We start from the raw sequence: 57,671 nt of genomic DNA on the forward strand, positions 1-57,671 counted from the left end.
AATCACACACATCGTCTGGCGAGGCCACTTCCAACTGCACAATAGAACGCAATACGGCGAGCATCGGCTTAGGCATCATTTCCAAATCTTCCGTCTGTGGCGCACGGAACAAACGCACCAAAACGTGATCGGTGTCTTTGTCGCGATGCAGTGACAAGCGGAAGAAACGCAGTGCCACCGTTGGGTTACCGTCTGAGTAATCCCAAAGAATGCGATAAAAGCCGTTCTTCGCACGCTCTTCATCGGTCAAATTATCTTCATCCCATTGCCTTGGCAGCACTAACCCCTCGAATGACACGGAATGGGTATCGGTATCGGCAATACGTGATGCTAACAACTGGCCAATTTGCTTTTCTGACCAGCGCGGCATGAAGGTGACTAAGTCAAACAACAAACGCTCACCACGAGCGCGGTCAATGAAGCGCCAGCTCGATTTTTCAATCGACAGCACCACACGGTGACTCTTACGTGCTTGACGCAATAAGTTGGTGAGTTTCATTAAATCCACCAGACCGTTAACCTTAGGCTTCACCAAACGTTGCGCATTATCAAAGGCAATCAAATAGCACGTATCGGTATTACGCAGGTAATGCAGAATATCTTGCTCGGTCGCGTCTTCCGCCAACCCCAACAGTTGAGCAAACTCCGGCAACAGCGCGGAATAGCCGTCATACGGACAGTTGATATACAACGGCGTCACGTGCTTGGATTTGGCCAAAATACGCTTCATCAATGTGGTTGAACCCACACCGCGCTCACCGGACAGAACACACACAGCCGGACTGTCTGTCAGCAAGTAGCGTGACAGCGCGATCATTTCTTCTTTGGCGTAATCGTCGATCAGTGCAGAGTCTTCCGAACCCGGCAGGATGTACTCAAACGCGGCGTCTCCTCTCACACGCACTAAGTTCGCCTGCTCACGAGACACTTCGGTTTGCTTGGCCACTTCAATGCGGAACAAGTACGCCAAGGCATGGCTAAACGCCGCATGCTTGGACAAGGTGGAGATCACCGCATGTTGCACCGTACGGCCAAACAGCCATGCCGCACCGCATGCTGTCGCCACAATGGACATACCAAAAGTATTTTGATTGCGGATCGCCCATTGCACGGAGATCGGATAGCCATCCAACATTGCAATACGCGCAAACACCGTACTGTTCCATTGTTTAAGGCTCCATACCGTCAGCATGGCAAAGAAGAACACCATCAGCGTAGAGATCCACGCATAAATGGTGCCCTGCCCTAATGTGCGCGAGGAAATTTGTAAAATCACCCCCACCACAATAATGCCCCACACATAACGACGAATGGTCGATAAGCGTAGTGCAATGATCTCACGGCGATTATGCTTACTGTTACGGTAAGCAAATTCCAAAATAAAGCTCACCGCAATCGAACCGCCCAATACCCACCATGTGAAGATCTCAAGGAAAATCAAATGCTGCAAACTCGGCAAGGTCGAAATAATGCGTAACGTAGCCGTGATCAATAACAAATACGCAATCGCTTTATGTGCTCGACTGCAATACCAAATCGTACGTACCAATAAGCTCGGCTCAGCGGCATGTTTGATCTTGGATATTTTAAAATCATGGATCAGGCGTTCGCTGTTTCGCATCCACCAATTAAAGATGAACATGACGCACAGCACTTTGAAGATCACGCTGATCACCGGTACCGGTGAAATGGCCAAATCGCGTAGCAAGTTTTTAAAACTGCGGATTTGGTAATTCACGTAATACTGAATATTCAGTTTTGTGATACCCAATTCAGCATAAAACTGAGTCACACCACTTGGCCCAAAACCCGTTAATTGATCGCGGGTTTTAGTGTCCGTTAATTGCAATAAACGTTGTTTACTGACATTTAACGACGCCAATGTGCGGTGGATTTTGTCCACTTCTAGCCAATTGACTTGGCTGGGCGTTTCACCGTATGCCTCTAACGCTGCCGACATCACCGCCACTTGGGCTTTTTGCTCCGACAACGTTGTAGACAGCAGTTGCTTTACTTTCGAGTACTCTCGCTGGGTAAAGAAATGCGTTTCAGGTAACGCGGTGATCTGCTGAGAAATATCGCTGACTTTTTCACTGATTTGAATAGGCTTATCGGTATTAATACCCCAACTCGCATACGTTAATTGACTGAAAATCAGTGAGAAAATCACAAAAAATTGATAAATGATTTTATTCATAGGTATCTATTTAATCTACGTCTTATGCGTCACTTTATCGCTTTTTCAAATAAATATCAGCATTAGGGATAGATCTTTTTATACCGTGTGCAAAAAGAAATCAAACAGAAAGAAATTCGAACAAATTCATTTAAGGCAACTAAAAACATTAAATTAAAAAAGTTGAAATGACATTATTTAAATTAAATCAGACACAACCACAAACAACACGACATAATATTGCATTATTTTTCATGCTGTTATTATTTCATTTCATTAAAAGAGGGATATATATTACTTTCGCGTATATTTATATCCCACATTATACGTAAGAATCTTCCTACAAATAAGTCATATTATTGACAATACACATTACTTCGTTCTGTTTTGTGATATTGGTTCAATTTTTAATTTTGACGGCCATAAATATTAAGAATAAATTTATTACGCAATAAAAAGGTAGTAAATGATTTGTTAATACCTAAGTGTACTCATTAAACCGTTGGTTGATTATGTTGTGATTTTTCCGATACATAACACGCCGTGGATGTAGGTGTTCACGAAGAATGAGACCACTTAGGTATTACAATTCTGTCACGTATGAGAGATAGCTCGATGATCAAATTCAGCGTATTACAAGCGGCGATTTTGCTTGGATTAGCAGGAACAGCTGCGCCATCAATGGCGAACGAAATGGTAAACCCTGAAGGGGGTGTCGTTGTGGGTTACTGGCACAACTGGTGTGACGGTGCCGGCTACAAAGGCGGTAACGCACCCTGTGTGACCCTGAAAGAAGTGAACCCAATGTATAACGTGGTGAACGTGTCTTTCATGAAGGTATTCAACACCGCTGAAGGCCGTATCCCTACGTTCCGCCTTGATCCGATGATCGGCTTATCAGAACAAGCCTTCATCAATGAGATCGCAGAACTAAACCAGCAAGGCCGTGCCGTCTTGATTGCGCTGGGGGGAGCGGATGCCCACGTCGAGCTAAGAACCGGTGATGAACAGGCGTTTGCAGACGAAATCATTCGTGTGACCGATCACTACGGCTTCGATGGTCTGGATATCGACCTTGAGCAATCTGCGGTCACCGCCGCTGACAACCAGACCGTGATCCCTGCCGCCCTTCGCATTGTTAAAGATCACTACAAAGCGCAAGGCAAAAACTTCCTGATCACCATGGCGCCAGAGTTCCCTTATCTGAAGCAAGGCGACAAATACGTACCTTATCTGAACAATTTAGAAGGCTATTACGACTGGATTAACCCACAGTTCTATAACCAAGGTGGTGACGGTATTTGGGTTGACGAAGAGAACGCGTGGATCACCCAAAACAGCGATGCAATGAAAGAAAAGTTCATCTACTACATTGCGGATTCACTATCAAACGGTACCCGTGGTTTCCATAAGATCCCACACGACAAATTGGTGTTTGGTATTCCAACCAGTAACGATGCAGCCGCATCGGGCTTTGTGAAAAATCCTCAGGATCTGTACAACGCCTTTAACCGCCTGAACAGCCAAGGCCAACCACTGCGTGGCGTCATGACTTGGTCTGTAAACTGGGACATGGGGACGAATGCCGCAGGTCAAGCATACAACGAGCAGTTCATTAAAGACTACGGCCCATTTGTACACGGCCAAACGCCACCGCCACCGTCTGAAGGCAAGCCAACATTTACAGGCCTGTCGGATGTACGTGTCCGTCACGGCAGTGCCTTTGACAACATGGCTGGTGTCACGGCAAAAGATAAAGAAGACGGTGATTTAACGTTCAGCATTGTGGTTGACGGTGCGGTGAATGTAAACCAAATCGGTCAATACGTGTTGGTTTACAGTGTAACAGACAGCGATGCGAACCTTACCAAGGCAAGCCGTAACGTTGAGGTGTACAGCCTGAAACCGGTATTTGAAGGCGTGCAAGATACCACGATTAAAGTGGGTGAAAGCTTCGACCCAATGGCGGACGTGAAAGCGATCGATGCGGAAGACGGTGATCTGACGGAAACCGTTATTCAAAACGGCAACGTAAACACAGCGGTTGCTGGCGTTTACACCCTGACGTACTCAGTGACAGACAGCGCGAACCAAACGGTGAAAGCCACCCGTAAAGTGACCGTGTCTGACGGCAGTGTATGTGCAAACGCGTGGGATAAAGCGACCGTTTATAACAGCGGTGACAGCGTGAATCACGCAGGTCAATCATGGCGTGCAGAATGGTGGACGCGTGGTGATGAGCCAGGCACAACCGGTGAGTGGGGCGTATGGCGCTCAACAGGTAACAGCGATTGTGGCGGCGGTGAAATCCCACAAGACGACACCCTTGCGATGTCTGGCATCAACGGCCAATACACGGCAGATCAAGGCGCATTGTCTTTGACGGTTACCCTTGAAACCAGCAGCATGATGAATGTTGCGGTAACAGTAACCCATGCAGCCGGTCACCCTGTCACTGGCGGTGAAAAAACCGTTGCTATTGATGGCAAGCAAACCCTCACACTGAACCTTAGCGGTGTGGATGCCGGCCAGTACCGCATCACGGCAATCAGCGATACTCTGAACCAAGTGGCAACGTTCAGCGTAAAAGACGGCGGGACAGTTACCCCACCGCCAGGCGGTGAACACCCAGACTACGTACCGGGTACCGCATACAGCGAAGGCGACATTGTGACGGGTACCGATGGCAACCTATACCAGTGTAAGCCATGGCCATATTCTGGCTGGTGTGCAAACGCGTCTTACGCACCGGGTACCAGCCACTTCTGGTCTGATGCTTGGGACAAGCTATAAGTGTCACGCCTCATCTGATGCATAAATGCTAACGCCTCAACCTTCGGGTTGAGGCGTTTTTTTATCCTGCTAAAACAAGCCCGCTATAGACGCTCTTTCTATTATTCGCGGAACTTAGCGAGCCAGCCAGCCGCCGTCTACTGCAATGGTGTAACCATTAATGTATAGGGAAGCATCAGATGCTAAGAAAACACACGGGCCAGCAAGATCTTCAGGGTTACCCCAACGTTCTGCAGGAATACGCTCAAGGATCGCGGCATTACGCTCCTCATCGGCACGTAATTGCGCCGTATTGTTTGTCGCCATATATCCAGGCGCAATCGCATTCACATTAATGTTGTGCTTTGCCCATTCATTCGCCATCAAACGCGTCACGCCCATCACACCGCTTTTTGATGCCGTATAAGACGGTACGCGGATCCCACCTTGGTAAGACAACATAGATGCAATATTGATGATCTTACCGCCATTACCCTGTGAGATAAACTGCTTAGCCACCGCCTGAGCCATAAAGAACACCGATTTAATATTGATGTTCATGACATCATCCCAATCTTGTTCCGTAAAATCGAGTGCATCATTACGGCGGATAATACCGGCGTTATTCACCAGAATATCCACTTTGCCGAAACGTGAAACCGCTTGGTCTACAATGCCATTAATATCATCGGTCTTCATCAGGTTAGCGCGAATATCTAAAAATTGACGCCCTGTTGCAGCCATTTTTTCAATGGTTTCCGTTGGCTCAACAATGTTCACACCCACAATATCACAGCCCGCTTGTGCTAAGCCTAGTGCCATGCCTTGGCCTAAACCTGTATCACACCCAGTTACGATAGCCACTTTGCCTTTCAGATCAAATGAATTAAGAATCATGGTATTTCCTCAATGTCAGGTTTAAGCGTTACCGCATAGACCAATGAATATAGTTTGTCCGTTAATGGTGAGAACGCAGCCTCACCGCCTCAAAGCCATTGGCCAACAGTACTGCCATATGTCTTTCTGTTATTTCGCCGCCAAGGCATCATCCATGCATTGAGGCTTTGTCTGTTCGTATTGATTACGCGCAGATACTCATTAATTCCGTAATATAATGGGTGTGTTCCCGAGGAATAATCGCGCCTTTATGTTGTATTACCCGTGATGCAAGCTTATTTCCCCAGTGACAGCACTCTGCCGTTTTCATGCCCATTGACCATGCCGCCAGAAAACCCGCGTTGAATGAATCGCCCGCTGCCGTTGTATCAACAACATGATCCACGTTGTTCGTGCGAGCCATCCCACTGTCGCCCTTTTCCGACCACATCGCCCCTTCGCTACCCAGTTTGACCACAACTTGCGTAACCCCCATGGCATGCAAACGCTTAGCGATAATACTGGCTGGTGACCCCTGCATGCCGAGTAAGGCATCCTCATCGTCTGCGGTCACTAAGGCGATATCACTCAGTTGATATAATTTACCCAGCCATTCACACGCGTCTGTCGCACTCGACCACAAACGCGGGCGGTAATTCGAATCAACCGCAATCTTTACACCACGTGCTTTCAATTGTTCCAAGGTGCGTAATAACAAGCGCTTATCGTGATCCGAAAAAATAGCCAGTGAAATGCCGGAAAGGTAAACAAGATCAAAGTCCTGTAATGACGCCACAATATGAGGGAAATGTGCGTGCTGACACAGCATTGTTGCGGCTGAATCATTGCGCCAATAATGGAAACTCCGATTGCCTTGCGGATCCAGTTCAATGGCATACATTCCCGGCAGTTTATCGGCGATTTGAACCGTCAAAGAGGTATCAATGCCTTCCTCTTGCCAAGCAGCCAGCATATGCTGACTATAGGTATCCAGCCCCAACCCCGTTACATAACTGGGTGACAATCCGGGTACTAAACGGGATAAATACAAGGCTGTATTTAAGGTATCACCACCAAACCGCTGCTCTTGAGTCGAAAAAGCTTCACCGCTGAGTTCAATCATGCACTCACCGATTATCGCTATTTTCTTTTGTTTAACATGCAAAGATGAAACCATCACTTCACTGCCCATTTTTGATGCTCGATGAGAAATAAAGAAAAATGGCTACACCGCATTAATATAGGGGGAACATACGGTGTAGCCAAAGCACAAGAATATTGCGTGCTGATACTTCCAAACGTGTTTACAATTTACCTGCGCTGCCACACACCGTGATCTTATCCATCACCACTTTCTTCATCGCGGCTTTACCAGGAACGATATAGTGACGCGGGTCATTGGCCTTCGGATTTTCAATAAAATACTGTTTCACGGCATCAGAGAACGCAATTTTCAATTCTGTTGCAACGTTCACTTTGGTGATACCCAATTCAATACAACGACGCACATCAGCATCTGGCACACCTGAAGCACCGTGCAACACCAACGGCACATCCGTTTTACGGCGAATCATGCCTAAGCGGTCAAAATCAAGACGCGGTTCTTCTTTATACATGCCGTGTGCCGTACCGATGGCGATAGCAAGTGAGTCAATACCCGTTTGTGTCACAAACTCCAACGCGGCATCCGGATCGGTATAGAGGGCGTCTTTTGCATCAACGATTAAATCATCTTCTTGTCCACCAAGACGGCCCAGCTCTGCTTCTACGGAACAATCCCAACGGTGGCAGAACGACACCACTTGCTTCACTAATTCGATATTTTTTTCGAACGTAAGGTGTGAACCATCAATCATTGCGGATTTAATGCCCGCCTCGATTTTGTATTGAATATCACTGAATGATTCATGGTGATCCAAATGCAGCGCAATCGGCATTTTGTAGCGACGTGCCGCTTCCTGACAGATGCCGACCAAATACTCTGTCCCAGCATAAGAATAGGTGCCGGGCGTACCTGCAAGGATCACCGGTGATTGCATTTCTGCTGCGGTTTCGACGATCACTTGAACCGTTTCCAGATTATGGATATTAAACGCAGGAACGGCATACCCACCTAATTGCGCGTTGTGAAGCATTTCATTAGAAGAAACCAAAAACATATATAACCCCAATACCTTCGTTAGCTTTCGCTTAATCATATTCGAAAACAAAAGAAAAATAAAAGATCTTGATCACATAATCACTTTCGCAACGAAAGCATTTAAAACTAAAAGAAATGCGACATTTTCGAGCTATAACACGTTATCCCTTTACGAAGCAGGTTGTTTTTCGGTCTTTCAGCCCGCCCTGTCAGTATTTCCTGCAGTTTTTTCGCTAAGGGCTGCCCTTCAAGACGTCGAGAGAGCGGGGATTGCACTTGGGTATAATCCGATTTGAAAATCACCACGACCTCTTTCGTTTTGAAAGTACCAATAACCGTGGCATCAATGGCATCGATATCAAACGTGAAGTCCTGTTTTTCTATTTCAAGCAACGCTTCTTCCGCCGCCCAAAGATTAAGACGATCACCACAGAACAGCGCAATGTTCAGTGCGCGTAATGACCAAAAACTACTCGCAGGACCACTGTAGTTATCCACCAACCGGGGATCATCATCAAACACCCCTTGCGTCGGCGCACCGTTCTGTAATGCGCCATGTTGAATGAAATATTCAAGGCTGGTTTTGAAGGCTCTTTTCGCTTGCCCAAGTGACAATGCCTCCTCCTTGCCCTGCTGCTGATCCACATCCAACGTTGCAAGCAACGGCGCAGAAGCCGCTAAGCGATAGCACACACTGCGTCCAAAAAAAGGCAGGCCTTCCGGTGTGAAGAAATAATGAAAGCGCTCAGAAAACGCGTGCAAACTGGTCTGAATAAAATCAGTATCAAACTCAGGATCAATTTGAACAAACCAGTACAACGAATAGAAAAACCCCCACGCGTTATAGTAATCATAGTTACCTTTCGCGCCGTCCCTGAACCACCCATCCCCAACATAAAACGCTTTCGTTCTGGCATAACGGGCATGTTCAACATGATCCTCACCCGTAAGCGCCTTTACCACCAACTGCACCGTAAGCGGAAATAAATGCCAATTATTATCAACCGTTTGACAGTGATTGACCTGTTTGAACCAATCGATGATTTGACGTTGCTGTGCTGGGCGATATGCCTCCCACACCACATCGCGACTTAACCACAGCGCCAACGCTAAATCCGCACTTTCACACGTACGTTGATCATAATCATGCAGCTGGCCCCAGTACCCCGCATGGCTCGGATCGGTGCCCGCCAGAAAGGCTTTCTTTAACCAGTCAGCAATCTCCATTGGCTTACCACTCAAGCCTGTCAGCACCGTATTTTGTCCATTTTGCTGCGCGAGCCAAGCCGCTAACGTCGGTAAAATCCGGCTACAGCCTTCCATGGCATCGGTTCTTGCCGTCTGTTGGCTGGGTCTGCCCGGATAATAGGCATGGGTATAATCCCACACTGCATAGTGTTCAAACGCCTCCGCGACATAGCGCACTAAATCATCACACTGTGTTTTCAAATCAACCTGCGGATTGAAAGATTGAACAATGGCCGCATCATGGCAAGAGTAAGCCGGTTTACGGTAACGAAGGCGAATCAGATTCTCCGTCATTAATTTCAAATACATCTTGGCGTCTGGGTGCTCATAAGCAATCGTGGGGCGCACTGTCGCCGAAATTTCTTTTTGCATATCGTTTATCCATAAAAAAGTGACTGACATCATGCCGATGTCAGGACGGTTCGCATTTCGCACGCCGTAACAGAGTCCCCGAAAAATCAATGAAACACGCTAATAGCTTCGCCACAAACACCTCACAGTGAAAGCAACCAAAAACATCTTCATCATTTCATCACGTTCCGCACACGTCGGCGTGGCCATTTCTTCGATTTGAAAGCAAATGAACGTGAATTTTGCATAATAAACACACACTGCCACCTCGGAGATCATGAATTTGATAGACAGGTCAACAAATTAATGCGCAGATTATTTGCCATTGTGCATTTTGTGATCCAAAACACAGCCATCACACCTTCGATCACTTACGATTCGAAGCGATACGGAAGTATATTCGTTTTTGTTTACTTTTACATATTATGTTTTCACTTACTGTAGGGATTGAGAGTATGTCTATTACTCGTCGTGGATTGCTTAAGGGCATCGCTGCTTCCAGTGCGTTAGCAGGTGCCAGCTTTACCGTTAATGCCGCTGTACAAACAAAAGATGATTCATTACACACAAGCAAACAGAAGAAACCGAACTTACTGATCATTTTCCCAGATGAATTTCGGGCGCAATCGCTTGGGTTCATGAAGCAAGACAACAGCGTGACGCCCCATCTGGATAGGTTCGCTAAACAGAGCGTTGTGCTTAAACAAGCCGTTTCTAATTTCCCTTTGTGTACCCCGTTCAGGGGGATGCTGATGACCGGCCAATACCCTTACCGTAATGGTATTCAGGGCAACAGCCACACAGGGATGCCTGGATCATTTGGGGGTAAAGATTTTGGGATTGAACTGAAGAAAAATACGGTGACGTGGTCTGATATCCTCAAAGAGCAAGGCTACAGCATGGGTTACATTGGTAAATGGCACTTGGATGCACCAGAGGCGCCTTTTGTACCGAGTTACAATAACCCAGCGGAAGGCCGCTATTGGAATGACTGGACAGCGCCGGATCGCCGACACGGCTTTGATTTTTGGTATGCATATGGCACGTATGATCTGCATATGAAGCCGATTTATTGGACCAATGATACGCCCCGAGACCACCCCTTGCAGATCAATCAGTGGAGTCCGGAGCATGAAGCCGATATTGCCATCAATTACCTGCGTAATGCCAACGGCCAATACCGCGACGACAATAAACCGTTCACCCTTGTTATCTCGATGAATCCACCGCATTCACCGTATGATCAAGTGCCACAGAAATACCTCGACCGCTTCGAAGGACAAACCTCGAAATCACTCAATGACCGCCCAAATGTGCAGTGGGACAAGCAGTATCTCGAAGGTTATGGCCCCGACTATTTCAAAGAATACATGGCAATGGTTAACGGTGTTGATGAGCAGTTCGGCCGCATTGTTGATGAACTAGAGCGCTTAAACTTAGCCAATGATACGCTGGTTGTGTTCTTTTCAGACCATGGTTGCTGTATGGGCTCCAACGGTCAACCAACCAAAAATGTGCATTATGAAGAATCCATGCGTATTCCCATGATCTTCAGATGGCCGGGTAAACTCGCGCCGCAGCACAATGATATTCTGTTCTCAGCCCCCGATATTTACCCAACGTTATTCGGCCTAATGGGCATGCAAGATTTAATCCCTGATACCGTCGAAGGCACAAACTTTGCGCGAACGCTACAAGGACAACGTGGCGATAAACAACCGACCTCTCAGTTTTATACCTTTATGCCGTATGGGGGCCAGTCATACGGACGGCGTGGTGTCAGAACCGATCACTACACCCTTGTTATTGATAGAAAAATAGGCAAACCGTTAACGTTCACACTGCATGATAATGTGGCTGACCCTTATCAGATGGTCAATATTGCGGATAACAATAAGCCATTAATTGAAAAACTCGTGATTGAAGAACTCATGCCATGGCTTGAGCACACAGGTGACCCTTGGCGTCCGACAGAAGTGCCGGCAAACAGCGCAAAAGCTTACACCTAACTTTTTTAGTTAATTCAATAAAACACCTTCCTTTTATATTGCATTGCATTTCACAGGAAGAAAATATAACACCACACATATTAGGAATATAATAATGAACACTTTAACCAAAGTGGTTATTGCCTCTTCGCTATTAGTCGTTGGAGGCCAAGCGCTGGCTAATAATTACAAGACAACCGTTGAATATCGTCATCAATATGTCGATGGTGCTGATAAACACAGTGATCGTTTTAAAGCTTTTTTGGATACAGGTAAAAATTTAGGCTTTGAATTGGATGCACGTTACAACAACGATAAAAAAGATCAACTGTTTGATTCAATGACCATGAATGGCTCAGAGTTTTCAGCATTTTACTATAAAAAGCTGAATCCTAATACCGTTGGTCTGGTCGGTATGTCTTTAGACTTTACCGATGCTGGCTTGGTTTATGTTCCTTACGCGCGTTTGAACTACAAGTTTGATAATAACATCCGCGTTCAAGCACGTTACAAATGGAAACTGTGGGACTACGGACAACAAGGGACGGATGGCTCAAGCTACCACTCTAAAATCCAGCAGGTGGATGCATGGCTAGGCTATAACTTCCAAAATTGGGACTTCCAATACCAATTTGATATTTGGAAAGAAATGGAAAGCAATGCACAACCACAATTTGATAATGATGACATGAACTACCAACATAACTTCCGCCTAATGTACACCTACAAGACAGAAGAAGGGACAATGTGGCGTCCATTTATTGAGTTAGGTAATGTAAGTCAAAACCGTTTCACTGATGATCGACAAACACGTTACCGTATGGGTATTAAATATACGTGGTAATAACAATAATACGTTAGCTGGCTAGCTATTAATATCAAGAGCCTTAGTGATACTAAGGCTCTTTTTTATGCGTAATGATTTGTTTACTCACTGCCTCTCTATTCTTCGCTGTCTCTATCTTTCTCCCCTGCTCCACCAGCATATATTCCATTCACACCGAAAATGCTAAATATGCAAACAGAAACACCGCTTTATTTTGCTTTATTTCTCTTTCTCTTTCTTTTGCTGGCTATTATCCCCCATTGTTACTCATGCACTGTGCGTTAAATCTCACAGATAAAAACCGATCTTGTGACTGATAAATAAAAAAGCCAAAAGCAAAGTGCTTTTGGCTTTTATGCAGCAAGCTAAATCATATTTAAACTGGCTTGTGTTTACTTTATTGCTTTTATCTCAACGAATGCGCGCAATCAGTTCTTCACTAAATTAGGCGAGCTTTTTGCTGACTCAGTCAACACATGGTAACGGTCTTGACCCCATGCAACCGGTTTTGGCTTATCTTTGATCCAGTTGTAGAACGCATTTTTCATTTCAGCGACTTTCTCTGGGTGTTTCTGCGCAAGATCCTGAGATTCTGATGGGTCAAGCTTGTCATTAAACAGCTTCACTTTATTTGAGCCATCATCATAGAAATACAGCGCCCAATCTTGATCTCGAATCGCCCAAGAACCTTTCGACAGTTTTTCTAAGTTCGGATTTTTCGGGATTTCATTACTTTCATACGTAATCCATTTCCAGTAGCCGTACCAGAACGGGTCATTTTCTTCGCTATAGTGCTTCGCACCCGGTCCCGCCCAGTAAATGTAATCATGCGGCGATTGTGCTTCCTTACCCGCTAACACAGGTAGAATATCTTGCCCATCAATGACCATCTCAGCGGGGATCTCAATACCTGCGGCCGTCAGTGCTGTCGGTAGAATGTCCAGCGCTGAAATCAATGTGTGATTATTACCACCAGCAGGGATCTGCTTCGGCCAAGATGCCACAAACGGTACACGTACCCCGCCGTTGTACATCTGCCCTTTATAGCCACGATCCATACCGTTCATTGGCATCGGTGATTCATGCACAGCACCATTATCTGACAAGAAGAAAATCATTGTGTTTTCTAACTCGCCCTTTTCTTTCAGCAAATCCATGATTTGGCCCAAGCCTTCATCCGCCGCATTGATTGCCGCGAAATATTTATTGGCTTCCACGTTACCGGTGTTAAAGCGGTCCATGTATTGCGCGGGGGATGCATCTTCCAATGGAATATGCGGAACACTGTAAGCTAAGTTAATAAAGAAGGGTTTATCACCACTCTCTTCAATAAACTTCAATGTCTGGTTAGTCAGGTTATGCGTTAGATAGCCTGGCGAAGGAATATTCTTACCGTTTTCATAAATAGCAGGCGAATTCCACAACGCCGCGCCTGACGCATAGAAGCTGTAGGAATAATCAAAGCCACGCTCTTCCGGGCCAAACCCTTTACCCGCAACAGGAACTTGAATGTCATGATAATCACGCGTACGGGCATTTTCCGCTATGCGGTTTTTACTGACAATCTGAGCATTGTGCCATTTACCAATATTTGCCGTACGATACCCATTTTCTTGGAACAACGCAGGCAACAGTTTTATATCCAGCGGGATCCCTTTCAATGCATCATCGTTACTGTACGTGCCAAAACTGGTTGGGTAACGTCCGGTAAAAATGCCTGCGCGTGATGGGCCACACACTGGGTGTGCGACAAACGCATTGGTCATTTTTACACCATTCTTTGCCAATTCAGCCACGTTCGGCATGGCACGTTGAGCCGCATCAATCATTTTATCCAAATCGCCTTGATAACGAACAGGCACTGGACGCTTCGCCAATACTTCTTTATCCAGACTGTCTAGGGCAAAATCAAGCTGACCCGTACCTAAGTCATCCATGATCACTAACAATACATTCGGTTGATCGATTTGTTTGGCGGCATACGCACTCATAGGGGCTGCAACACAAGCTGCAGCCACTAAACTGGCAACCACTGTCTTATTAGCTAATGACAGGTTCATTATTCGCTCCTTACTTCCGTTATGTATAAATAATGTCGATTTATTAAAATGGGGGTTACGAAAAAACATGTTGATGTCGCATTTGATGGATCATGGGAAGGGCATCCGCGGCCGTTCCTCCCTGACCGATCGCTTGACACATGACGTGCATCGCCGGTGCGGTGTGACGGAAAATACGGCGATATGAACCACATAAATAATTCTGCTTATGTTTTTGCCCTTCTTGCGGCACGATACGATGCTTCGGACAGCCGCCGTAACACAAACCGTGTACTTCACAAGACTGACACTCATCCGTTAATTGGGTTGACTTGGCCACGCCAAATCGTTGCTGTTGCTTACTGGTTGCCAGTTTGACCAATGGCGCTTGGGCAATATTGCCCAAGCGATTGGCGGGATAGACGTAGTGATCGCACGAATACACATCACCATTGGCCTCAATCACCATCGCCTGCCCGCAATTTTTTGATTGCACACAGACCGATGCCGGATAACCCAGCCATGTCGCCAGAATGCTATCGAACATACGCACGAACACCGTACCGACATCTTCTTTTAACCATTCGTCAAAAACGCTGGTCATGAACTCGCCGTACCCCTGTGCAGGCACAGAAAAATGCGTCACAGCGGCGGTTTTATTCGGCGAATAACGCTCAATAGACTGTTGTGCGGCACCCTGCACTTCGACGATAGGAATAAACTGCATGTGCTTAGCGCCCAATGATTTCAAAAACTGGTAGGTTTCTTTTCCCTTGTTCCAGTTTTGATCGTTAATCACCGTCAGCACATTAAAGTCCACTTGGTATTCCAAGAGCAGATCAATGGCGCGCTTTACTCGCTCAAAGGTGGGTTTGCCATTGACTGAAATGCGATATTTATCGTGTACCTCTGGTGTACCATCAACTGACACCCCAATTAAAAACTGATTATCAGCAAAGAATTTGGCCCATTGACGATTAATCGCAACGGCATTCGTTTGAAAGCTGTTCGTTATCGTTTTACCTGCTGCATATTGCCGCTGGTATTTCACGACGTCCTGATAAAAAGCCAATCCGGCTAGCGTGGGCTCTCCCCCCTGCCATGAAAAATCCACCGCATCGCCATCTTGTGACGCGATGTAATCTCGAATGTAGCGTTTTAAAACAGATCCCGACATGGCATCAGGTTGAGGCGCTGCCTTGGGTTGCATTTTCTGCCCACAAGACAACGATTTGCTTTCACTAAGCATCGCCTCCTTTTCTAAGTAAAAACAGTACTCACATTTCAAGTTACAGCGATAGCTCGTCGGCTTTGCCATCATGTGGAATCGAGCTGTAGGGGTATTCGCCAGCGCCATGGACTTTCCTTTGTTTTTTATTATCAGCTAAAAGTCATAATACGAAAACAAACGAAAACTTAAAGAGATAGATATCACAACAATAAAATCAACTGAAAGATATCAATAAAGAGGCATTGTGATACTTATACAGAAAATAAAACGGAAACACATAAGCGTGAGAAATCTTCTAAACATTGCGATATTGATCAATTTATCGCCACATAACTTTCGATAGCCTTCGATTACTACAAACACACAAAATAAAGGCTAACAATGAAACCCAACACAACATTAACCTCCATCGCTATCGCACTCTCAATTGTACTTTCAGGCTGCAACAGCGAAAGCAATCAAAACAATGACTCGCTCAATGGCAAAGGCGCTCAACTCGAGCCGGGCGGCTATATGTACTTTTTTGAGAAGGGCGTACCAGAAGCCATTACCACCACCTCTGAACATGCGCTTACCACCACCACACAGCATTTCAAGGACGGTGCACACGCACTGAAATGGCAGTACACCCCTCATAGCCTGTTAACGTTCCACCAAAATATTGGCTATGACCCAGACACCGAAAATGACATCACACCACAAACCTTTATGGCGTGGATCTACAACGACACACCGTCATCTGAAACGCTAACGTTTGAATTTGGTGATGACGACACCACACACGTGCACTTTGAATATGGTTTGAATTTCTCAGGATGGCGCGGCATTGCCGTTCCTTTCCGAGATATGACGGGCACCGCGGTAAAAGGCATGGATAGATTACGGGTGATTGCCCCTGATTTAGTCGGTACGGTGTATTTTGATCAAGCGATGCTCGCCATTCCTGTCGATAATCGTTGGCCAACCCCCGATCATCAGCAGCCATTCATCAACCCTGATGTGGAGGATATGGCCAGCAAGAACTGGACAGCCTTATTGATGTACGATAAGTGGCTGAAAGCTAAACACCCTCAGTTCGATTTCAGCGCCGAGTTTGATGATACAACGGGTGACAGTGCCATTTTGTACACACAGTTTGATCAGCACCTTGGCGTAAATACAAAGGCGTCGGTCAGCCAAGAAAAAATCGATGCTAACCTCGAAAAATATACCGCCTTTGCCATGAAGAAGAATCCGGATGGCAGCTGGCAAGGCAAACAACTCGACCACCCTGCCCACCAGAAATTTTTAAAAACCGGCATTGTCAGTGATAGCACGCTAAACACACTCACGACTTTCTCCAATATTCGAGACTTGGGCAAAGCCATGCTCGAAACTGCCAAGTTTTTACGCTCAGAGTCGCTAACGGACGCGCAAAGAAGTGCGTTAGAAGCCATGTTCATTGATGCCTACCAGTATGCATTAGATCAAGGCTGGCAAGGCGGCTCTGGCATGCAAATTATCAGTCATGTCGGCTACCAAACCCGTGAATTGTTTGATGCATTATTCATTGCACGAAAACTGTTGGCACAGCATGACCTGCTCGAATCGGCACAACAAGCAATGACGTGGTTTAACGGCACAGGCCGTATGTTCGAGTCTGACAAGGAAATTACCGCCTCCAACGTGGATATTTTAAATACCCAGTTACAGTGGATGATCAAAAGCTTCCTGTTACTACCAAACCCAACCGATCGCCATGAAATGCTGGCACAGTTACAATCTTGGCTCAGCAAAACATTACTGGCCTCTGACGGGTTAGGCGGCGGATTTAAAAAAGATGGCAGTATTTTCCACCACTCACAACACTACCCCGCGTACGGCAAAGATGCGTTTGGGGGCTTAGCTGGTGCGGTATATGGGTTAAGTCACAGTCCGTACAGCCTGACAGAAGACGCACATTCCCGCATTAAAGATGCGCTACTGAAAATGCGTGTTTACACCAAAGACATGAACACACCTGTGGTGCTCAGTGGCCGTCACCCTGATGGCAAACAAAAGATCACTTCCGTACCCTTTAAGTGGCTGGCATTAGCGGGCTCGCCAGATGGCGCACAGGTCGTGGATAAAGAACTCGCGGCAGCCTACGCCAATTTGATCAATAAACCCGCTTACGAAAATATCCCCGCAGAAGCTGATCCAACAGGCACATGGGTCATGAACTATGCCTCGATGGCGGTTGTGCGTGGAGAAAGCGCTGAAGACGTGAAATCCTCCTGGCTGGCTACCGCTCGCGGCTTTAGTCGCTACTTGGTGGGTAATGAAACCTATGAAGCCAATAATTTGTATGGCCGTTATTTACAGTATGGCCAGTTCGAAATTACCCCTTCGAATATCAAGGATCGCGCCTTCAGCCATGATGGATGGGATTGGAACCGCTTCCCCGGCACCACCACCATCCATTTACCGAACGACAAACTAAAAGCGACCTTACATCAGTTACCGGGGGCCGGTATTGAAGAAATGTTGCTTTCAACTGAAACCTACTCTGGCGCGAACCATTTACCTGCCGAAAACAGCGCCATGTTTGCCATGAAGCTACAAGGGCACAAGAAATATGAGCAACAAAGCTTAACGGCCAACAAGTCCTATTTCATGTTTGATAACACGGTGATCGCCCTTGGTTCAAACATCAACAATGATGACACCGAGCACGACACTGAAACCACGCTATTCCAACATCATGGCGCCTTACCGGAAGGAACGTTTAAATCCGTCGAGGTCAATGGCACCGCTATCAACCAGCCGGGGAATATCCAAACATTGGATGGTGATGTAACCTTCAAAGATCCGGCAGGAAACCGGTATTTCATACACACCACAGCAGAAGAGCCTGTTCATTTCAGCTATTCACAGCAAACGTCAAATGATGAAGACGATGGTGCCATCACCACGGGGTACTTTGCTACTGCCGTGCTTGATCACGGTAAAGCCCCTGAGAATAGCGGTTATGAATACGCGATCCTTATCGAACCGAAAGACACACACATCACCAAGCCTGACTATACCGTCATTCAACGTGATGCTTCAGTCCATGCGGTAAATATGGGGAATATTGAAGCGTATGCTTTCTTTGCGCCAACCGAGATGGCTCACCCTCAGCAGGTTCTCTCGGCGCAAACCCCCTCACAAATTATGCTACATCACGATACGCCGAATACACAGCTGACACTGAGTGTCGTCAATCCAGATTTCGCGTTTTATGATGGTATAGATGCCGATCAAGTGGATGCCAATGGCGAGCAAGTCGAAGTCAGTATTTATGACCGTGAGTGGCGTTATAACCTTTCTCAACCGGTCAAGACGTCCTTTGTGGTGAAAGGTGAATGGCAACTCGAAAACGCCCACAACAAGATTACCACGACGATTGTTGAGGGGAATACACACATTACCACGACGACAATCGATGCCACCCCTCTCCGCTTTACGCTAATCAAGCCATAACCTTACGATTCAGCCTTGCCACACTAACCAGCCACTCGTGCAACACGAGTGGCTTTTTTGTACGTATTCTGTCGCCTTCTCGATTAGGAGATGATTACAACACGACGTGAATTGCCGCTTAAATGATCCATCATTTCCAACCGTTAGTTTACATCCACCAGACGTAAAAAAGCCTGCGGTTATCGCTCTTAACACAAGAGAATAACAACAGGCTAAGGTAACGCGTTCGCAGCCCTTATTGGGTAAACGTACAGGTACCAAATGTTTCAGGGTTATGGAAATTCGGCTTGGCGGTCTGTGGATCCACCCACGTCATCCACCCCATGTCGATTTTACCGTCTTTTTGAGGGGTGAATTCCGCTCGCATTAATGCACACAATACGGTGGTTTTATTTTTATCTTGCCATAACCCCAGTTTATCCAGTGTCGCTAGCGGCAATGCCCCTTCAACCACATAGCCGGTCTCCGTCATGCTCGCCTTGGCAACTAACCCCGGCCATTGCCACGTACTGTCTAATGATGTCCGTTTTTTCGCCACGGTGTCATACGCGGCTTTACCACTGAACACGCGCGCTTTAGGGTCAATTTCCATGGTGTAATACTGCGACAACGTCGCGTCTTTAGCCAAGAAAATCTCAACGCGATCGGAGTCCAGAATGGCCCGTTCAGGATCAGTGCCTATCGCCAACTGTTTATCTTCAACGCGGTAACGGAAATACATCGCGGTATTATCCCACAACGCTTTAAACTCCGTCGCTGGGGCCATTTGAGTGCGCCATGGAAAAGAAAACTGCGTAAGTGTATCTGCGGTTTGCCACACGGTATCTTTACCCTTGCCATCGATAACCGGCGCCTGTTGCGTAAATTGGATGTGGTAATTTGCGGGGGTTTCTGCGGCCACCTGCGTTGACATCATGCCACTCAGCACTAATGCTGACATACCAAGGATCGTTTTCATTGAGGATTTCCTTTATCTCGTGATAAAAAAAGCTGACTTTATAAAAAATAAAATCAGCTTTGATTGACTACATCTTGTCCATTCGTTATTTCGCTAAATGCATCACTTCTGTTGCCGCCAGCAAAAAGGCACCCGCACCATAATCGATATTATGTTCAAATTTCACATCACGGGGATTAAAGGCCGGAAGCTGTACCCAGCCCATCATGCCATTCTCATGCACACAGGTTTCGACCGCTGTCCATGCTTTTTCGATAACGGGCAGATAGGTTTCACGGTCAAGCTGACCATTGTTCACGCCCCACGCTAAGCCATAGCAGAATAGCGCTGTCGCACTGCTTTCAGGCGCGGGGAAGTTGTCAGGATCCAATAAACTGGTACGCCAGAAGCCGTCGTCTTGTTGGTATGTGATCACTTCTGCGGCCAAAGCTATGAACAAATCCAGGTACGGCTGGCGCGCGTCAAAATCGTCCGGCAAACGGGCCAAAATACGCGGGCACGCCGCCAGCATCCAACCGATACCGCGAGACCAGAACACGTTTTCACCGTTGGCTTCTTTAAACGCAGCACCACCATCGCCAAATTCATTACGGTACTTCTGACCCAGTTCCGTTGGCATATAACGGTAATCACGGAAATACAAGCCGGTTTCAGGATCGTACAAATGATCAACCGCATCCCAGAACGCCGTGTGCATATAGTCGACATACTTACGTTCACCCGTTACTTTTGATAACGCCGCAAACGCAGGGGGAGCCATGAAGAGTGAATCCACCCACCACCAGTCTCTATGCCCGGGTTGTGGCTCATCAACCATAATATCAAACGCTTTTATCGTGGGTTCCAATGCTTCTGGGATATTCACCAACGGGTAAACATCTAAATATGCTTGTGTACACACATGGTCATCGGCAAAGCGCGGAAAAGCACCGGTTCGATAGCCCGTGTGCAAGGTATAATCCATCACGCCCTCAAGGTATTCCTGATCATCCGTCGCCAGCCATGCCGCCGACACACAGGACCAAAATACGCCGCGTTCCCAATCCGTATCTTTAATAAAGCGTGTCGCCCCACTGCGGCGGATCACACTGCGCGTCTGATTCGCCGCCTGATAACGGTATACGCGCTTCATCAAGGTTAAAACGTCTTGTTTTATTGTCGTCATCATCATGTATATCCTTTGGCACCATCATGCCAGCGTTAAAATAAGGGCTTATTTCAAATCAGACATGGCGACATGATCCATATCGTGGAAGGTTTGATTCTCCCCGACCATGCTCCAAATAAAGGTATAAGCGGCCGTTCCCACGCCAGAGTGAATCGACCAGCTTGGGCTGATCACGGCTTGCTCATTACGCATCACGATGTGACGGGTTTCTTGCGGTTGACCCATATAATGAAAAACGATGTTGTCAGCTTTCATATTAAAATACAGATACACTTCCATGCGGCGCTCATGGGTATGGCAGGGCATGGTATTCCACAAGCTGCCAGGCGCAAGCTCAGTCAGGCCCATCAATAGCTGACAGGTTGGCAATACCGACGGGTGAAGGTATTTATTGATGGTGCGAACATTACAGTTCTCTTGCGAACCCAAGGTTTCTGGCGAGGCATCTTCTTGGGTAATTTTACGCGTTGGGTAGGTCATGTGCGCCGGGGCGCTATTCACGTAAAAACGGGCAGGTTGTGTCTCTGACACACTTTCAAAACGAACGTCTTGTGCCCCTTTCCCTACATACAAGGCTTCTCGGGTGCCGATTTCAAACGTCTCACCATCAACGATAATCAACCCCGGTTCACCAATGTTGATCACGCCTAATTCACGACGATCAAGGAAGAAATCCACACCCAGAGCTTTACCCCCTTCCAGCATTAATGCGTCTGTTGTTGGTACAACACCACCGACAATAATGCGGTCAATATGGCTGTATGTCAGGTTAATTTCACCGGCTTGGAATAAGCCTTCAATAAGAAATTGCTCACGCAAACCTGCGGTATCCAGTTGTTTCGCGTGATCGCTATGAATCGGTTGACGAATGTTCATGTTATCCCTTTTTATTCTGTTGTGTTATCCGGCACGATGTTGGTGCTTATTGGCGGTATGCCCACTGCCCTTTGATCAAAGTGCCCGTCACCGCTAAGGTGTGATCCATGATGGTCAAGCTGGCTTCCATTCCCGGCGCAATAGCCCCGAGTCGCCGTTCAAGTCCTAAGTATTTTGCTGGCACCCATGATGCCATTTGCACCGCATCCCAAACGGGTACCTTGACCAGATTAACCATATTTCGTACGGCCTGATCTAAACTACAGGTACTGCCTGCCAGCGAGCCACAAGGGCTGCGCGCTTCACCATGGGTCACGGTGATCGTCTGAGCACCTAAAATGTACTCACCGTCACTCAACCCTCCGGCGCGCATGCAATCGGTGATCAATGCAATACCTTGGTAGCCTTTCATTCGATAAGCCAATTGCATCATCACAGGGTTCACATGCACGCCGTCGGCTATCAGTTCAGCGACCATGTCATGGTAAAGCACCGCGCCGCAGCACCCCGGTTCACGGTGATGCAGACCCCGCATCCCATTAAAAAGATGCACGCCACAATCGGCACCCCGTTCGAACGCTTCCGTCACTTGTTCAAAAGTGGCGTCGGTATGCGCCACCGACGTTTTAATTTGGTTTTCAGTCAACCATTCAATGGCCGCCATTGCCCCTTCGGCTTCTGGTGCCAAGGCTGCGCGCAGCAAACTCGAACCCGCTACCGCTTTCATTTGTTCTAATTCCGCTAACTCTGGGGCTTTAAGCAATGCCGGCGGATGAGAGCCACGATAGCGTTCAGTGAAATACGGGCCCTCAAGGAAACTGCCGAGCAATTCAGCACCTTGCGATTGCGGGTGTTGCGTAAACTGGTTAACACTTTCAAGTGCGTGAATAATGTCATCCCAATGCGCCGTCACCGTTGTGCCGACCCACGCAACCACGCCTGTCGCCGGTAATGCATCCGAAATGGTCTGCAGGGCCTCTGAAGTGCCATCCATGACATCGCACCCATTACGACCATGAATGTGCATGTCAACAAATCCCGGCATAATGGACTGCCCATCAAGGTGGATCACTTCACACCCCGCTGGAATATGTGGTGTCACATCAATAATCATGCCGTTTTCAATGATGACCGCCGTGTCGGTGACGATCCCTTCCGGTGAAAAAACCTGTTCAGCAAGCAATGCATAGCGCATGGTTATAGCCCGTCTTCACATTCAAGTTCTAATTCTGGCTCGGGTGCCATTACGGCTTGTAGTTCTTTACGCATGTCTTGCAAGCAAGAACTGCCGATATCTAACAGGGTTTCCACCAACACAGGCAGCGTACTGTCCTCGCGCTCAAACGCCGCATTAGCAATCATGGGAAGGCTGACGCCCGCCAACAACTCCACATTATCGGTATCCATTAAAATGGACATTGCGCGATTGCACGGAGAACCACCCGGAATGTCCGTTAGAAACAAGACGCCCTCACCGCTATCAACCTGCTTCGCAGCCTCACGCAGTGCCTCTTCTAATTCCGCCGTTGACATCGACTCCACAAAGTCAACAAACTGCATTTGTGCTTGCTCACCAGCAATGGCTTTTACTGCCGACGCCATACCTGATGCGAAATGAATGTGACCAGAAACAACAATACCAATCATGAGAAAAATCCTTGATAAAAAGGGGGGAGTCTCCTCCCCCCCTTGAAACGAAATGTGACGATTAAAGAATGCCGAGGAAGTGACCCACTACACCTGCAGCCAGTGTCGAGAAGATAAGCACCGGCGGTTTCGCCCAGAAGCCGGTCCCTTTCACCATTTTGAACATAAAGAACACTAAGCAAAGTGGCAGTATGTTAGGCATGATCTTATCGAACAGGGCACTTTGGAGTTCAACCACCTTGCCCCCCAGTTCGACCGAGGCCGTGGTCTGTATCTTGATAAAGCTGGCCGACAGCGCACCGATAACGAAGATACCCATGATATTGGCCGCTTTTGCCAACTTCTCTGTTGCATCACTCATGTTAACCATCGCAGCGGTACCCGCTTTGTAGCCCATGAACATCAAACCGAAGTACACCAAGAAGTGAACCGTTTGGTACAAGAAGAAGAAAACAAATGGACCTGCAATCGAGCCTTCCATCGCGATGGAGGCACCCAACGCCAGTGTTAATGGCATCAATGTCATGTGGTCAATCGCATCACCGATGCCACCCGTTGGCCCCATACCCGCAACCTTCATTACGTTTACCGTAGACGGCTTTTCTTTGTTCTCTTCCATTGCAATGGCAGTACCCAGCAAGAAAGTGAACAATTTCGGGCTCGCATTAAAGAACTGAAGGTGGTTCTTTAACGATTTAGCAAAGTCGTTTTTGTTGTTACCGTGGATCTTCTTCAGTGCCGGAATAATCGAGTAAGCAAAACCACCCGCCTGCATACGTTCGAAGTTAAAGTTACCTTCCATGAACAGGCCGCGTAGCGAACAAATCCAGAGATCTTTCTTCGTAATAACTTTACGTGGCGTGGTGTCTTCATACGCATCGATACCATCTACCAGATTTTCCGTAACCTTACCGTTTTTGTCGGCCAGTGAGCCTGCAGTGATATCAGATGCCATCTTCAAATTCCTCGACTTGATTATTGTTAGATCCGTTATTGTTACCGCTGAAGAAGTAGTACAGCGCGGCGATTGATGCACCAATGACAGCGACCGCCATGATTGGGAGTTTCAAGTACGTTGTCATGACGAAGCCGATGAAGAACACACCCGCCACTTCTTTAGACCACATAATTTTCAGTAGCATGGCGAAACCGATAGCTGGCACCATCTTCGCACCAATACCAAGGCCTGTTAGCAGCACTTTCGGTGCGTTTTCATCAATCCAGCTCGCCGCATGCTCACCAAAGTAAACCGTGACAAAGGCCACCAATGAATACATCAGCGCGCGGAGTGAGATTGTGGTAATCAGTAACCGGTCAATGCCATCCGAGTTAGCTTGCTCAGCAAAGCGGTCCGCTTTACCCATGGTGAACGATGTTAAGGCGAAGAAACCAATGACCAACATCTGCATCAGTACTGCGATAGGCATACCTACGCCCATGGCGACTTCTGCTGACTGCCCCGTCATTACCGCAAACGAAACAGCAGCAATCGTACCTAGCGTTACATCTGGCGGCTGAGCCCCCGCATTCGGCACCAAGCCTAGCCAGGCAAGTTCTAACGTAGCACCTGCAATCAAACCAATTTGCATATCACCCATAATGAAGCCCACAACAGGGCCTGTTATTAGTGGACGGTGGATGTTCAACGCAACATCGTACTTATCGATGCCACAGAAGAACGCCCATACTGCGACGAGCGCGGCTTCAAAAAACATGATTTATTCCTTATTTAAATCTCTGTTTACAGTCGATTTGGGCGCCATTAGGCTGGCTGTTTCGCAAGCTCAAGCACATTGATCGGTGATTGGTCTGGCGTATTTTGGATCGTACAGGTCACACCACGGGCAACCATACGTTCAAAAGCATCAATGTCGGTTTCATTCACAGACACGGTTTTCGCGATTTGGCGCTTGCCTTCGTGGAAGTGCATATTGCCAACATTACAATGTGTAATGGGCACACCGCCTTCAACCAGGCGAGCAACGTCTGTTGGGTTATTACAAAGGATGAATACTTTCTGTTTTGGTGACGCTTTGTGGATTACATCAATCGTCTTCTGAATGCTAAAAAAACGCACGGCATATTCACCACCGGCAGACGCTTTCATTCCCGCTTGCATAAATGCCGCGCTTGGACCATCTGCTGCATCATCATTAGCAACAAGAATTAAATTAGCTTCCGTGTGTTTACCCCAAGTAATACGAATTTGACCATGCAGTAGACGTTCGTCAATACGCGTCCAGACAATGTTAGGTGACGTCATTGGTAATTCATCCTTCTTTATAATGTTATTAAACTAATTCGTGAATTGTTACACCCTGTACAACGCGGTTCACTTCACCCGTTGGACATGGATTATCAGGTGTATTACTCAACAGCAGTGAGTAATGAAAAGCATAAATTTGAGCAACAATTAAATAGGGGAAGAGCAGCTCAACATCACTAGCTTCATCCATGCCATCAATAATAATGCATTCGCCATTTTCAACTACATCATCTTGCTTTGACGTAACAGCAACAACTTGGCTTGCGATATTATCTCGACGAAGTTCGTTCAATAGATCCACATCATATTTCCGTGTATATGGATCATTTGAAATAAATACAACAACTAATGTTTCGTTATCGACGATAGATTTCGGACCATGTCTGAAACCCAGTGGTGAATCAAATGTAGCTACCACTTTACCCGCCGTTAATTCCAAAAGCTTCAGTGAAGATTCTTGGGCCAACCCTTGCAAGCAACCACTGCCCAAGTAAACAACACGTTTTGCTTTCTTAGAGGCTATTATACTGACTGGGTGATTAATTTCTTTGATCAAAGCCTCAGAACACTTACAAAGTCTTTCAATCTCTTTCGAATAATTGTTTTCTTGTGCCAATACAGTAAAAGTCGCAAGCATCATCGAAGAAAAGCTAGATGTCATCGCAAATGACTTATCATTGGTTTCTTCTGGCATCAAAATCGCTAATGCTTTTTCATCATGACCGCTACGACGGTATAGCTCCCCGCCAGCGTTACACGTAATAATCAAGTGGTAACAGTGAGTTAGGACTTGATTAGCCAGATCAACGGCAGCGACACTTTCAGGGCTGTTGCCTGAGCGAGCAAAAGAAACAAGTAATGTAGGTACATCTTCTGCAAAGTACTGGCACGGATTTGAGACAATATCCGTTGAAGCAATCGCTTCGACGCGGCGTGACAGCACTTTCGTTAGTGCGGGCGCAAGGGCTTTCCCTGCAAATGCCGATGTCCCCGCCCCTGTCATCACAATGCGTAAGTCTTTCTGAGCCAAGAGAGGCGCTAAAAAGTTATGGCTGGTCTGTCGACATTCATCAATAATTGAATACGTTTTTTCCCAGCACTTAGGTTGTTGTTGAATTTCTTTTGCGGTCCAAAAAGCCTTAAGGCTTTCTAGATCTTTGATATCAAGATCTAAATATTTCATGTTTCTCTCTTTATAATTAAAGTTTACAAGCTGAAGAATAAATGCGAAGGACTTGCTGCACTTTATCAATAACAAAATCTTTGGGGGTATTATTAATGTCACCATTTCTTAATGCATGGAATTGCTCAGGCAAATAGCGACTAATTAATGGCAGTGGCATGCCTTCTTTCGATAAATTATTAAACAGTTTATGTTGTGCGGCTTGAATAGTTTCATTCGGCCAGTAGTAACGGATGCGGTCACTGAAGCTGTAACAACGTGCAAAACGTTGCTGTGTTTCATTACCATGATAATACTTTTGCCAGAAATCAGGTTCTGCACACATTGTACTTTCAATATGATCTTTCAAATGAGAGCAATGTGCCTTTGGGATCATCTCTTCTTCAATTTCACACAAATTGAAAAGCGCTTCACGCATCGCAAATGTTAATGCTGGCCCCACTTTTAAAATAGAGAAATGGTCGCGCACTAACGCTTTATACGCACTATCGGGCTGATAATCGGTTGAGTGGGCTTCAAATACCATATGCGGGTAGTGCTCAACCACTCGACTTAATGCTTGGGCTTTTTCAGAACAGTAATCAATAACGCCTGTGTGATCGAACTCTACGCCAGGTTGTACGACCAACCCGATCACGCGATCCCAGCAATTGGCTACACCGGCTTTTTCAAATGCATCTCGGTGACATTGAATGGTTTTTTCTGCCGCTTCTGGCGACGTCACCTCAACACCGTCTAATTGTTCTGCAGCACCGCCCGGAACAGGCACTTCCGTTCCAATGACATAGACCACATCACTGTGACCGTAAGTGGCAATCGCGGTTTGCTCTGCGACACGCGCTAAACGTGCGGCACGTTCAGCAACAATTTCATCAGATAAGGGTACCGGATCACCCGCACAAGACATGCTGCAATCTAAATGTATTTTTTTGAAGCCCGCAGCCACATAAGCTGCGATCAATGCATCCGAATTCACCATTGCTTCTTCCGCAGGCAAGCTTTGCCAGCGATTAGGGCCTAAATGGTCACCCCCCAAAATTAAACGGTCGGTAGGAAATGCCAACTGCTCAGCAAGCGTCAGTACAAAATTACGAAAATCAATCGGTGTCATGCCGGTGTAACCACCGAATTGATCGACTTGATTAGAGGTTGCCTCAATCAGCAACGGAGAATGATCTTGTTTAGCTTGAAGTATCGCTGCTTCGATCACAAAAGGGTGAGCAGAACAAACAGAATAAATACCATTGTTGCCACCAGCTTTGTGGCGTTTTACGATCTCAAGAAGGGTGCTCATGTACTAACTCCACAATCAACATCTGATAGGTTGCTATGGAGTTAGTAAGCGGTGGGGCAGGATTAATCGGTCTTTTCGACAATAACGACTTTGACTTTCATATCACGCAAACCTTGGAGGTACTCTTCTGAAATACCAGAATCTGTTACCAAGGTGTCAATACGACCAAATTCTCGGATCATATGACAACTGCGTTTGCCAAATTTGCTTGAGTCAGCAATAGCAACAATATGTTCAGCAATATCGCACATTAAGCGGTTTAGACTGGCTTCCTGCTCGTTGTGCGTTGTAATTCCTGATCGAAGGTCAAATCCATCCACACCTAAGAAGACTTTATCAAAACGGTAGTTTTTTAAGCCACTCTCAGCTTGTGAACCCGAAAAAGACAGCGCATTCTTCCGAAGTACACCACCTGTCATCAGCACCTCAACACCCGGTTTTGATGACAACTCCATAGCCACATCCAGACCATTGGTCATTACTACTACATCTTCGACAGAAGCCAAATTGGCTGCAATTTCGCGTGTAGTAGTACCCGAATCCAGAATGACTGTGTCACCATCTTCAATCAACGCAGCAGCAGCTTGTCCAAGTAAGGATTTCAGGCCTGCATTTTGCCGACGTTTTTCATGAACGGTTAGTTCAGCAATAACCCCTGTATTTGGAATCGCGGCACCGTGCGAGCGCACAACATACCCATTTTTTTCCAGAAAACTCAGGTCACTGCGGATAGTGACACTGGAGACACTAAATCTAGCCGCTAGGTCCTCTACACGTGCTTTACCGTCTTGGTTAACCACGCTGACGATTTCCATTCGCCTTTCGACAGCACTTTTCATTATTTAGTCTCCTGCTGAAATCGCACTTTCGTTTGATTTCGAGTTAAGCTTACAAGTAAAAACAAAAGGAACAAGGTGAAGAAGTCAAACTTGAGATCTCTTTCACATACTTTCGATATGCACCACTTCATTTGCGCCTGCTTTCGCTTGTTGTTTTGAAAGTGAAAGAGACGTAAAGGACGAAACGCACAGTAGATCGCGTTAACGTAAGGCTAGTCGCAACCTAATCGCAAATCACTATGCAAGCAGTTTTACTTTGAAAGTGAAAGCCTTTCCACATCGTGAAATTGCTCCCTATTAAGCAGTAAACCTTCGCTTTCATACTTTCGATGATTTGCGGTAGTGATATAAAAACATGAAATCGTAAGAAAATAAAGTTCAGAAGCTTTCTATTGTAATTTACATCGCAAACGGACTAAAAAATGCCCCCAAGTGGCATATCAATGTGTCATTATTATCAGATGGCAGCGTGGTTTTAATTGCACCCAAGTGCACAGGAATGGCTATACGACATCGGTTTCAGGGCGGAATGAGGCGCACATGATGCCTAAGGCAATAGCCCCATTTACGCCACCCGCTAAACAAAAAATGTCGAGCTCGGTCAGGTAAATAATGTGATTACGGATTTATTACCCCTCCTCGCTTTTCAGCACACCTCGGCGAATTTGATCCAACTCGATCGATTCAAACAAGGCCTTAAAATTCCCTTCACCGAACCCTTCATTGCCTTTGCGTTGAATGATTTCAAAGAACACTGGCCCTATGACCGTTTGAGTGAATATCTGCAAAAGAATGCCGCTCTCATCGCCATCAATCAGTACTTTTAACGCATGCAGTTTCGCCACATCTTCGTGATGTTCAGGCACGCGTCGATTAATGCCTTCGTAATAGGTATCTGGCGTATCCATAAAGATCAGCCCATTCTTTTGTAACTGTGTGACAGTCTCGAATATGTTTTCTGTGCTCAACGCAATGTGCTGGATCCCCTCCCCGTTATACTGTTCGAGGTATTCCGCTATCTGTGATTTATCATCATGAGATTCATTGATCGGGATGCGAATTTTCCCGCACGGCGCCGTCATGGCACGTGATAACAAACCGGTCATTTTGCCTTTAATGTCAAAATGACGGATCTCTCTAAAATTGGCGAGTCGTTCATAAAACTGAGCCCAGCGATCCATATGCCCCCGTTCCACATTGTGCGTAAGGTGATCGATCACAAGTAGGCCCGCATCGTGTTGTGCTAAGCGCGCTGCCGCATCCGGATAATAGGTGAAATCAACGTCATAAATATCGTGGTCACCATAACGGTCGACCAAATAAATCAGTGACCCGCCAATACCGTAAATCGCCGGAATGTTCAATTCCATCGGGCCAGCTTGGGCATCACACGCCTCAGCCCCTTGTTCGATGGCATGATCCAACGCGGCACGGGCATCTTGCACACGAAATGCCATGGCATTCACACTGGCCCCGTGTTCACTGGCAAACCCCGACGCCTGCGACTGCACTTCCCCATTCACAATAAAGTTAATATCACCCTGCCTGTATAGCCAGACTGCTTTATGGTGATGCTTGGCAATTTCCGCGAAACCCATTTGCCCAAACAGCACTTTTAACCCGTTTATCCCAGACTCGGTCGGGGCCGTAAATTCGACAAACTCAAAGCCATCGGTGCCTAATGGATTGTCGTGTGGATCTCTCAACTGGTGTTTATTGAACTGCGTATTCGCTTGCTTCTCCATCATGATCACACCCTCTGGTTGCCGTTCTATTTATAGACTTAGCAGTAAGACCTGAAGGATGAGAAGTTTGCACCACCAATGCCGTTTTCAACCTGTCAATGTGGACTGTAAAGTGCACGTGCCATGCCGCAATATTGGCAGCACTATTTGGAGGAATCGCCATCCCCCCACTAAAATGACAAGAGTAGCTAAAAAAGAAGGCATACAATGTCAGTCACCAAACGCGATCAACTTACGTTGCCGAAACGCAAATCACCAAACGTGATCCTTACGGCTGATATTGATATTACCCTTGCCACTTATCACTACCTGACAAACGAATTTCATCACGCCCGCCGCCATGAAGCGGGGATGATTCGTGATGACGACGAAGAATTTCTCCATCAATACCGCGTTGCCTTACGCCGTTGTCGTGCCCTTATTGGTCTACTGGGACCTTTGTTTGAAAAGCGGCAGAAAGTCATGCTGAAGCTGGCATTACGCACGCTCATGCAGCACACCAATACTTTGCGCGATCTCGATGTGTTCTTAATGAAAATGGAAGACTATTTCTTTTTGCTGGAGCACCCGCACCACAATGGCCTCACCCGTTTCTTTGATGATCTGCAGTACCAGCGACGCAAGCGCTTTAAAACACTCAAACGTTGGCTGAAATCCAATGAATATCAGCAACATTGCACGTTGATCAGTGGGTTACTTGATGAATTATCATTGACTGAAAAGAAGAAAAACGCCGCTCAACCTTCGACACTCGACGTTGCCAGTTCGGTATTGTCGTATCACTCACAGCGGGTCAATACACATTGTGATGAGGTATCGCCTTCTTCACCCGATACCCAATTACATCAACTGCGTATCGACTGTAAAAAGTTTCGCTATGTACTGGAGTATTTCGCCCCGCTGTACCCCAATGCCAAAAGCAAACACCTGTTGGCGGCCCTCAAGCAATTACAAACGTCATTGGGGGATCTGAATGATCTCACGGTACAGCAAGCTTTTTTAAATAACTATCTGAATACCACACAATGCATGGACATGAAGAAAACCGCCCTTGAAACGTTAATCGCCCAAACACACGATCGGTATGCGCAGTGCCACGCCGACGCATTAGAACAAATTACGGTATTTCGCGATCCCCAGCATATCGCACGTTATGCGATGTGGATGAAGAAGGCCTAAGCCTCCCCTCCATCAGCCTTGCAACGCACGCACAATGTCTTTTTCTAACGCTTCTGGTGTGGTTGTCGGGGCATAGCGCTTAATTGGTTGACCATCACGACCAATCAAAAATTTGGTGAAGTTCCATTTGATCTTCTTCCCCACTAAACCGGGTAAGGCTTGCGTCAGGTATTGGAAGACGGGGTGGCTGTTCTCGCCGTTCACATCTACCTTTTCGAACATCGGGAAACTTACCCCGTAATTGATTTCACACGTCTGGGCAACCTGTTCATTACTGTCTGGTTCTTGCCCGCCGAACTGATTACACGGGAACCCTAAAATAACCAAGCCCTGTGATTCATAGTTCGCGAACAGCGCTTGCAACCCATGATATTGCGGGGTAAAACCACACTCGCTGGCCGTATTCACAACGAGTACCACCTTCCCTTCAAACTCCCCCATCTGCGTCGCCACGCCGTTTATGCGATTGGCAGATAAGTCATAAAATACTGTCATCGTTTTTCCTTCTACAGGGTTGAATGCCGCCAACGAAATCCCATTCTGTCTCGCTGAAACGCGCATCTTAAGCTCACTTGGGTATATACTCTCTAAAGTTTCCTTTAGATCAAACTAATAACATGAAATCACTCGAAAAACTATTGCTCGAATTTGGCTTGGATGCCACACCGCTTAGCGACAAGGAACGTCAGTATGCCAACGACTTTCTGGCTAATCGCGTCCCCGCGTTTAACGCGATTAGCCAACAACGCGCGGATAAACCCCAGACGGATCTCGCGCTGGGTGTATTAACCCAATCATTCCAAACCACCTTTGAGGCGTATCAAGCCACGCAAAGCACTCTCACTGACATGCAACAACTCTTTCAACGCGAAGTCGGTGAAGAGCATGCCAGTAAATTCCACACCCTTGACGCCCTTGAGCTGAAAGTGATCGCGACATTGTGGTTATTGTGTCAGGGCTACTGCGGTATTGATTACAGCTACGCCAACGACCAAGCCACGTTGATCAGCCAAACCCTTTATGCGGATGAGGCTGACCCTCATAGCACACAAGGCACACAAGGCACACAAGGGGCGCAGGAAACACTGCGCCAAGCGCTGATGCACACCTACTACATCGGTGTCGACCATGCCAAGCAGGCTCAACCCCATCAAAGCTTGGTGACGACGATAACCGCCACACTCAAAAAATGGCTGGGTAAGTGACTCAGTCTCCGCCCTCTCCCCAAAAAATTCCGCCTTTCTGCGCTTGAACACCGAACCATGTGTCTTTTTATGTAAACGGGGCGATTTTTGATGATTTTTTATTCAATCTAAGTGACTGCGCCCACTGCAATTTAACAAAAGCAGATACAACTTTTACAAAATCGATCGTTGCACGTTTTTTGCCCGATCAGTACTATTCTCGGACTTCAAATATGTTGTTCCTTAATCATTTATTGCTACGCCTGTCATGGACTTGATAGGCGTTTTTTTTATTAAATGATGGGATGGAACTGCTGCGCTAAATACCTTGCTAATCTTGCCTGCAATACCGCTTTCTCTTCCTGCGATAAAAAACTGGCGTCAATCGCTCTTTCTGTAAACTTGGCCATATCGACTTTTGATACAGTAAAGGTCTCGGCAACGGCTAAAAAAGTCGCATTCATGTAACCGCCAAAATAAGCCGGATCATCGGAATTGATCGTGACACACAGCCCTTCTGCCACCAGCCGCATGACGTTGTGATCGGCAAGCACATCAAAGACCCCTAAATGCACATTCGACAAAGGGCACACCGTTAGCGGAATTTGCCGTTGACGTAGCGTTTCCACGACAGCGGGATCGTCAGTACAACGCACCCCATGATCAATGCGCGAAACCTGTAAATGCGTCAAAGCGCCTTGAATATTTTCTGCTGGGCCTTCTTCGCCTGCATGCGCAACGGTCAGCCAACCGGCCTCTCGCGCCATATTAAACACATTCGCAAACTTTTCAGGGGGATGGCCTAATTCTGATGAGTCCAGTCCGACAGCAATAATACGATCTTTGTACGGCAAGGCTTGACGCAAGGTTCCCATGGCGGCCTCTTCACTGAGATGCCGCAAAAAACACAAAATCAGCCCGCTGGAAATACCGAGCTGCGCCCGACCGTCTTGTAAAGCGCGATCAATGCCGTTGATGACGGTGTCAAAAGACACGCCATTCTGCTGATGGGTTTGAGGATCAAAGAAGATCTCAGTGTGCACGACATGATCATCGTGACAACGCATTAAATACGCCCAGGTGAGATCATAAAAATCCTGCTCGGTACGCAGCACTTTCGTCCCCCAGTAATACAGGTCGAGGAAGGATTGTAAGTCATCAAACTGGTACGCTTCGCGCAAGGCATCTGCCGTCTCAAATGGCAAGGTGACACCGTTTTTCTGCGCAAGCGCAAACAACATGTCGGGTTCGAGTGTGCCTTCAATATGAAGGTGCAGTTCAACTTTCGGTAATCCGCTGATAAACCCTTTCATAACACGCAGCTCTCATTGGTTTTATCTGTCAGGCCAACCTTGTGTCAGGCTGGCACGTGACAGTGACTAGTGAGAGTAGTGTAGTCAAATTCATGCTCTTTCGTGGTGACGCACCGTGGGATTACCAGCGACGCCCCCATTGTCCACGCATCATCACGCCACCAAAAATGGTGAGTACCAACCCGATGGTCGCAATGTATTGGTATTTGGTTTTCACTTCCGCTACCGCATAATCCGGACTGAACGTGTGCAAATAATCACCGCCTCCCTGAGCGATGAAGCTGCCCATGTCCGCCAACACCAATGATTGGCCTAACATACCACCAAATGAAATGCCTCCCCACAGTAGCGACACGCTACCCAAAAGAAGAGAAATAAAGCCCCATGTTCGTTTCGTATCCATCGCTTTGCCCCTTAGTCCTTATCAGGCCACTGCTCACGAAGCCAACGTCATTTTTCGACTCTTTTTGGTCGATATTGTTATCTTTAAGACTATTTATTACGCCCTTCTTTTTCCCAAAACAAGGCGAAATGACAAAATTATGAACAGGGGCGAGTGGATGTATATAAATACCCACCAGGCATCTGATATTGCAGTGATTTTTTGAAGTGGCGCGAAAAACAACAGGGAATGAGAAAGCGAATAAACCTCATGATCCGCCACGATTGGCGGTTAAATCATGAAGTTTATCATTAGAGAAAACCTTACTATTTCTGTGTTAAATCGGTATCCACCCAGTATTTTGAACCAGAAATGTTGGCATCGAGCAGTAATCCTTTTTCACCAATCTGATAAATCGCCATACCGCCGTTATATTTCGCTGTCAGCTCGGCGCTCTCGCCGCCTGCGATAGCACTCACTTCAGACGTTGCTTCCCAGCCATCGGTAATGAAGCGCTCGAACGTCGCCTTGTCTTCAAACAAAATGATTTGCTGATAGAATTTTCCGCCTAAGCCTGCGGCTAAACCCGCCCCAAACATTTTCATGTAGGTATGCTGGCCACTTTGACGCGCCACGGCCACCCCAGCCCCTTGGTTGGTATGTAACATGAGCGAAAATTTACGTGAATCAAACACCGCATACCCATAGGCATGATCAAACAACAATTTGGCGGAGGGTTCTTCATTGAATAAACGCACCAAGGCCGTATCCGCCATGGTATCTAATGCTAAACGTGCTTCTTCTGGCGTGTCCGGATTGAGCATGTCTGTCAGTTTGGCATCAGCTGCATCGAGCCATTCCTGACTTTGGGCTATCGACTCTTCTGTCCACTCACCAGCTTTGTTATAAGTATCGGCGCCCCACTCTGACACGATATCCCAGGTGTCTTTGGAAAAGTCAGAGACCCCTTCCCACGCCTGTTTGGAGCTTTCACTTAAGGTATCACCCAGCTCTGATGCGGATTCTTTGAACTTATCCCAGCTCGCGTGAGCCGGTGTTACCATTAACGCTATAACAATAGCGAGTATTTTTCGTTTCATGACGAGACTCCTTTTCATCACAATCAACGGCCTTCATGATGCAGCCCATGCTCACCGCCAATGACCACTGACAAAAAAGGCCGAATCTTGCGATTCGACCTTAATTATAATACGGCTTTACTTTTGCTTCGGACGGAAAGGTTTGATCACCGCTTCGTCACATTCTAAGAATGGCCCTTCCATCAAATCGATGCAGTAAGGGATCGCAGGGAATACCGCGTCCAAACATTCACGGATGGATTTCGGTTTACCCGGCAAGTTCACGATCAAGCTATCACCACGCAGACCCGCCGTCTGGCGAGACAAAATAGCCGTTGGCACAAACTTCAATGACTCAGCACGCATCAGCTCACCAAAACCCGGCATCATGCGATCACAAACCGCTTCCGTCGCTTCAGGCGTCACATCACGCTTGGCAGGGCCTGTGCCCCCTGTGGTCACGATCAAGCTGCAGTTTTCCTCATCGGCCATCTTGATCAGCATAGCTTCAATCACATCCTGCTCATCCGGAATAACGTGATAGACCGGCTCCCACTCAGAGGTCAGGTAATCATTCAATGTATCAATGATGGCTTGCCCTGAAAGGTCTTCGTACACGCCCGCACTTGCGCGATCACTGACGGTAACGATACCGATTTTTGCTTTTGTCATGCGTTATTCCTTAGGCTGTGCCTTGTTATAGTGCTGTATTATTTCACTCTGCGACTGTCTATTCTGCCAAGTGCGTAACATAACGCCCCATGACCGTCTCGTTGTCACATTGATAGACCCAGTGTAAAAAATAAATTCAAGGGTTTGTACCCTTTTATCTTTATTCCCTCAGCGAGTCACCTTATCTGATTCAAATTAACGCGAACGGGCTATAAGCCACCCAGCAAGGTGTATTTGGTTTCCAGATAATCATCCAAGCCTTGGCGAGCGCCTTCGCGGCCTAGTCCCGACTCTTTCACCCCACCAAAGGGGGCCACCTCGGTGGAAATCAACCCTTCGTTAATGCCCACGATGCCGTATTCCAATCCATCGCTGAAACGAAATGCACGGTGTAAGGCGCGCGTATAAGCATATGCTGCCAAACCGGCGTCAGTATTGTTCGCTCTGGCGATCACCTCGTCGTCGTCAGAAAAGCGGAACAACGCCGCCACCGGGCCAAAGGTTTCTTCGGTCGCAATGCGCATATCATCCGTCATCGCCACCAGCACCTGCGGCGGGAACAACAAAGAGCCCGCCGGTTGTGGTTCGCCGTAGGCCAACTGTGCGCCTTTGGCCAGCGCATCATCAATGTGGCTTTGTACTTTGGCAACAGCCGCCGTATTGATCAAGGGGCCAATCTGAACGCCGTCTTCAAAGCCATCGCCTACTTTCAACATGCTCACGCGTGCGACCAATTTTTCAGTAAAGGCCTCATATACGGCATCGTGCACATAAATGCGGTTTGCGCACACGCAGGTCTGCCCAGCGTTACGGAACTTGGCCACCATCACACCATCCACTGCCGCGTCGAGATCAGCGTCATCACACACAATGAAAGGTGCGTTGCCGCCCAATTCTAACGACAGTTTTTTCACTGACGCGGCCGATTGCGCCATCAGCAATTTGCCGATGGCCGTTGAGCCGGTAAACGAGATTTTTTTCACCGTTTTACTGCCCGTCAGTGCTTCACCAATGGCTTGGGCATCACCGGTCACGACATTCAACAACCCCGCAGGCAGTCCGGCTTCTTCAGCCAGTACCGCAAGGGCAAAAGCCGTTAGTGGCGTATCCGGTGCCGGTTTCAACACCACACCACAACCGGCCGCAAAAGCCGGGGCACATTTGCGGGTGATCATCGCTGCCGGGAAATTCCACGGCGTGATCGCCCCCACCACACCAATCGGTTCACGGCTGACAATGATCCGCGCCCCCTCTTTATGGCTCGGCACCACCTCACCGTAAGCGCGTTTGGCTTCTTCGGCGAACCATTCCACAAAACTGGCCGCGTAGGTGATTTCTCCCTTGGCTTCTGCGAACGGTTTGCCTTGCTCGCTGGTCAACACCGTTGCGAGATCATCGGTATGTTCCACGATCAAGTCATACCAACGGCGTAAAATAACCGCGCGGGCTTTGGCTGTTGTCAGTTTCCACCGTTGCTGTGCATGTTGCGCGGCTTCTATCGCCGCCAAGGTCATCTCACGCCCAACACGCGGCACATGGGCAATAACACGCCCCGTCGAGGGATTGATAACAGGATCGGTAGCGCCATCAGGGGCGGTAACCCATTGGCCAGCGACGTAACACGCCTGTTTAAATAACGCTGCATGCTTTAACTTCACGGTGTCTATCCTCTTTTTGTCATCGATCTCGTTTATGATCGGGTACGTTATGCTCGCTCTCGTGCAAGTCACGTTACGATGTCAGTCCAATATATTGAAAATAATGAAAATTATGCATCACGCAGTAACTTGAACAAAAAACCATCATTTCAATCCATTGCAGGGCTTTTATATCCAGTATTAGCATAAAGGGTACACCTTTTAGTTTGAACCGCAGTTGATCACGCTTGATGATCTGCGTCAGGCTTTTTTCATTCTAAACTCAATAGGTTTGATTCCCCCCGCCCAGTCAATTATGCTGTGCCCAAGTGACATGATAACTATCACGCAACACCCTCTTGCACCGACTGATTAGGTGCACCGACTGTAAAGGCGACCCATGACAAGCGCAAACACTTACCCCATCGGCACTCCAGGCCAACCGTGGGGCGAAGCGGAAAAAATCCAATGGCTGGCACAAACCACCATTAAGCGTTCTTACCAAACCGATGTGATCACCAAAATTGATGCCCTACGTACTCGCTTTGATGTATTCCAATATGGCGCGTTGAGCATTGATGCTGATAAATACCCGCTATTTGCGATTAAGAGCCTACAGTGGGATGAGCAAAAACCTACCGTGTTGATCACCGGCGGCGTACACGGCTATGAAACCAGCGGTGTACACGGCGCGCTACAGTTTGTTGATTGCCATGCAGAACGTTACATTGAAGATTTCAACGTGATTGTCGCGCCATGTGTCAGCCCATGGGGCTATGAAACGATTAACCGCTGGAACCCACAAGCGATTGATCCAAACCGTTCATTCTATCCAGACAGCCCAGCAGAAGAGTCAGCGATGCTGATGGCAATGATGGATGCGCTTGATACGCCGATTTTGGTGCACATTGATTTGCACGAAACCACGGATACCGATGAATTAGAGTTCCGTCCTGCGCTTTCTGCGCGTGATGGCAAAGAGTACGAGCCTGACACGGTGCCAGACGGTTTTTACACCGTGGGTGACAGCGAATACCCGAACCATGCGTTCCAAACGGCCGTCATTAATGCGGTACGTGAAGTGACACACATTGCCCCTGCCGATGCGAACGGCAATATCATTGGTTGCCCAATCACCCAAGAAGGTGTGATTAACTACCCATTGAAAGCATTGAGCCTGTGTAACAGCATGACCGATTGCGCGTACGGCACAACCACCGAAGTCTACCCAGACAGCGATAAGGTGACAGATGCTGAATGTAATGCAGCACAAGTGGCGGCGATTACAGGTGCATTGGACTACGTGATTCACGATCAGAAATAAGGCTCGCCCTATTTCGTGACCCTGTTTCACCGATCAAGCCGACTCACTCTGGGTCGGCTTTGTTTTATTTGCCCTTTTCCCTGTCTGCCAAATTCAGTCTCCAAGACGCACATATCAACATTCAACGATCTATATTTGACTTACAATACTCGCGTCTAAGATTCCAGCACCGATACTCGCACTAGGTTAGTCACGTCATTACTGTTAACATCTTGTTTTTGCATGTTAACGGAGTACACCATGCTGGCCAGTTTTATTGATGGTGATCTGATCTATCGCCAACACCGCTTTGACGTTCCCCTTGATTACCGCCGCCCAGAAGGCAGCACCATATCTGTCTTCGCCCGTGAGATCTGCGATCTGGCCAGCGACAACAGCGACCGCCCGTGGTTGGTGTATTTCCAAGGTGGCCCCGGCTTTCCGTCACCGCGTCCTGATAGCCGTTCCGGCTGGTTAAAACGCGCCTTGCAGCAGTACCGTGTCCTCTTGTTAGACCAACGCGGCACCGGCAACAGCACGGTGATCAGCCATCAGACACTGGCACCGATGACTCCGGAGGCACAAGCCGACTACCTTAGCCACTTCCGTGCCGATAACATTGTGCGCGATGCTGAGTTGATCCGTGACGCATTAGGCGTGACACAGTGGGCGATCCTCGGCCAGAGTTTCGGCGGCTTCTGCGCCCTGACGTACTTGTCGTTCTATCCACAAAGCCTCAGCCGTGCATTCCTGACCGGTGGTGTCCCATCACTGACTCGTCATGCCGATAATGTTTACACCGCCACGTATCAGCGTGTGCAGGACAAAAACGACGCCTTCTTTGCCCAATTCCCGCAAGCACAAGCGCAATGCCAGAAAATTGCCGATCACTTGCTGGCCAATGATGTGCGCCTGCCTAACGGTCAACGTTTCACCGTTGAACAATTTCAGCTCATTGGTATCAACCTAGGCCGCAGCCACGCCAACTTGCCGATGTATTATTTGCTGGAAGACGCGTTTGTGACGGTTAATGGCCCAGACAATGCCCCGCAAGAGACGTTGAGCTACGCGTTCCTCAACGCCATGCTGGCCGAGCAAAGCCACCAAACCAACCCGATTTATGCGATTTTGCATGAATCTATCTACTGTCAGGACGCGACGCATAACCAGAGCTCAAACTGGTCAGCCCATCGCGTACGTGATCAGTTCCCGCAATTTCACTATCAAACTGGCCGCGACTTCTTCTTTACCGGCGAGATGGTCTATCCGTGGATGTTTGAACAGTTTGCCTGTTTAACACCACTCAACGCCGCCGCGCAATTGCTTGCAGAGAAAACCGATTGGCCAGCCTTGTATGATGTCGATGCATTGGCCAATAATACCGTTCCGGTCACCTGTGCGGTGTATGCCGAAGACATGTACGTCGAACTGGCCTATTCGCTGGAAACCTTAAAAGGGATCCCGAACAGCAAAGCGTGGATCACCAATGAGTATGAACACAATGGCCTGCGCGAAGCCGGTGAACGCATTTTGGATAAACTGATCAACATGGGCGATGCCATTGCCCATCTACCAGCCAAATAGCCCTTAGTACGCACATTGACACAGTGACGATCACCGCCAGTGATCGTCACGCTGGTGCAAAAACCTGATACCCCACCGAAAAGCCGCCCTTTACAGCCCAACGGTATACACTTATAGCCATGTCTTACCTTGTGACATGGAGACAAGATCGCGATGCGAACCTGTACGCTAGGCCTTCGTGGCTTCCTCGCTTCTCTCTCAACGCTTTACGCACAGAGCCATACGCGCCCAACGACATGGCGGCGCATCCCCTTAGGGGCAATGTCTGCTGCTGCCTTGTTTGCTGCCTTTAGCCTTACCGTCCCCATCACAGCCCACGCGGAGAACGACCAATACGCCGCCATAATTGATACGCGCGACAGCATCGACGGGCGTATGGTGCTGGGACGCACAGAGCGGGTCTTTTTTCCCGACATTGATGGCCTGAAAGGCGTAGGAATGCCCGCTAAAATTGATACCGGTGCCGACTCCACCTCTCTGCATGCCGAAAAGATCTACCTGACCAGTACCGATCCCCGCTTTAAAGACCTCACCGGTGACGCACTGATCAACGCCATTGCCGAGACCTATGATGCGCTCAATACCACACAGTTGCGTGACCGAAAAAACAAAAACGACATCATCGTCCATTTTGAACTGATCCACCCGTACACAGGGAAACACTACACGCTGCAACGGCCACTGTTGCGGTTAGCTATGATCAAAAGCCGCGATGATGGCCACCTCGCCCGCCCTGTGATCGAGCTCGATCTCACCATTGGTGATAGTACTGCCACCACCGAAGTTAACCTGGCCAACCGTGACGGCTTTTCGTATCCCTTGTTGGTCGGCAAAACCTTTTTAAAAGGCAATGCTTGGGTGGATGCGGGTTTCGATTATTTGCGCGAACAACCCAACGCCACGCTCATTGGCCGCAAAGAACAAGCCAAGATAGGCAAGATCCCACTGGCAGTGAGCATGTCGTTTGATAACAAATACAGCATTTTGCACGCAAAGAAGATCAAGATTGACCATGAAAATCGCACGGTGTCGTTTTCACTAGAAGGGGAAAATAACAAGCGAAAAACACTCACCTTACCGCTGTATAAAATGCTCAGCTTTACCAACAGCAAGCGCCCCATGGTGTATGTGAATATCCTGTTTGGTGAGGACACATACCCCATTTTGGTTTACCTGCGTGACCGCTCTAAACACAGCAGTCAACTCCGCCTCGGCACCGAAGCCCTGAATCAGTATTTCGTCGTCAGTTTAAGCAAAACCGACCTCAGCGATGAACCTCGTCAACGCCTCAGCACATTGGCTGACGATGACGACGCACTGATGATCAGCGCGCTTGAATCGCTGGCCGTTGATGATGTCACCATTAAAGCGACCCCCTCTACCACGATCAAAACGCCCCTGTTAAAAGTCGAACGGATTGATGAAAAACAGGCGGACTACACCCGTATGGTGCATTACGTGATGACTGATGTATCGGGCAAGATCCACAGTATCGACAAACCCGTTAAACGCAAAATCCGCATTGGCGAGCAAGTCCGGCCTATCGTGAGTGTGGACATTGCCCTGCCGACCGACACCCTCACTAAAGACATTGCGCTGGGCAAATTAGCAAAAAAAGCACACGGCGAGACCGAACTGATGATCAGCCCCGAACTGGTGCCGGGCGAGCTGTATGTCAATACTCGCTCGACGCACTTACTGGAAAAACACAAACCCGCCCGCGCCGGTTACATTGAAACCGTCCATGTGGAAGGCATGCACTTCCCCGCCAAACTGGATACCGGTGCCGATATCAGTTCAATGGATGCCACCGACATCAAAAACTTTCGTAAAAACGGCAAGTCCATGGTCACGTTCACGTACCGTAACCATCAAGGCGCAAAGAAAACCCTTACCCGCGAAGTGGTGCGGATCATGAAGATAAAAGCACGGGACGGCGAACACGGCAGTTCTCGGCCGGTGGTGAACATGACCGTCACGCTGGGTGATATGACGCATACTGTGGCCGTTAATCTGCGTGATCGCAGCCGGTTTACATACAGCATGATTCTCGGGAAGAATTTCCTGCGCCATAACATGGTGGTGAGCAGCGAGCGTCAATTTCTGCTGACCAAAAAGCCGAAATGAAAAAGGAGCGCATGATGCGCTCCTTGTGCTTGGGATAAAGAGATAACAGAAAAATAGCGAGATCGGACTTAGAACAAACGATCAATCAAATAGCTGTAGGTTTGTGCATACAACTCAGCACGGCTGTTATTGTTTGACGCCCCGGCATGCCCTCCTTCGAGGTTCTCGTAGTACAACACGTCATGGCCTTGCGCTTGCATCAGGGCGACCATTTTACGTGCATGCGCAGGGTGAACACGGTCATCGCGCGTCGACGTGGTAAAGAACACTTTCGGGTAGCTCTCTTCCGCCCTTACGTTATGGTACGGCGAATAGGTTTTGAGGTACGCCCAATCATTTTCATCATCCGGGTTGCCGTATTCGGCCATCCAACTGGCACCCGCCAATAGTTTGTTAAAGCGCTTCATGTCGAGCAACGGCACCTGACACACCACCGCGTTGTACAGATCCGGTCGACGGGTCATGGCGGCACCCACAAGCAGACCACCGTTACTGCCCCCTTGAATGCCAAGGTGCTTGGATGATGTGACTTTACGGGCAATCAGATCTTCCGCAATGGCTTCAAAATCTTCATAGGCTTTATGGCGGTTATGCTGTAATGCCGCTTGGTGCCACTCAGGACCGTATTCGCCGCCACCGCGGATATTCGATAAAACAAACACCCCGCCACGCTCTAACCAGTTTTTTCCGATCAAACTGCTATGGAACGGCGCCATGCTAAGTTGAAAGCCCCCGTAACCATACAAAATGGTTGGGTTACTGCCATCCAGTTTGATGCCTTTTTTGCTGATCAAAAAGTACGGTACGCGCGTACCGTCTTTTGAGGTCACAAAGTGTTGATTCACGACCATATCAGCGGCATCAAACCGCGCAGGGCTGGCTTTCAATGGTGTGATCTTGCCATCGGCGGCCGTCACTTGGTAGAACGACGGGGGCGTGAGGAAGCTGGAATACTCCACAAAGAAATCATCGTTCGCTTGCGAGGCGTTAAACACCTGAATGTTGCCATTTTTCTCCAACGGAATATCACGCGATACCCACTTATTCTTAAGTGACTGAGCGCCCTTGGCTAATGGGTCATCTTGCGCCAACTGGTACACAGTGACGTGGTTGGTCACATCTTCCAACCAATTCACCACAACGTGATTGGCGGTAAACTCAAGCGCATTCACCGTGGCATTCGCGGCCGGTTTCACAAACAATTGATAATCAGGCGTCTTGGTCAACAACGAGGCAACCGACGCATAAACAATACTGCCCGTTGTCAGTGTCTGATCCTGGAAGGAGAGATCGTCCCGCAACATAAAGAACACATTGCCACGGAATACCCCGGCAATCACCACACTGTCTGGCAACGTTAATGGCTTTGGCGTCCCGTTATCGAAAAGAAAATGGTTAAACGTGAAGAAGGTTTTCCCTTCACTGATGATATTCAAGGTCGTGTCGCCATCGAGGTAGGTTTGCGAGTGGGTCAAGAAGGAATCCGGATCCCCCTCAAACACGACACTGGCTTCTTTTAATGGCGTACCACGTTTCCAAAGTTTGATCACACGCGGATAGCCAGAGCTCGTCAAGCTGCCCTCACCAAAATCGGTGCCCACCAGCAAGTGATCGTCATCCACCCATGACACGCCCGTTTTGGCTTCTGGTAACACAAAGCCGTCTTTCACAAACTGCTTGGTGTTCATATCAAACTCACGCAGCTCTATCGCATCGGCACCGCCGCGAGACAAGGCAATCATGCATCGCTTGAAGCCCGGCTCTAAACAGGTGGTGCCTTTGAACACCCAATCTGCGTTATCGGCTTTGGCAAGGGCATCAAAATCAATCACGGTTTCCCATTTCGGGTTCGGTTTGCGGTATTCGGCTTCCGTGGTGCGGCGATAAATACCCTTTACATGGGTACTGTCTTGCCAAAAATTATAAAAATACTGGCCACGGCGGGTCGGATGCGCGAGGCGATCTTCCGCGTTCATGATGGCTAAACTGTCTTGGTAAAGCTGATCAAAGGTCGCGACTTTTTTCAGGTAGGCGCTGGAGGTGGCATTTTGCGCTTTGACCCAATCAATAGCTTTGTCACCATGCACCTCTTCCAGCCAAAGAAACGGGTCAACCGATTCTTCTGCCTGTAAGGCACCTGATGACGCGGCCAGTAACACAGCAGAGATTGCAGCAGTCGAATTATTTATCATTCCCTTTATCCTCTATCCCATTTCACTACGATCTTATTTTCACTTTCATCCTATTACACTGTTACTGCTTTGTGAATGATTGGTAAAGCAAACACTTACTAAAAACAAGGCAGCATGCATTCAACGCTTTTTCCATATCGCGACCATACCGCTTAAGGATATCAGCACCCACGATAGCGCTAAAAACGAAACGCCCACCGAATGGCTTCGGTGGGCGTTTTTCGATGCATACCATGATCCTGCGCAGAGGCAGGCGGTGATTATGCTTTCGCTGGTACTTCAGGTTTCACTGGCGCAGGAATGTCTGCAGACAAGCTGTTCACTTGCTTTTCCAGTTCTTTCGCCGTTTTCTGGCTCATGAACTCTTTGTATAATGCCGCTTTGTCGCTTGGGTCAATCGGACCGCTAGCATCCGCCAATACTTGGAAAGCCTTCTCGCTTTCGATCTTTGGCATCGTCACCAACGAACACACTTGATCAACACCCGCAATGTTTACCACAGCAATTTGCTCAACTTGGCTCTTCTGCAGCGTTACGCTCGCGATCTGCTTAGCGATTTGCTCAAACGATGTGCCTGTTGATGTTTGACCTGCCGCGGAGTCCATTTTCTGGTAGGTTTTTTCCAGCACACTCGCTTTCAAATTCATGTTTTGTGCCAGCGTATTACGCGTTAGCGACACTGCATGGTTACGGTCGACGGAAAAATTGCCTGTTGCTGTCACACAGTTAGACGCCGCGTAGCCGTTTGCCGACGCCGGGCTCATGACCCATGTTGGTAGTGCTGGCGCTGTGTTTGTTGTTGGCGCTACAGGGGCTGATTCTTGAGATGCACAGCCGGTCATTAGCACAGCAAGCATAGCTGCTGATAACAGTGATTTTTTCATTTGAGTGTCCTTATTAAATCATGGAATACGTTTCATGCTGCTGGTAGCTTTGCATTCGCTTGTTCACTTTCTTCAGGTAATTGCGCGTTTCTTCGTACGGCAAATTCGCCAAAAGGTGGTAATACACTTGCTCTGAGCTCATCGCATTAATTTTCTTGATCGCCGCGCGTACGCTGCGCTCGCCAAAGGCTTTCGCAATGTTGCCCGAACCGGTGTTATAAGCGGCAATCACCGCATACGTCGCACTGTCTTCATCTTTGATGCCACGCAAATAGCGGCTATCCAAAATCTTCAAATACGCCGTACCCGTTTCGATGTTGATTTTCGGGTTATACAACTCCGACGCTTTCATCGGCTTGTCTTTACCACGAAACAGCTTGTTGACATCATGCCCCGCTGTGGTCGGCACGATTTGCATCAAACCGTAGGCTGGCACGTGAGATTTCGCTTTCGGGTTGAAATGCGATTCGGTGTGCATAATCGCCAAGACCAACGGCGCTGGCAGTTCATGCTTCTCGCTTTCTGCATAAATGAACGGCAGGTAGTGCTTAGCACGATCAGACATGGCTGATTTCGGAATGCTGGATTTGTACTCCACCACTTGCGCCGAAGAACGCTGGAACTTCACCTGTGTCTGCGCAAAATTACTTTCCATTTGCTTCAGACGTTTGGCTTCATTTTCCTTCATGATCTGCTTTTGCTTAGCAATCAGCACATCTTTCTGGGCTTGCGTCAGCACCGGCTTTTCGTCTTGCTCAACATAGATATCAAGCTGACTCATCTGGCGGTCGGTTTGCGCTTTGATCTCTTGCTTCACCTTTGCCAGCTCGTTCTGATCCGGCGTCAACGCCTTCACTTCCACCTGCTGAGCAGTCACCTTTTTCGGCGTATCGATCCCCATGTCGTTCAACAGCTGGCTGTTTTTCGCGATCACTTGATCAATTTTTTCCAACTCAACCGCTGGCTGTACTGCCGATTTTGCCGCCGCGTGTTCGTCGGCTGGCGTGTCTGGCAACTTGTAGCTGATCGTGATTTCACCTTTTTCCAGATCAATCACGGTCCGTGAGGCTTGTTGCGGGTCATACACCACAATCACGCCTTGCGAGTCGGTGCTGGTGTCACCCCAGGTATTCAACGCGCTTTGCTTTTGCTTGTCCCATCTTTCGAGGTTCGCCATCTGCCATTGATTAAACTCTTCAATGTGTTGGGCATACCACTGTGTGAACTCGTCGGTGTGGTCCGCTGACATTTCCGTGACAGCTTGATCGAGTTCAGCAAAAGGATCGTTCGCCTGTACATTGCCCATCAACAACACGTTGATGGCAATGGCCAATACGCCGTGTCTACATTTCATTGTGTGGAATTTCCTTATTGCAAGCGTTAGAAATACGCGTCGAGGTCGCCAACAGAAGCTTCTTCCTGCGCGGCCAGTTCATCTTCCACTTGGACTGTAAATTGTTGGCATGCAGCACTCTGACATTGCTGGGCAATGGTCAAACTCGCGGCCAAGTCTTGCCCGTATTGCCATTGTGCAAGGCGCAAAATGATGTCATCCGTCTGGATCGCATTCACATCCACATATTGCTGGAAATATGCGGTCGCTTTCGCATTATCTTGCTGACTAAGCAGAAGAGTGACGAGGCCCGCGGCATCCATCGCGACCGACGGTTGCTTCATCAAATACGGCAATATCGGCTTAATGGCGCTGTACTGTTGGGTCGCATAATACGCCACAGCGTAGCTCAAGGCGGTCGAGTCTAAGTTTATCGCGGTACCGGTATCGGTTAATGTGGCGGAACAAGATGCTATGGTACTGCCCACATCGCGGTAACGGATATCCGACAAATCATAACGAAGGTTAGTCATCGGCCACGTTGAAAAGCGCTCGCTGATCAAACCTTTGGCAATCAACGCGTCTTCGTAGTCCGCACGTAACGGCAAGCCCAGCCCTTTGCGACACAAGGCTTTCATCTGATTGCCCGATAATGGGGATTGACGGCTGACCGTCACCGTAAAGTTGGACGATCCCCCCTTTACATCATACGTCGTACCGGCAAATTCCCAGCGCATCGACGGTGACGCCGTGCTCGCTGACGCTTGATCGGCCATGGCTGGCAGGCTCATTAAGCCTGCCAGCCACCATGCTCTGTACTTACAGATCGCTAACATTGCTAACTTGGCCTGATGGGCCTTGTGCATTGTTACCACCTTCGGTCAAACCACCGGTTGTGCCCACTTTGTGTGCTGAACCGGTGTTTTTGCCTTCACGTACACGCTGCTTGTTTTCTGCGGCGGCTTGCTTCGCTGCCGATTCCAGTGATGGCGCATACACGGCCACCGCTAGCATCCAATCACCGTCGCTGCTCTTGAAGGTTTTAACAGAAACGCCCGGTGGCACTTTGCCTGCCGCAAATGACTTGTAAGAGTCTGCTGACTTCATGTTGTTCATGAACGTGTGCTTATCTTCAGCCAGTGCCGTCGCATCTGCTGGGTTAATGCTGTCTGCTGGGTAGCTGAACTGCTCGTTCTTCTCTAGCTGGTTTTCAGTGAAACCGCCTTCCCAGTACACTTCTTCACCCTGCATCACAGCAATCAGGCCGTTACGGGCTTTTGCTTGCGCTTGCGATTTCGACATAGCCAACAGTTTGCGCTGCACGCTCTTGTTCTTGTTATCGCGGATGATAGACGAACCGAAGCCCAGTACGAAGGATTCACCCGTCTCAGGGTTAGTGATCACTTTCGCACCAACAGGGGGCATTACGCCAGCCTGTAGATCACCGATGATCTGTTTGAAGATGGCATTCGGCTCTGTCGTTTGCGTCAATGCACCCACTTTGCGTTTGGTTTGCTCACGCGTTTTCGGCGTTGAAATCAAGCTAACACGCACCAACTTTTCAGCCGGATCATCGTATACGTCAAACGTCACGTAACCGGCCAATGCGCCTTTTACGGACTCGGCACAGTTGTCGCTCATCATGCTGGTCGTGTTTGCAACGCTGTCGGTCGCGGTATCAATCACGTCCATCGTTTCATTTACAGCGGTCGCACACAGATTCTGCATGCCTTCCATGTTTTCAACCAATTGCTTCTTAGCGATTTGGAACGCTTTCATGTAAGCCGCACGCTTTGATAGCAAGGTCGCGTTACGGTTTTCGTACGTCTCGTAGCTGCCAGAACCGGTAGACAGAATGCCAACGCCAGAACTCACGGCGATCATTTTCACGCCGTCGCCTTCATCTTCAATCAGGCTCTGGTGTGCGACTAATACCGCGGCTTTTGGATCGTCAGCAACAATCACATCACCCACTTCTTTTACATCAGACGTGTCAACCGATTGTGTTTCTTCTGTCGCAGACGTTGCGGGTACCAAGTCGTTCAGATCGAAATCAACACTGGCATGAGCGGTATTGAACGTGGTCGCTAAAAGCAGCGACAGCAAAGTTTGTTTAAACATGGATATTCCTAAATTTCTTTTACAGCACACTGATCTGATATTCATTCATCACACTGAGCTTTGAACGGTATTTTGGCTGGTGAACACGTAGCGTCGGCTCGATATACTGAGCCAGATCACTGGCGTTACTGAGTGAACGCAGCTGCACCACCACTTTGTTCGATTTTTTCGCTATTTTGATGTCTGACACACCGTTAATCGCGCTTAACAAGGTAAACAATTGCCCTTGTTGACCCGCCGCACTTGGCGAGAAAATTACTTCGCGTACAGGGCCACCGCGCATCGCCATATTTTCGGCAGCAGACTGAAGCTGTGCACGGATCGCTTGCTGATTATCCTCGAGAGCAAAATGCACTTCCGCTAATTGATCCAGCATGCCTGGCTTGTTCGGCAAGGTCATGAAGGTCGGATCATTGCGCCACGTCGCGTATTGATTACCCACGCGATCACGCATCACCGCGGTGATTTCTAGCTGCAATCCTGATGGCGTCACTTTCGCTTTTTCCATCACATCCAAAATGATGCTCGACTGTGCCGAATGCGGGGAAAGATCAAACCCCATGTTGGCCAATGTCTCAGAAAATACGCTTTTCACGACCGGTAACCGCGCATTGATATGCACAGACGGTTGGCCCAAGCTCTTGAGGAGCTGTGCGACTTTGTCTTGCATCTTCTGACGCTCAACATTGACGTCCAGCGTCACGGCTAAACCACCACCAGCCAATACTTGACTGGAAATTTCATTCCAGCTGGTGATCATGCCTTGGGATTGCATTGACAACGATTGGCGTGTGACTTCTTCAATATTGAAGTCATCGTTATTGGTGCTCGCCGACATACTTGAGTACATTTGCTGCAAGTAGCCCGACTTCACCATCACGCCAAGGGCTTGACTGATGGCGCGACGAAACGCATCTTGCTCGGCCGCTTGACGGGCCGTCAGTCCCGATTTTTTGTCGTATAGGCCTTCACCGGTTACCACAACAGACAGGGTCGGTTCATCGTCCCACGCGATACCGTCGTCATCGCCTGACATGGCATCGTCCGCCGGTGGCATCAGTCGTACCGTCACACAGGTATCATCACCCTGAATCTCTGGTCGGCCGAAATCCGCGCGAACGTTGCCTTGTGCAATGCCTGAAATCAGCACATCACGCGTGGCTTGATCAAATTGCTCATCAAGCAACATGGACTCATCGGTTGTGAACGAAAAGGAGGTTTCGCCCTGTAAAAAGAGCCGAAGGCTGTTTAATCCTTCGGCTTTGGCGGCTTCAATGGCCATGGCACCGCGTCCGTATGCACACCCTTGTTCGACAAGAGCCAGCGACGAAGGCTGGCTCATATCTAGCTCTAAAGCGGATGCAGACAGGCAAACGAACAAGGTACTCAGCGCAACGCCGTGAGTTAACCCTTTTCTACCCATGTGCTACGGTCCTTCATGAACTCTGCAGGTACGCCAACGCTAACCGCGAATAAACGACGGTTGCGGTCAGGACGGTAAATGCCTTCTTCGGCTTGCTTTTGTACTTGGTCAGCCAGGTTGCTATCTTTCCAGCGTACAATTTTGCCTTGTGCACTCTGCATGCTCGGATTTACCGTTGCCACGCCGATTGGCTCAACAAACCCAGCGCTGTATTCAAACACCACCATGGTTTCATTTGGCAATACGCCGGCATTCTGGCCACGGTCAAGGGAGATACGATCGCCTTTAATACCGATAACTTGTGCCGTTGATGGCATTTCAGTCAGCAAACGCGACAGCATGATGTCAAAACCGCGAGACGACATTTCGTTCAGTACGGCGCCGACATCTTTACCACTGGTGTAGTTAAAGCCGCGGTAGTATTCACCGTTGGCAATCACGGTGGTGAAGCTGTTTTTCTCACGCACGTCGAAGTTCGACACGCGGATTTTACCCACATTCGGGTAGCTCAGCTTTTCACGGGTATACGGGTTGATCACACCCACAGTCATTTCCATTGATGTCTGGAACAACGATTGGGTCGAACCAAACAACATGTCACCGGTTTTCAATACGTCCACTTTCATGGCGTAATCGGTAGACAGCGGTGTGCTCTTGGCTTTTTTCGTCGCCACTTTCACCGCGCCTTCATCCGCCAGAATTTCTTCCATCATGGCGTTTACAGAGTCAGTGTCGCGAGTCAGAATGCGAAAACGGTTCACACCGGCAAACTGGTTTTCCAGTGTGTTTTCCAACGCTTTCGATTTGTACTGGTTGATGCTGGTGTGCATCGCGTTAAATACGCCTGCAGACTGCCCTTTTAGCGTGGCGCTCAAATCCGTATTCACATCACCGAAGTAGATGCGGATCGTTTTTTTCGCCAATGGACAGCGTGGATCTTCACGCTCTACATCATAAGTACAGAAATCAAGCCCTTGCGTATTGAAATACGCAGGCACTTCGATGTCTTCATTGTTAAATGCATCTGCTGATTTGCCGATAATCAGCGAAGAGTTACCTGCATTACTTTCTGCTGAGTAAGTCTGGCTACCTTTGCTGGTCTGACAACCAGCAAGGGCCAAACTCACTGCCACTACACCGGCAATGTGAGTCAGTTTCATTACGCTTTCACTTTCTCAGCTAGCACTTTGTCTAGGTTCTCTAGCTGCTCGATGGTGTTCTTATCCATAGAGATCAGATCGTTCGCATCGTAAGCAAGTACAGAACGTGCTTTTAGCTCGTTGTATGCTTCTACTACAGGTACCACTTCTTCCTTCTCGCCTTCTTTTTTCGTTTCATTTGACAATGATGCGAAAATAGAACCTAGGCCACCTTTCATGGTGTCTTGCGCAAGTGCTGTGCCGTTTTGGGTTGCGATGTAAGTGATCTTCGCAGCTTGAATCGCTAGATCAGCCGCCAATTGTACGTTCTTATCAAAAATCGCATCAGACGCATTCTTGTAAGCTTCTACTTGTGGACGGATTTTCTTTTTAGCCGGTTTGCCAGCATCAAACTCGTTCATCGCAACCAACAACTCTTCGTCAGATTTGTCTGCGTTAACCGCAAGGAAACCGGCTACGTCTGCATGCTTAGAAGCCAGTGTACGGTACTCACCAAATACAGAACACTGACGCTTTTGAATCGATACCATTGCTTGTGACGCAGTATCAACAGCAACAGAAACTGGTGTGTATTTCTCGCCAAGTTCAGCACAGGTTTTTGCTAGGTTTTGGCTTACTTCAGCGCGGTCTACAGTCGCTGATGTCATACCTTCCATTGCTGAACAGCCCGCTAGTGCAGAAACCACAAGAGCCGCCATTACTGTCTTCTTAAGCATTTTTTTGTCCTTTTAATCTAACAATGAGTAAATAGAGTGCATTTTTACTGTTTTAATTATTTGCTGACGCGCCTCTTCAAGTGCGCTGTCAGAGCTTGTCAACGATTTTCCTATCGCTGACAGCTGCTTTTGTGCCACAACCACGCTGGGGTTGTTGGCCTCAAAAATCTGTAATAACACCGTTTGCTTTGCCACAAACTGGTTGGCTTGTTTGCCTTTCTTGGTCAGGGTTTTGATATAAACCGTGATATCCCCTTGCGCTGACGCAACACGGGAGGCCGTTAACGCCGCTTTCATCTCTGACGCAAAGCTGTCAGCCGCCCCGCGAAAAGCAATGCTTACACCACTTTCGTAACGAGCGACACGGCGAGTTAAACGGGATTGTTTATCTTGGAATAAGGCGATGTCATTCGCATCCAATGACGATAAAATGATTAAGGCTTGCTCACTCTTCAGCAGGTCCGCTTGTATTTTTTCCAAGCGTTTAATATCACGCCACTGTTTACCAACCACGGTTAAATAATCTGAAATAATATCGTGGTATTCAGCGACATCTTGTTTGAGTGAAGCAATCCATTTTGTTTTATCGATCTGGAATTGATACAGGCAAGGTGACGCATCACAATTAACGCTGACCGTCTCCATGTATTGCACTTCAATAGGCAATGACGTAATAGTCGAACGCATTTCATAGTGTGACGAGACGTTGCCATCGACTTTTGATTGGCGTGTTTCCTCAGAAACATCCACTTTGCTGTAGATACGTAAGGCCAGTTGCTGCTTGGCATCCATTTCAGCTTGGTGCTGAGTGTCACCATAACCTTGAAGGGTAAGATACGGTTCGGCAACGACAACACCAGATATACCCAAAAGGCATAAACCAGTGAAAAACCGAGTAAATATTTTTTTATCCACTATAAACAACCGTACATCCCTGAAAACTATTCGCGAAATGTACCCAAGAAATTTTCACGCATCAATACACCAAAAACACAATGTGCGTCGAAAAAGCATGCATAAAAATGCACTCAAAGAAAATTAAAAACGTGATCTCGCTCCAAGTTACCAGTCAAAGTTAGTGACACTAAAGCCTGTTTTACTGGGCTTTCACCCTCACCGTCGTGATACCATCACGCATCGTCAATAGATTGACACACCAAGGATATTCACAATCTCGAATAAATTGCTTTTTTATATTCATTTTGCGTATTTATGTTTTTGTGATCTAAACCAAAAAATATATTTTTAACGTTATTTAACCGTTCAAAATTCAATCTAAACACTGCCGATTATTTATATTTCCACTTTTTCAATCTTCCTTTCATTTCTCATACTCAGCCTTTTTTGATGCCGATTGAGTATATTGCACCACCGCCAATTGCATCGCAGTGATGCATTTTTCTTTTATGACGTTGAATTTTTTCTATTCGAAACCGCATTTATTGTGGCAAGCAATTCCCCCTTCCACCTTGTTGAGCCCATACCCAGCGACTATATTTTTGATCTAACGTGCCTCGTAAGCACTATAAGAAGATGCGCTAATGCATGTTTCGTTGTCGTGAGGGCTGGGCATGATTCACCCGCTTAGTCCACCGTGACCACACTCAAAAGGAGTGATGTCGTGAGTAAACTTACCGCCAAAATGCGGCTCGTGAAGGTATGGGCTATGTTGCCATTGGCTTTGGTCGCCATCAGTTTTTCCGTGCTTGCTGATGAACAGTTCGATGTCGGTAAAGAAAAAGCCAAAGTTTGCATGACCTGCCACGGCGAAAATGGCATATCCAGCATTGAGTCCTACCCCAATCTACGGGGACAAAAAATGACCTACATGATATCCGCCTTGAGAAGTTATCAATCCCGTGAACGCTCTGGTGGCCTTGCGGTATTAATGCACCAACAAGCGGATGCTCTGTCCGAAAAAGATATGACTGATATCTCATACTATTACTCAATCCTCAGTAACGATTCAGAATAAAGGAGCGTCCCAATGTCCGATGCCCCCTACAGCATCAAGGTGGTGAAGTATTTTGTCGTAGCCTCCCTCATTTGGGCGTTTGTGGGGATGACGATTGGGGTCGTTCTGGCCGCACAGCTCTACTGGCCCGTACTAAACTTCGATTCAGAGTATTTCCAATTTGGCCGACTGCGCCCGCTGCATACCTCCGGTGTAATATTTGGCTTTGTGGTCAACATTTTGATGGGGACTTCGCTCTACATTGCGCAACGCAGTTGTCAATGTCCACTGTATAACCGCAGCTTGGCATGGATGGTCTTTTGGGGCTGGCAGCTCATCTTACTGCTGGCGGTCATCTCGCTGCCCTTGGGATACACTACGTCAAAAGAGTACGCTGAACTTGAATGGCCCATCGACATTTTAATCGTTGTGGTATGGGTGCTCTACGCTGTCCTCTTCTTCGGTACCTTGGCACAACGCACCGTTAAACATATCTTTGTCGCCAACTGGTTTTATGCCGCATTTATCATCGTGATTGCGATGATTTTTGTGGTGAACAACCTCGAATTACCCGCGTATTTCATGAAGTCCTATTCTGTTTATGCCGGCGCACAAGATGCCATTGTTCAATGGTGGTGGGGACATAACGCGGTCGGGTTCTTACTGACTGCAGGGGTCATTGGGATGAATTACTATTTCATCCCGAAAGCGGCAGAACGGCCAATTTACTCCTACCGCTTATCCATTATCCATTTCTGGGGCTTAGTGGGTTTTTACACCTGGGCAGGCACCCACCATTTGATTTATTCCTCTGTGCCGGTATGGGTTCAAAACATCGGTATTGTGATGTCGCTGATACTCTGGCTGCCCTCTTGGGCGGGCGCGTTCAACAGCGCGATGACGCTGCTGCAAAACAAAGCCAAGTTGAAAAATGATTACATCCTGCTGTTCTTCTTCTCCGCCATTATTTACTACTGCTTGGCAACGTTTGAGGGGCCGCTGCTGGCTATTCGCTGGTTTAATATGATTGCCCACAATACAGAATGGGTGATCGGCCATGTCCACTCAGGCGCCTTGGGTTGGGTTGGCATGTCAGGCATTGCGGTATTTTATTACTTCATCCCCCGCCTCTGGAATAAAGAGCAGCTGTGGTCGAAACGACTCATCAAATGGCATTTCTGGCTCGCCCATGCCGGTATTTTGTTATACGCCGTTGCCCTTTGGGTCGCCGGGATTGGTGAAGGGTATATGTGGCTTGCGCAAAGTGAAAACGGGCAATTAGTGTATAGCTTTGTTGAGGCCATGAACTTCAAAGCCCCTTGGCTGTTTTTACGCTTTTTAGGGGGTGTGCTATTTGTTCTCGGTTTGGTGCTGATGGCATTCAATCTGTACAAAACATTGCGTGCCCCGGTGATCCTCGAGGCAAAGGAGGCTTGATATGAGTGCTGATTTTACCAAATCTGTGGTGATTCTGATCCTTGTCATCTTTGTGGTCGCCTCTTTCTCGCTGCTGGCATGGGTGGTACCCAACATCCTGTATGACGGCGATTTGAAAGCAAAAAGCCGCGCCAAGCCATTAACGCCGATTGAACTGGCGGGGCGAGACATCTACATCAGTGAAGGCTGCCATGTGTGCCATACCCAAATGGTTCGCCCGCTTGATCCTGAAGTGAAGCGCAACGGCCGCCCGAATGAAGAAGCGGATGACATCTATGAGTTTCCGAATTTGTGGGGGTCGAAACGTACTGGGCCGGATTTGACCAACATTGGACGCAAATATTCCGATCAGTGGCATGCCATTCATTTAATCAACCCGCGCCAAGTGGTGCCGACCTCGATCATGCCCGCCTACCCGTGGTTGTTTGAACAAGCTTTAACCGGTGACCGGATCACCGCCAAAATGCTCACCCTGCGTACCCTTGGCGTGCCCTATACCGACCAAGAGATCGACAACGCACGCTTGCAGGTCAGGGGGAAATCCAAAGGGGAGGCCTTAATACGTTACCTGCAAAGTCTGGGTGTTGACACGTCAGACACGGCCCTAACCACAACACACCTATCGCACACGGAGTCATCACGTGTTGCTCTACCGGTTTCGGCTCCAGCAGCAATTCCCGCTTCAAAACCTGCGGCACTACCACAGGAGGCTAACTAATGGCGACGTTCTGGAACCTTTGGGCCATCATTTGTACTGTGGTGTTTTTCGCCCTAATGGTTGGGGTGGTTGTGCAATACTGGCGCCGCAATCACGAAGCCAATCAAACAACTGTAATCGATACGTTTGATGGCATTGATGAAAACGATGCTCCACCACCGAAACTG

General features: G+C 48.0%; 46 protein-coding genes and 1 pseudogene (2 of these 47 cut by a window edge). 13 read left to right on the top strand and 34 right to left on the bottom strand.

Features of this window, described 5'->3' with window-relative positions:
• Positions 1 to 2,197 carry the 5' portion of an ATP-binding protein gene (locus ACSF8W_RS01590; RefSeq protein WP_500844463.1) on the bottom strand. Its footprint begins 155 nt before the window's first position, so 2,197 of the gene's 2,352 nt are visible here — the first part of the coding sequence; it begins with the start codon at positions 2,195 to 2,197; its stop codon lies off the left edge, out of view.
• A 594-nt stretch (positions 2,198 to 2,791) separates the two neighbouring features.
• On the opposite strand from ACSF8W_RS01590, the gene ACSF8W_RS01595 reads away from it, so the two are divergent.
• On the top strand, positions 2,792 to 4,969 hold the full coding sequence (locus tag ACSF8W_RS01595; RefSeq protein WP_500844464.1) for an immunoglobulin-like domain-containing protein: 2,178 nt from the start codon (positions 2,792 to 2,794) through the stop codon (positions 4,967 to 4,969).
• Between the two features lie 114 nt (positions 4,970 to 5,083).
• Here the strand turns inward: ACSF8W_RS01595 and kduD are convergent, their stop codons facing one another.
• The 4 genes from kduD to ACSF8W_RS01615 all read right to left on the bottom strand — a co-directional run bounded on the left by kduD (position 5,084) and on the right by ACSF8W_RS01615 (position 9,584).
• The gene (gene kduD / locus ACSF8W_RS01600; protein ID WP_500844466.1) at positions 5,084 to 5,845 is read right to left on the bottom strand and encodes a 2-dehydro-3-deoxy-D-gluconate 5-dehydrogenase KduD; all 762 of its coding nucleotides are present in this window, start codon (positions 5,843 to 5,845) and stop codon (positions 5,084 to 5,086) included.
• A gap of 184 nt (positions 5,846 to 6,029) precedes the next feature.
• On the bottom strand, positions 6,030 to 7,001 hold the full coding sequence (locus ACSF8W_RS01605; RefSeq protein WP_500844981.1) for a sugar kinase: 972 nt from the start codon (positions 6,999 to 7,001) through the stop codon (positions 6,030 to 6,032).
• Positions 7,002 to 7,128: 127 nt separating this feature from the next.
• A complete protein-coding gene (locus ACSF8W_RS01610; RefSeq protein ID WP_500844468.1) occupies positions 7,129 to 7,983 on the bottom strand; it encodes a tagatose bisphosphate family class II aldolase in 855 nt (284 codons plus the stop codon).
• Between the two features lie 107 nt (positions 7,984 to 8,090).
• Positions 8,091 to 9,584, bottom strand: coding sequence for a DUF2264 domain-containing protein (locus tag ACSF8W_RS01615; RefSeq protein ID WP_500844470.1), 1,494 nt, complete (start codon positions 9,582 to 9,584; stop codon positions 8,091 to 8,093).
• A gap of 434 nt (positions 9,585 to 10,018) precedes the next feature.
• On the opposite strand from ACSF8W_RS01615, the gene ACSF8W_RS01620 reads away from it, so the two are divergent.
• Entirely contained in the window at positions 10,019 to 11,572 is a 1,554-nt protein-coding gene (locus ACSF8W_RS01620; RefSeq protein WP_500844472.1) for a sulfatase family protein, read from the top strand.
• Between the two features lie 94 nt (positions 11,573 to 11,666).
• Positions 11,667 to 12,395, top strand: a complete 729-nt coding sequence (locus ACSF8W_RS01625; RefSeq protein ID WP_500844473.1) for an oligogalacturonate-specific porin KdgM family protein — start codon at positions 11,667 to 11,669, stop codon at positions 12,393 to 12,395.
• A 410-nt stretch (positions 12,396 to 12,805) separates the two neighbouring features.
• On the opposite strand, the gene ACSF8W_RS01630 is transcribed toward ACSF8W_RS01625, so the two are convergent.
• Together ACSF8W_RS01630 and ACSF8W_RS01635 are read right to left on the bottom strand one after the other, a co-directional pair.
• The gene (locus tag ACSF8W_RS01630) at positions 12,806 to 14,437 is read right to left on the bottom strand and encodes a sulfatase family protein (protein WP_500844475.1); all 1,632 of its coding nucleotides are present in this window, start codon (positions 14,435 to 14,437) and stop codon (positions 12,806 to 12,808) included.
• 55 nt (positions 14,438 to 14,492) lie between these two features.
• The gene (locus tag ACSF8W_RS01635) at positions 14,493 to 15,773 is read right to left on the bottom strand and encodes an anaerobic sulfatase maturase (protein WP_500844477.1); all 1,281 of its coding nucleotides are present in this window, start codon (positions 15,771 to 15,773) and stop codon (positions 14,493 to 14,495) included.
• 255 nt (positions 15,774 to 16,028) lie between these two features.
• Between ACSF8W_RS01635 and ACSF8W_RS01640 the strand changes: the two genes are divergently transcribed.
• Positions 16,029 to 19,130 (top strand): chondroitinase family polysaccharide lyase, encoded by a 3,102-nt coding sequence (locus ACSF8W_RS01640; protein ID WP_500844479.1) that lies wholly within the window; start codon positions 16,029 to 16,031, stop codon positions 19,128 to 19,130.
• 235 nt (positions 19,131 to 19,365) lie between these two features.
• Here the strand turns inward: ACSF8W_RS01640 and ACSF8W_RS01645 are convergent, their stop codons facing one another.
• From ACSF8W_RS01645 to hppD, 12 genes are all read right to left on the bottom strand, one after another.
• Positions 19,366 to 20,088: a carbohydrate-binding family 9-like protein gene (locus ACSF8W_RS01645; RefSeq protein ID WP_500844481.1), complete on the bottom strand. Its 723-nt coding sequence runs from the start codon at positions 20,086 to 20,088 to the stop codon at positions 19,366 to 19,368.
• A gap of 85 nt (positions 20,089 to 20,173) precedes the next feature.
• The gene (locus ACSF8W_RS01650; RefSeq protein WP_500844483.1) at positions 20,174 to 21,256 is read right to left on the bottom strand and encodes a glycoside hydrolase family 88/105 protein; all 1,083 of its coding nucleotides are present in this window, start codon (positions 21,254 to 21,256) and stop codon (positions 20,174 to 20,176) included.
• Between the two features lie 45 nt (positions 21,257 to 21,301).
• Entirely contained in the window at positions 21,302 to 22,132 is an 831-nt protein-coding gene (kduI, locus tag ACSF8W_RS01655) for a 5-dehydro-4-deoxy-D-glucuronate isomerase (RefSeq protein ID WP_500844485.1), read from the bottom strand.
• 46 nt (positions 22,133 to 22,178) lie between these two features.
• Entirely contained in the window at positions 22,179 to 23,327 is a 1,149-nt protein-coding gene (gene nagA / locus ACSF8W_RS01660) for an N-acetylglucosamine-6-phosphate deacetylase (RefSeq protein ID WP_500844486.1), read from the bottom strand.
• A gap of 2 nt (positions 23,328 to 23,329) precedes the next feature.
• Entirely contained in the window at positions 23,330 to 23,779 is a 450-nt protein-coding gene (gene agaF, locus ACSF8W_RS01665) for a PTS galactosamine/N-acetylgalactosamine transporter subunit IIA (RefSeq protein WP_500844488.1), read from the bottom strand.
• Positions 23,780 to 23,840: 61 nt separating this feature from the next.
• On the bottom strand, positions 23,841 to 24,734 hold the full coding sequence (locus ACSF8W_RS01670; protein WP_500844489.1) for a PTS system mannose/fructose/sorbose family transporter subunit IID: 894 nt from the start codon (positions 24,732 to 24,734) through the stop codon (positions 23,841 to 23,843).
• Complete coding sequence (gene agaW / locus ACSF8W_RS01675; RefSeq protein WP_500844491.1) at positions 24,724 to 25,494, bottom strand: PTS N-acetylgalactosamine transporter subunit IIC; 771 nt, start codon at positions 25,492 to 25,494, stop codon at positions 24,724 to 24,726. The genes ACSF8W_RS01670 and agaW overlap by 11 nt, the downstream gene beginning before the upstream one ends.
• Positions 25,495 to 25,541: 47 nt before the next feature.
• Positions 25,542 to 26,042, bottom strand: coding sequence for a PTS N-acetylgalactosamine transporter subunit IIB (gene agaV, locus ACSF8W_RS01680; RefSeq protein WP_500844493.1), 501 nt, complete (start codon positions 26,040 to 26,042; stop codon positions 25,542 to 25,544).
• A gap of 28 nt (positions 26,043 to 26,070) precedes the next feature.
• Positions 26,071 to 27,228 carry an SIS domain-containing protein gene (locus ACSF8W_RS01685; RefSeq protein WP_500844494.1) on the bottom strand — a complete coding sequence of 386 codons (1,158 nt, stop codon included), beginning with the start codon at positions 27,226 to 27,228 and terminating at the stop codon, positions 26,071 to 26,073.
• A 16-nt stretch (positions 27,229 to 27,244) separates the two neighbouring features.
• Positions 27,245 to 28,522, bottom strand: a complete 1,278-nt coding sequence (kbaZ, locus tag ACSF8W_RS01690; RefSeq protein WP_500844496.1) for a tagatose-bisphosphate aldolase subunit KbaZ — start codon at positions 28,520 to 28,522, stop codon at positions 27,245 to 27,247.
• A 62-nt stretch (positions 28,523 to 28,584) separates the two neighbouring features.
• Positions 28,585 to 29,361: a transcriptional repressor AgaR gene (agaR, locus tag ACSF8W_RS01695; protein WP_500844498.1), complete on the bottom strand. Its 777-nt coding sequence runs from the start codon at positions 29,359 to 29,361 to the stop codon at positions 28,585 to 28,587.
• Between the two features lie 629 nt (positions 29,362 to 29,990).
• On the bottom strand, positions 29,991 to 31,109 hold the full coding sequence (hppD, locus tag ACSF8W_RS01700) for a 4-hydroxyphenylpyruvate dioxygenase (protein ID WP_500844500.1): 1,119 nt from the start codon (positions 31,107 to 31,109) through the stop codon (positions 29,991 to 29,993).
• A gap of 204 nt (positions 31,110 to 31,313) precedes the next feature.
• Here hppD and ACSF8W_RS01705 point away from each other — a divergent pair, with 204 nt between their 5' ends.
• Positions 31,314 to 32,285 carry a CHAD domain-containing protein gene (locus ACSF8W_RS01705; protein ID WP_500844502.1) on the top strand — a complete coding sequence of 324 codons (972 nt, stop codon included), beginning with the start codon at positions 31,314 to 31,316 and terminating at the stop codon, positions 32,283 to 32,285.
• 12 nt (positions 32,286 to 32,297) lie between these two features.
• Here the strand turns inward: ACSF8W_RS01705 and ACSF8W_RS01710 are convergent, their stop codons facing one another.
• Positions 32,298 to 32,780 (bottom strand): glutathione peroxidase, encoded by a 483-nt coding sequence (locus tag ACSF8W_RS01710; protein WP_500844504.1) that lies wholly within the window; start codon positions 32,778 to 32,780, stop codon positions 32,298 to 32,300.
• Positions 32,781 to 32,902: 122 nt separating this feature from the next.
• On the opposite strand from ACSF8W_RS01710, the gene ACSF8W_RS01715 reads away from it, so the two are divergent.
• Positions 32,903 to 33,490 (top strand): hypothetical protein, encoded by a 588-nt coding sequence (locus ACSF8W_RS01715; RefSeq protein ID WP_500844505.1) that lies wholly within the window; start codon positions 32,903 to 32,905, stop codon positions 33,488 to 33,490.
• Positions 33,491 to 33,762: 272 nt separating this feature from the next.
• Here the strand turns inward: ACSF8W_RS01715 and ACSF8W_RS01720 are convergent, their stop codons facing one another.
• The 5 genes from ACSF8W_RS01720 to ACSF8W_RS01740 all read right to left on the bottom strand — a co-directional run bounded on the left by ACSF8W_RS01720 (position 33,763) and on the right by ACSF8W_RS01740 (position 38,573).
• On the bottom strand, positions 33,763 to 34,782 hold the full coding sequence (locus ACSF8W_RS01720; RefSeq protein ID WP_500844507.1) for an adenosine deaminase: 1,020 nt from the start codon (positions 34,780 to 34,782) through the stop codon (positions 33,763 to 33,765).
• A gap of 121 nt (positions 34,783 to 34,903) precedes the next feature.
• The gene (locus ACSF8W_RS01725) at positions 34,904 to 35,185 is read right to left on the bottom strand and encodes a hypothetical protein (protein WP_500844509.1); all 282 of its coding nucleotides are present in this window, start codon (positions 35,183 to 35,185) and stop codon (positions 34,904 to 34,906) included.
• Between the two features lie 305 nt (positions 35,186 to 35,490).
• Positions 35,491 to 36,264, bottom strand: coding sequence for a lipid-binding SYLF domain-containing protein (locus tag ACSF8W_RS01730; RefSeq protein WP_500844511.1), 774 nt, complete (start codon positions 36,262 to 36,264; stop codon positions 35,491 to 35,493).
• Between the two features lie 117 nt (positions 36,265 to 36,381).
• Positions 36,382 to 36,915, bottom strand: coding sequence for a molybdopterin adenylyltransferase (gene mog / locus ACSF8W_RS01735; protein ID WP_428477714.1), 534 nt, complete (start codon positions 36,913 to 36,915; stop codon positions 36,382 to 36,384).
• A gap of 209 nt (positions 36,916 to 37,124) precedes the next feature.
• A complete protein-coding gene (locus ACSF8W_RS01740; protein ID WP_500844513.1) occupies positions 37,125 to 38,573 on the bottom strand; it encodes an NAD-dependent succinate-semialdehyde dehydrogenase in 1,449 nt (482 codons plus the stop codon).
• A gap of 379 nt (positions 38,574 to 38,952) precedes the next feature.
• On the opposite strand from ACSF8W_RS01740, the gene ACSF8W_RS01745 reads away from it, so the two are divergent.
• From ACSF8W_RS01745 to ACSF8W_RS01755, 3 genes are all read left to right on the top strand, one after another.
• Positions 38,953 to 39,876 (top strand): M14 family metallopeptidase, encoded by a 924-nt coding sequence (locus ACSF8W_RS01745; protein ID WP_500844515.1) that lies wholly within the window; start codon positions 38,953 to 38,955, stop codon positions 39,874 to 39,876.
• Between the two features lie 240 nt (positions 39,877 to 40,116).
• Positions 40,117 to 41,439 (top strand): alpha/beta fold hydrolase, encoded by a 1,323-nt coding sequence (locus ACSF8W_RS01750; RefSeq protein WP_500844517.1) that lies wholly within the window; start codon positions 40,117 to 40,119, stop codon positions 41,437 to 41,439.
• A gap of 153 nt (positions 41,440 to 41,592) precedes the next feature.
• Positions 41,593 to 43,566, top strand: coding sequence for an ATP-dependent zinc protease family protein (locus ACSF8W_RS01755; RefSeq protein ID WP_500844519.1), 1,974 nt, complete (start codon positions 41,593 to 41,595; stop codon positions 43,564 to 43,566).
• 68 nt (positions 43,567 to 43,634) lie between these two features.
• Here the strand turns inward: ACSF8W_RS01755 and ACSF8W_RS01760 are convergent, their stop codons facing one another.
• From ACSF8W_RS01760 to ACSF8W_RS01800, 9 genes are all read right to left on the bottom strand, one after another.
• Positions 43,635 to 45,758, bottom strand: a complete 2,124-nt coding sequence (locus ACSF8W_RS01760; protein WP_500844520.1) for a prolyl oligopeptidase family serine peptidase — start codon at positions 45,756 to 45,758, stop codon at positions 43,635 to 43,637.
• 260 nt (positions 45,759 to 46,018) lie between these two features.
• Complete coding sequence (locus ACSF8W_RS01765) at positions 46,019 to 46,642, bottom strand: hypothetical protein (RefSeq protein WP_500844522.1); 624 nt, start codon at positions 46,640 to 46,642, stop codon at positions 46,019 to 46,021.
• Between the two features lie 13 nt (positions 46,643 to 46,655).
• Positions 46,656 to 47,996, bottom strand: a complete 1,341-nt coding sequence (locus ACSF8W_RS01770) for a transglycosylase SLT domain-containing protein (protein WP_500844523.1) — start codon at positions 47,994 to 47,996, stop codon at positions 46,656 to 46,658.
• 26 nt (positions 47,997 to 48,022) lie between these two features.
• Positions 48,023 to 48,841, bottom strand: a complete 819-nt coding sequence (locus ACSF8W_RS01775) for a hypothetical protein (RefSeq protein WP_500844525.1) — start codon at positions 48,839 to 48,841, stop codon at positions 48,023 to 48,025.
• Complete coding sequence (locus ACSF8W_RS01780; RefSeq protein ID WP_500844526.1) at positions 48,795 to 50,096, bottom strand: hypothetical protein; 1,302 nt, start codon at positions 50,094 to 50,096, stop codon at positions 48,795 to 48,797. Before ACSF8W_RS01780 ends, ACSF8W_RS01775 begins: the two co-directional genes overlap by 47 nt.
• 19 nt (positions 50,097 to 50,115) lie before the next feature.
• Positions 50,116 to 51,519, bottom strand: coding sequence for a hypothetical protein (locus tag ACSF8W_RS01785; protein WP_500844527.1), 1,404 nt, complete (start codon positions 51,517 to 51,519; stop codon positions 50,116 to 50,118).
• On the bottom strand, positions 51,501 to 52,679 hold the full coding sequence (locus ACSF8W_RS01790) for a hypothetical protein (protein WP_500844529.1): 1,179 nt from the start codon (positions 52,677 to 52,679) through the stop codon (positions 51,501 to 51,503). Before ACSF8W_RS01790 ends, ACSF8W_RS01785 begins: the two co-directional genes overlap by 19 nt.
• On the bottom strand, positions 52,679 to 53,395 hold the full coding sequence (locus tag ACSF8W_RS01795; protein WP_428479573.1) for a hypothetical protein: 717 nt from the start codon (positions 53,393 to 53,395) through the stop codon (positions 52,679 to 52,681). Before ACSF8W_RS01795 ends, ACSF8W_RS01790 begins: the two co-directional genes overlap by 1 nt.
• A 12-nt stretch (positions 53,396 to 53,407) precedes the next feature.
• The gene (locus ACSF8W_RS01800; protein ID WP_500844531.1) at positions 53,408 to 54,265 is read right to left on the bottom strand and encodes a hypothetical protein; all 858 of its coding nucleotides are present in this window, start codon (positions 54,263 to 54,265) and stop codon (positions 53,408 to 53,410) included.
• Positions 54,266 to 55,061: 796 nt separating this feature from the next.
• Here ACSF8W_RS01800 and ACSF8W_RS01805 point away from each other — a divergent pair.
• The 4 genes and pseudogenes from ACSF8W_RS01805 to ACSF8W_RS01820 form a co-directional block, all read left to right on the top strand.
• A complete protein-coding gene (locus ACSF8W_RS01805) occupies positions 55,062 to 55,370 on the top strand; it encodes a c-type cytochrome (protein ID WP_500844983.1) in 309 nt (102 codons plus the stop codon).
• Positions 55,371 to 55,382: 12 nt separating this feature from the next.
• On the top strand, positions 55,383 to 56,786 hold the full coding sequence (ccoN, locus tag ACSF8W_RS01810) for a cytochrome-c oxidase, cbb3-type subunit I (protein ID WP_500844532.1): 1,404 nt from the start codon (positions 55,383 to 55,385) through the stop codon (positions 56,784 to 56,786).
• A 1-nt stretch (position 56,787) separates the two neighbouring features.
• Positions 56,788 to 57,381, top strand: a pseudogene (locus ACSF8W_RS01815) (cbb3-type cytochrome c oxidase subunit II); the annotation flags it as partial.
• Positions 57,382 to 57,503: 122 nt separating this feature from the next.
• On the top strand, positions 57,504 to 57,671 hold the start of the coding sequence (locus tag ACSF8W_RS01820) for a c-type cytochrome (protein ID WP_500844534.1). Its footprint extends 1,989 nt past the window's final position; the window shows 168 of its 2,157 coding nt (coding positions 1–168); its start codon is at positions 57,504 to 57,506; its stop codon lies off the right edge, out of view.

It is taken from the genome of Photobacterium sp. 270122K (genome assembly GCF_059941365.1).

Bases quoted from the DNA above. Each gene is read 5' to 3' on its own strand.
- ACSF8W_RS01595 (WP_500844464.1), top strand. From the start codon at position 2,792: ATGATCAAATTCAGCGTATTACAAGCGGCGATTTTGCTTGGATTAGCA.
- kduD (WP_500844466.1), bottom strand. From the start codon at position 5,845: ATGATTCTTAATTCATTTGATCTGAAAGGCAAAGTGGCTATCGTAACT.
- ACSF8W_RS01605 (WP_500844981.1), bottom strand. From the start codon at position 7,001: ATGGTTTCATCTTTGCATGTTAAACAAAAGAAAATAGCGATAATCGGT.
- ACSF8W_RS01610 (WP_500844468.1), bottom strand. From the start codon at position 7,983: ATGTTTTTGGTTTCTTCTAATGAAATGCTTCACAACGCGCAATTAGGT.
- ACSF8W_RS01615 (WP_500844470.1), bottom strand. From the start codon at position 9,584: ATGCAAAAAGAAATTTCGGCGACAGTGCGCCCCACGATTGCTTATGAG.
- ACSF8W_RS01620 (WP_500844472.1), top strand. From the start codon at position 10,019: ATGTCTATTACTCGTCGTGGATTGCTTAAGGGCATCGCTGCTTCCAGT.
- ACSF8W_RS01625 (WP_500844473.1), top strand. From the start codon at position 11,667: ATGAACACTTTAACCAAAGTGGTTATTGCCTCTTCGCTATTAGTCGTT.
- ACSF8W_RS01630 (WP_500844475.1), bottom strand. From the start codon at position 14,437: ATGAACCTGTCATTAGCTAATAAGACAGTGGTTGCCAGTTTAGTGGCT.
- ACSF8W_RS01635 (WP_500844477.1), bottom strand. From the start codon at position 15,773: ATGGCGCTGGCGAATACCCCTACAGCTCGATTCCACATGATGGCAAAG.
- ACSF8W_RS01640 (WP_500844479.1), top strand. From the start codon at position 16,029: ATGAAACCCAACACAACATTAACCTCCATCGCTATCGCACTCTCAATT.
- ACSF8W_RS01645 (WP_500844481.1), bottom strand. From the start codon at position 20,088: ATGAAAACGATCCTTGGTATGTCAGCATTAGTGCTGAGTGGCATGATG.
- ACSF8W_RS01650 (WP_500844483.1), bottom strand. From the start codon at position 21,256: ATGATGACGACAATAAAACAAGACGTTTTAACCTTGATGAAGCGCGTA.
- kduI (WP_500844485.1), bottom strand. From the start codon at position 22,132: ATGAACATTCGTCAACCGATTCATAGCGATCACGCGAAACAACTGGAT.
- nagA (WP_500844486.1), bottom strand. From the start codon at position 23,327: ATGCGCTATGCATTGCTTGCTGAACAGGTTTTTTCACCGGAAGGGATC.
- agaF (WP_500844488.1), bottom strand. From the start codon at position 23,779: ATGATTGGTATTGTTGTTTCTGGTCACATTCATTTCGCATCAGGTATG.
- ACSF8W_RS01670 (WP_500844489.1), bottom strand. From the start codon at position 24,734: ATGGCATCTGATATCACTGCAGGCTCACTGGCCGACAAAAACGGTAAG.
- agaW (WP_500844491.1), bottom strand. From the start codon at position 25,494: ATGTTTTTTGAAGCCGCGCTCGTCGCAGTATGGGCGTTCTTCTGTGGC.
- agaV (WP_500844493.1), bottom strand. From the start codon at position 26,042: ATGACGTCACCTAACATTGTCTGGACGCGTATTGACGAACGTCTACTG.
- ACSF8W_RS01685 (WP_500844494.1), bottom strand. From the start codon at position 27,228: ATGAAATATTTAGATCTTGATATCAAAGATCTAGAAAGCCTTAAGGCT.
- kbaZ (WP_500844496.1), bottom strand. From the start codon at position 28,522: ATGAGCACCCTTCTTGAGATCGTAAAACGCCACAAAGCTGGTGGCAAC.
- agaR (WP_500844498.1), bottom strand. From the start codon at position 29,361: ATGAAAAGTGCTGTCGAAAGGCGAATGGAAATCGTCAGCGTGGTTAAC.
- hppD (WP_500844500.1), bottom strand. From the start codon at position 31,109: ATGATGGAGAAGCAAGCGAATACGCAGTTCAATAAACACCAGTTGAGA.
- ACSF8W_RS01705 (WP_500844502.1), top strand. From the start codon at position 31,314: ATGTCAGTCACCAAACGCGATCAACTTACGTTGCCGAAACGCAAATCA.
- ACSF8W_RS01710 (WP_500844504.1), bottom strand. From the start codon at position 32,780: ATGACAGTATTTTATGACTTATCTGCCAATCGCATAAACGGCGTGGCG.
- ACSF8W_RS01715 (WP_500844505.1), top strand. From the start codon at position 32,903: ATGAAATCACTCGAAAAACTATTGCTCGAATTTGGCTTGGATGCCACA.
- ACSF8W_RS01720 (WP_500844507.1), bottom strand. From the start codon at position 34,782: ATGAAAGGGTTTATCAGCGGATTACCGAAAGTTGAACTGCACCTTCAT.
- ACSF8W_RS01725 (WP_500844509.1), bottom strand. From the start codon at position 35,185: ATGGATACGAAACGAACATGGGGCTTTATTTCTCTTCTTTTGGGTAGC.
- ACSF8W_RS01730 (WP_500844511.1), bottom strand. From the start codon at position 36,264: ATGAAACGAAAAATACTCGCTATTGTTATAGCGTTAATGGTAACACCG.
- mog (WP_428477714.1), bottom strand. From the start codon at position 36,915: ATGACAAAAGCAAAAATCGGTATCGTTACCGTCAGTGATCGCGCAAGT.
- ACSF8W_RS01745 (WP_500844515.1), top strand. From the start codon at position 38,953: ATGACAAGCGCAAACACTTACCCCATCGGCACTCCAGGCCAACCGTGG.
- ACSF8W_RS01750 (WP_500844517.1), top strand. From the start codon at position 40,117: ATGCTGGCCAGTTTTATTGATGGTGATCTGATCTATCGCCAACACCGC.
- ACSF8W_RS01755 (WP_500844519.1), top strand. From the start codon at position 41,593: ATGCGAACCTGTACGCTAGGCCTTCGTGGCTTCCTCGCTTCTCTCTCA.
- ACSF8W_RS01760 (WP_500844520.1), bottom strand. From the start codon at position 45,758: ATGATAAATAATTCGACTGCTGCAATCTCTGCTGTGTTACTGGCCGCG.
- ACSF8W_RS01765 (WP_500844522.1), bottom strand. From the start codon at position 46,642: ATGAAAAAATCACTGTTATCAGCAGCTATGCTTGCTGTGCTAATGACC.
- ACSF8W_RS01770 (WP_500844523.1), bottom strand. From the start codon at position 47,996: ATGAAATGTAGACACGGCGTATTGGCCATTGCCATCAACGTGTTGTTG.
- ACSF8W_RS01775 (WP_500844525.1), bottom strand. From the start codon at position 48,841: ATGCACAAGGCCCATCAGGCCAAGTTAGCAATGTTAGCGATCTGTAAG.
- ACSF8W_RS01780 (WP_500844526.1), bottom strand. From the start codon at position 50,096: ATGTTTAAACAAACTTTGCTGTCGCTGCTTTTAGCGACCACGTTCAAT.
- ACSF8W_RS01785 (WP_500844527.1), bottom strand. From the start codon at position 51,519: ATGGGTAGAAAAGGGTTAACTCACGGCGTTGCGCTGAGTACCTTGTTC.
- ACSF8W_RS01790 (WP_500844529.1), bottom strand. From the start codon at position 52,679: ATGAAACTGACTCACATTGCCGGTGTAGTGGCAGTGAGTTTGGCCCTT.
- ACSF8W_RS01795 (WP_428479573.1), bottom strand. From the start codon at position 53,395: ATGCTTAAGAAGACAGTAATGGCGGCTCTTGTGGTTTCTGCACTAGCG.
- ACSF8W_RS01805 (WP_500844983.1), top strand. From the start codon at position 55,062: ATGTTGCCATTGGCTTTGGTCGCCATCAGTTTTTCCGTGCTTGCTGAT.
- ccoN (WP_500844532.1), top strand. From the start codon at position 55,383: ATGTCCGATGCCCCCTACAGCATCAAGGTGGTGAAGTATTTTGTCGTA.